46 protein-coding genes (1 of these 46 running past the window's edge) are annotated in these 57,671 nt (G+C 49.3%); 29 read left to right on the top strand and 17 right to left on the bottom strand.

What is annotated here, in order from left to right:
* On the bottom strand, positions 1–1,544 hold the 5' portion of the coding sequence (locus tag NZM05_11210) for a TonB-dependent receptor (protein MCS7014180.1). Its footprint begins 1,282 nt before the window's first position; 1,544 of the gene's 2,826 nt are visible here — the first part of the coding sequence; it begins with the start codon at positions 1,542–1,544; its stop codon lies off the left edge, out of view.
* A 240-nt stretch (positions 1,545–1,784) separates the two neighbouring features.
* Between NZM05_11210 and NZM05_11205 the strand changes: the two genes are divergently transcribed.
* Positions 1,785–2,708: a TonB family protein gene (locus tag NZM05_11205; protein ID MCS7014179.1), complete on the top strand. Its 924-nt coding sequence runs from the start codon at positions 1,785–1,787 to the stop codon at positions 2,706–2,708.
* Here NZM05_11205 and NZM05_11200 read toward each other — a convergent pair.
* Positions 2,698–4,428, bottom strand: coding sequence for a DEDD exonuclease domain-containing protein (locus tag NZM05_11200; protein MCS7014178.1), 1,731 nt, complete (start codon positions 4,426–4,428; stop codon positions 2,698–2,700). The genes NZM05_11205 and NZM05_11200 overlap by 11 nt on opposite strands.
* Positions 4,429–4,640: 212 nt before the next feature.
* On the opposite strand from NZM05_11200, the gene scpB reads away from it, so the two are divergent.
* The 10 genes from scpB to coaBC all read left to right on the top strand — a co-directional run bounded on the left by scpB (position 4,641) and on the right by coaBC (position 12,146).
* Entirely contained in the window at positions 4,641–5,501 is an 861-nt protein-coding gene (gene scpB / locus NZM05_11195; GenBank protein ID MCS7014177.1) for an SMC-Scp complex subunit ScpB, read from the top strand.
* A complete protein-coding gene (locus tag NZM05_11190) occupies positions 5,491–6,357 on the top strand; it encodes an rRNA pseudouridine synthase (protein MCS7014176.1) in 867 nt (288 codons plus the stop codon). The genes scpB and NZM05_11190 overlap by 11 nt, the downstream gene beginning before the upstream one ends.
* A gap of 117 nt (positions 6,358–6,474) precedes the next feature.
* Entirely contained in the window at positions 6,475–7,653 is a 1,179-nt protein-coding gene (locus NZM05_11185) for a tetratricopeptide repeat protein (protein MCS7014175.1), read from the top strand.
* A gap of 318 nt (positions 7,654–7,971) precedes the next feature.
* Positions 7,972–9,063: a redox-regulated ATPase YchF gene (gene ychF / locus NZM05_11180; protein MCS7014174.1), complete on the top strand. Its 1,092-nt coding sequence runs from the start codon at positions 7,972–7,974 to the stop codon at positions 9,061–9,063.
* A 240-nt stretch (positions 9,064–9,303) separates the two neighbouring features.
* Positions 9,304–9,690, top strand: a complete 387-nt coding sequence (locus tag NZM05_11175; GenBank protein ID MCS7014173.1) for a PIN domain-containing protein — start codon at positions 9,304–9,306, stop codon at positions 9,688–9,690.
* 3 nt (positions 9,691–9,693) lie between these two features.
* The gene (locus NZM05_11170; GenBank protein MCS7014172.1) at positions 9,694–9,915 is read left to right on the top strand and encodes a DUF2281 domain-containing protein; all 222 of its coding nucleotides are present in this window, start codon (positions 9,694–9,696) and stop codon (positions 9,913–9,915) included.
* Between the two features lies 1 nt (position 9,916).
* Complete coding sequence (locus tag NZM05_11165) at positions 9,917–10,297, top strand: PIN domain-containing protein (GenBank protein ID MCS7014171.1); 381 nt, start codon at positions 9,917–9,919, stop codon at positions 10,295–10,297.
* A 3-nt stretch (positions 10,298–10,300) separates the two neighbouring features.
* Positions 10,301–10,519 (top strand): DUF2281 domain-containing protein, encoded by a 219-nt coding sequence (locus tag NZM05_11160; GenBank protein ID MCS7014170.1) that lies wholly within the window; start codon positions 10,301–10,303, stop codon positions 10,517–10,519.
* Entirely contained in the window at positions 10,516–10,899 is a 384-nt protein-coding gene (locus tag NZM05_11155) for a PIN domain-containing protein (protein MCS7014169.1), read from the top strand. The genes NZM05_11160 and NZM05_11155 overlap by 4 nt, the downstream gene beginning before the upstream one ends.
* Positions 10,896–12,146 carry a bifunctional phosphopantothenoylcysteine decarboxylase/phosphopantothenate--cysteine ligase CoaBC gene (gene coaBC / locus NZM05_11150; GenBank protein ID MCS7014168.1) on the top strand — a complete coding sequence of 417 codons (1,251 nt, stop codon included), beginning with the start codon at positions 10,896–10,898 and terminating at the stop codon, positions 12,144–12,146. Before NZM05_11155 ends, coaBC begins: the two co-directional genes overlap by 4 nt.
* A gap of 68 nt (positions 12,147–12,214) precedes the next feature.
* On the opposite strand, the gene NZM05_11145 is transcribed toward coaBC, so the two are convergent.
* The gene (locus NZM05_11145; protein ID MCS7014167.1) at positions 12,215–15,148 is read right to left on the bottom strand and encodes a caspase family protein; all 2,934 of its coding nucleotides are present in this window, start codon (positions 15,146–15,148) and stop codon (positions 12,215–12,217) included.
* Positions 15,149–15,543: 395 nt separating this feature from the next.
* Here NZM05_11145 and bchH point away from each other — a divergent pair, with 395 nt between their 5' ends.
* The 5 genes from bchH to lptE all read left to right on the top strand — a co-directional run bounded on the left by bchH (position 15,544) and on the right by lptE (position 22,365).
* Entirely contained in the window at positions 15,544–19,353 is a 3,810-nt protein-coding gene (gene bchH / locus NZM05_11140; protein MCS7014166.1) for a magnesium chelatase subunit H, read from the top strand.
* A gap of 218 nt (positions 19,354–19,571) precedes the next feature.
* A complete protein-coding gene (locus NZM05_11135; GenBank protein MCS7014165.1) occupies positions 19,572–20,411 on the top strand; it encodes a hypothetical protein in 840 nt (279 codons plus the stop codon).
* A gap of 86 nt (positions 20,412–20,497) precedes the next feature.
* A complete protein-coding gene (locus NZM05_11130; GenBank protein MCS7014164.1) occupies positions 20,498–21,037 on the top strand; it encodes a tetratricopeptide repeat protein in 540 nt (179 codons plus the stop codon).
* Positions 21,034–21,861 (top strand): SDR family oxidoreductase, encoded by an 828-nt coding sequence (locus tag NZM05_11125; protein MCS7014163.1) that lies wholly within the window; start codon positions 21,034–21,036, stop codon positions 21,859–21,861. The genes NZM05_11130 and NZM05_11125 overlap by 4 nt, the downstream gene beginning before the upstream one ends.
* 3 nt (positions 21,862–21,864) lie before the next feature.
* Positions 21,865–22,365 (top strand): LPS assembly lipoprotein LptE, encoded by a 501-nt coding sequence (lptE, locus tag NZM05_11120; GenBank protein ID MCS7014162.1) that lies wholly within the window; start codon positions 21,865–21,867, stop codon positions 22,363–22,365.
* A gap of 14 nt (positions 22,366–22,379) precedes the next feature.
* Here the strand turns inward: lptE and NZM05_11115 are convergent, their stop codons facing one another.
* From NZM05_11115 to rlmD, 3 genes are all read right to left on the bottom strand, one after another.
* Positions 22,380–24,212, bottom strand: a complete 1,833-nt coding sequence (locus NZM05_11115; protein ID MCS7014161.1) for a pyruvate kinase — start codon at positions 24,210–24,212, stop codon at positions 22,380–22,382.
* A gap of 77 nt (positions 24,213–24,289) precedes the next feature.
* Positions 24,290–24,742 carry a hypothetical protein gene (locus tag NZM05_11110; protein MCS7014160.1) on the bottom strand — a complete coding sequence of 151 codons (453 nt, stop codon included), beginning with the start codon at positions 24,740–24,742 and terminating at the stop codon, positions 24,290–24,292.
* A 15-nt stretch (positions 24,743–24,757) separates the two neighbouring features.
* On the bottom strand, positions 24,758–26,194 hold the full coding sequence (gene rlmD / locus NZM05_11105; protein ID MCS7014159.1) for a 23S rRNA (uracil(1939)-C(5))-methyltransferase RlmD: 1,437 nt from the start codon (positions 26,192–26,194) through the stop codon (positions 24,758–24,760).
* A 99-nt stretch (positions 26,195–26,293) separates the two neighbouring features.
* Here rlmD and NZM05_11100 point away from each other — a divergent pair, with 99 nt between their 5' ends.
* The 4 genes from NZM05_11100 (at position 26,294) to NZM05_11085 (ending at position 31,581) form a co-directional block, all read left to right on the top strand.
* Positions 26,294–26,674 (top strand): hypothetical protein, encoded by a 381-nt coding sequence (locus NZM05_11100; GenBank protein ID MCS7014158.1) that lies wholly within the window; start codon positions 26,294–26,296, stop codon positions 26,672–26,674.
* 140 nt (positions 26,675–26,814) lie between these two features.
* Positions 26,815–28,710: a Fe-S protein assembly chaperone HscA gene (gene hscA, locus NZM05_11095; GenBank protein MCS7014157.1), complete on the top strand. Its 1,896-nt coding sequence runs from the start codon at positions 26,815–26,817 to the stop codon at positions 28,708–28,710.
* Between the two features lie 304 nt (positions 28,711–29,014).
* Positions 29,015–30,910: a CocE/NonD family hydrolase gene (locus NZM05_11090; protein MCS7014156.1), complete on the top strand. Its 1,896-nt coding sequence runs from the start codon at positions 29,015–29,017 to the stop codon at positions 30,908–30,910.
* A complete protein-coding gene (locus NZM05_11085; GenBank protein ID MCS7014155.1) occupies positions 30,907–31,581 on the top strand; it encodes a hypothetical protein in 675 nt (224 codons plus the stop codon). Before NZM05_11090 ends, NZM05_11085 begins: the two co-directional genes overlap by 4 nt.
* 37 nt (positions 31,582–31,618) lie before the next feature.
* Here NZM05_11085 and NZM05_11080 read toward each other — a convergent pair whose 3' ends face one another.
* Positions 31,619–33,334 carry an alkaline phosphatase family protein gene (locus tag NZM05_11080; protein ID MCS7014154.1) on the bottom strand — a complete coding sequence of 572 codons (1,716 nt, stop codon included), beginning with the start codon at positions 33,332–33,334 and terminating at the stop codon, positions 31,619–31,621.
* Between the two features lie 374 nt (positions 33,335–33,708).
* On the opposite strand from NZM05_11080, the gene NZM05_11075 reads away from it, so the two are divergent.
* A complete protein-coding gene (locus NZM05_11075) occupies positions 33,709–35,277 on the top strand; it encodes a PhoX family protein (protein ID MCS7014153.1) in 1,569 nt (522 codons plus the stop codon).
* A gap of 82 nt (positions 35,278–35,359) precedes the next feature.
* Complete coding sequence (locus tag NZM05_11070) at positions 35,360–37,279, top strand: c-type cytochrome (protein ID MCS7014152.1); 1,920 nt, start codon at positions 35,360–35,362, stop codon at positions 37,277–37,279.
* Positions 37,280–37,419: 140 nt separating this feature from the next.
* On the opposite strand, the gene NZM05_11065 is transcribed toward NZM05_11070, so the two are convergent.
* Genes NZM05_11065 through NZM05_11050 form a run of 4 tightly spaced genes read right to left on the bottom strand, consistent with a single transcriptional unit; the run spans position 37,420 to position 43,432 of the window.
* A complete protein-coding gene (locus NZM05_11065; protein ID MCS7014151.1) occupies positions 37,420–38,802 on the bottom strand; it encodes a response regulator in 1,383 nt (460 codons plus the stop codon).
* Positions 38,799–40,529, bottom strand: a complete 1,731-nt coding sequence (locus tag NZM05_11060) for a PAS domain-containing protein (GenBank protein ID MCS7014150.1) — start codon at positions 40,527–40,529, stop codon at positions 38,799–38,801. Before NZM05_11060 ends, NZM05_11065 begins: the two co-directional genes overlap by 4 nt.
* Before the next feature lie 12 nt (positions 40,530–40,541).
* A complete protein-coding gene (locus NZM05_11055) occupies positions 40,542–42,248 on the bottom strand; it encodes an ATP-binding protein (protein MCS7014149.1) in 1,707 nt (568 codons plus the stop codon).
* A 41-nt stretch (positions 42,249–42,289) separates the two neighbouring features.
* Entirely contained in the window at positions 42,290–43,432 is a 1,143-nt protein-coding gene (locus tag NZM05_11050) for a response regulator (protein MCS7014148.1), read from the bottom strand.
* Between the two features lie 168 nt (positions 43,433–43,600).
* Here NZM05_11050 and NZM05_11045 point away from each other — a divergent pair, with 168 nt between their 5' ends.
* The 3 genes from NZM05_11045 to NZM05_11035 all read left to right on the top strand — a co-directional run bounded on the left by NZM05_11045 (position 43,601) and on the right by NZM05_11035 (position 45,353).
* On the top strand, positions 43,601–44,014 hold the full coding sequence (locus tag NZM05_11045; GenBank protein MCS7014147.1) for a hypothetical protein: 414 nt from the start codon (positions 43,601–43,603) through the stop codon (positions 44,012–44,014).
* Entirely contained in the window at positions 44,011–44,502 is a 492-nt protein-coding gene (locus NZM05_11040; protein MCS7014146.1) for a hypothetical protein, read from the top strand. Before NZM05_11045 ends, NZM05_11040 begins: the two co-directional genes overlap by 4 nt.
* A gap of 89 nt (positions 44,503–44,591) precedes the next feature.
* Positions 44,592–45,353, top strand: a complete 762-nt coding sequence (locus NZM05_11035) for a superoxide dismutase (protein MCS7014145.1) — start codon at positions 44,592–44,594, stop codon at positions 45,351–45,353.
* Positions 45,354–45,419: 66 nt separating this feature from the next.
* Here NZM05_11035 and NZM05_11030 read toward each other — a convergent pair whose 3' ends face one another.
* Together NZM05_11030 and NZM05_11025 are read right to left on the bottom strand one after the other, a co-directional pair.
* Positions 45,420–47,246 (bottom strand): long-chain fatty acid--CoA ligase, encoded by a 1,827-nt coding sequence (locus tag NZM05_11030; GenBank protein MCS7014144.1) that lies wholly within the window; start codon positions 47,244–47,246, stop codon positions 45,420–45,422.
* A gap of 221 nt (positions 47,247–47,467) precedes the next feature.
* Positions 47,468–49,684, bottom strand: a complete 2,217-nt coding sequence (locus NZM05_11025) for an HDIG domain-containing protein (protein MCS7014143.1) — start codon at positions 49,682–49,684, stop codon at positions 47,468–47,470.
* Positions 49,685–49,732: 48 nt separating this feature from the next.
* Here NZM05_11025 and trpE point away from each other — a divergent pair, with 48 nt between their 5' ends.
* Positions 49,733–51,232, top strand: a complete 1,500-nt coding sequence (trpE, locus tag NZM05_11020) for an anthranilate synthase component I (GenBank protein ID MCS7014142.1) — start codon at positions 49,733–49,735, stop codon at positions 51,230–51,232.
* 137 nt (positions 51,233–51,369) lie between these two features.
* The gene (locus NZM05_11015; protein ID MCS7014141.1) at positions 51,370–51,807 is read left to right on the top strand and encodes a PaaI family thioesterase; all 438 of its coding nucleotides are present in this window, start codon (positions 51,370–51,372) and stop codon (positions 51,805–51,807) included.
* Between the two features lie 72 nt (positions 51,808–51,879).
* Here the strand turns inward: NZM05_11015 and clpP are convergent, their stop codons facing one another.
* From clpP to groES, 4 genes are all read right to left on the bottom strand, one after another.
* The gene (gene clpP, locus NZM05_11010; protein MCS7014140.1) at positions 51,880–52,488 is read right to left on the bottom strand and encodes an ATP-dependent Clp endopeptidase proteolytic subunit ClpP; all 609 of its coding nucleotides are present in this window, start codon (positions 52,486–52,488) and stop codon (positions 51,880–51,882) included.
* Between the two features lie 132 nt (positions 52,489–52,620).
* On the bottom strand, positions 52,621–53,193 hold the full coding sequence (locus NZM05_11005; protein MCS7014139.1) for an energy transducer TonB: 573 nt from the start codon (positions 53,191–53,193) through the stop codon (positions 52,621–52,623).
* Positions 53,194–53,389: 196 nt separating this feature from the next.
* Complete coding sequence (gene groL, locus NZM05_11000; protein MCS7014138.1) at positions 53,390–55,021, bottom strand: chaperonin GroEL; 1,632 nt, start codon at positions 55,019–55,021, stop codon at positions 53,390–53,392.
* A 42-nt stretch (positions 55,022–55,063) separates the two neighbouring features.
* Positions 55,064–55,351 (bottom strand): co-chaperone GroES, encoded by a 288-nt coding sequence (gene groES / locus NZM05_10995; protein ID MCS7014137.1) that lies wholly within the window; start codon positions 55,349–55,351, stop codon positions 55,064–55,066.
* Between the two features lie 313 nt (positions 55,352–55,664).
* Between groES and NZM05_10990 the strand changes: the two genes are divergently transcribed.
* Positions 55,665–56,360 (top strand): fatty acid desaturase, encoded by a 696-nt coding sequence (locus tag NZM05_10990; protein MCS7014136.1) that lies wholly within the window; start codon positions 55,665–55,667, stop codon positions 56,358–56,360.
* The gene (locus tag NZM05_10985) at positions 56,360–57,544 is read left to right on the top strand and encodes a class I SAM-dependent rRNA methyltransferase (GenBank protein ID MCS7014135.1); all 1,185 of its coding nucleotides are present in this window, start codon (positions 56,360–56,362) and stop codon (positions 57,542–57,544) included. Before NZM05_10990 ends, NZM05_10985 begins: the two co-directional genes overlap by 1 nt.
* Positions 57,545–57,671 lie beyond the last annotated feature (127 nt).

The following is a 57,671-nucleotide window of genomic DNA, read 5'->3' as shown; positions in this document are numbered from 1 at the left end:
ATGTCCAGCTTGCCTTCCCACGCTTCATCACGGAGGTCAGAGAAGAAGCGCAAGTTTCGCCCTGCGCTATTGTCGAAGTTGTAGATTCTTGTTAGTGCGTCTCGGATGTAGGCAGTTTCGCGGTTATCTGGTTCTAAGCGGGTTGCCACCGAGTAAGCTCCGAGCCACTCCAGCTCTGCGCGCGCTAGCCAGTTAAGAAAGTGTGTGCCTGTCAGCTGCGTAGAGAAAAGAGAGCGCTCTACATAGCGCAAGCGAGAAGAACGAACTGAATCATTCGAGAGCGCCTTTGTGCCAAACGCCAGCAGCGTCTCATCTTCCATCACGCGGTTGTAGAGGTTCTTGAACCCGAATTTGTTGTTCTCGTCCGCACGGAGGCTGAAATTGAAGATACCACCCCAGTTGACATTGAACAGTGAGTTCTGTTCGTCAAAAGAGAACTGAGGCACATCGGGTTCGGCGCTTGGGAAGAAAATTGCCTTGCGACGATAGGTTACATCGTTGCTGTAATTCAAACTTAGAATATAGCCCAGCGGTAGCTCACCCAAATTAAACTGGTCAGCAAATGTGATTGTGTAGCTTTGGTTTGGCGCAAACGAGCGGTTGAATGGATAGAATACGCCACTGCTCAGCATGCGTGCCGCCTCGACTTCCTGTGCGGGCGTTACAATGCGTGCTGGAAAATTACTTGGCAAACGACGCGTGCCATCATCAATGCCCAGAAAATCCCAGCGCCCTCCGACATACTTGGGAATCTCACGGAAATGCGCATTTGCATTGATACCTGCGCCTGCGCTGAACACCAGCGTGAATTCATCTGGAAATTCTTTTGTGCGAATCTTCACTGTACCACCTGCAAAGGTGCCCGGCTGGTCTGGGAGAAAGGTCTTTACCGTAACGATATTCTCCACCACGTTTGCAGGGATAATGTCAAACGGCACCACTCGCTTCTCAGGCTCGGGACTTGGAAGGTTTGCACCGTTGATTTGTGTGTTGTTATATCGCTCGCCTAAGCCCCGCACGAAAACAAACTTTCCACCGACTAGCGACACGCCTGTAATGCGCTTTGCTGCTTCTCCTGCATCGCTATCGGGTGTCTTTTTGATAAACTCAGCGCTAATTGCATCGGATACTGCCAGAGATTTACGCTGCTGAGTGAGCAGCGCAGCTTCAGTTGCATTGCTGATTGAGGCCTCGACCACAATCTCTTCCGTTACAGATGCCTCCACCTTGAGCTGCACATCTTGGCGATTTACTTGCCCTGCTTTCACCTCTACATTTTTCACCAGTGTCTGGTAGCCTACGTAGCTCACCCGAATGTCATACTTGCCGGGTGGTAGCATAAAGGAATACTCCCCGTCGACATTCGTTAAGCCACCAATATTCGTCCCCACCACTGTTACGCTCGCTCCAATGAGTTCTTCACCTGTATCCTTATCTGTAACCTTGCCGAACAGTCTTACTTTCTCTTGTGCTAAGGTCGCACTGGAAACAAGCCACAAAATGCCGAGAAGCGTTAGAAGCGTTTTGGCAAGTTTGGAGAGCATTTGCACGATTTACTGGTTCTTGGAGTTTGGTTCAAGCTTTTCGCCCCACCTACTTCTGGGCTGGTTGGTTTCTTGTCTGAAATGACAGCCCGAAGATAGCAGTTTCAGTGTTAAGCGAAGGTTAAGTTTTCATTAACTTTGCCTCCCCTTGCCGATAAAGCCAACCCTGTTTTTTCACGATTTCTTAACACACTATCTCCCTCGTCCTATGTAGATTTGCAGCCTTAGACAACTCTAACTATGGGATTTCGATTTGGCGGGGGCGTGCTACTTAGAAGTGTGTTACTGAACAAAGTTCTGTTGTTAGGTATTACATTTTTTTGGCTGGTAGAGATAGCCTTCTCACAAGGACGACTATTAGGGCGGGTCGTTGATGGTAGTGGAAATCCGCTCGCAGCAGCTACGGTCTATCTCTCGAGCGGCACCACCACTCAGGCAGCTCTTTCCAACGCTGATGGATACTATATCTTCCTCTCCGTGCCAGAAGGGCAGTACACGCTCAAAGCATTCAAGCGCGGTTTACCCAAGATGGATGCCATCAGCGTTACGATTGCTGCTAATACAACCACGCGCAAAGATTTTGTGCTGAGCGAATCAGGTGGCACGGTAACGCTGCTTGCATCAAGCAAGCCGAAGGAAAAATTAGCTGAAAAGCCTGTAGCTTTGGCGGAAAAACCAGCTGAAAAGTCTACTGAGAAATCTGCGGCTCCGATTGCTGCAGTAACCAAGCCAAAGGAGGAGAAGGCAGCACCTGAGCCTGCTGCAAAAGCTGCGCCTGCCGCTGTGGCAGTTGACGAGGACGAGGATATTCAGCGCATCACGGCGGAGGCTGAGGCACTGGTAGCCGAGCTTAACACAATTAGCGTAGAGAAGGAAGTTCAGATTCAGGGCGGTATTGAGTCGGTGATGAAGAAAATTGTCTACCCTGAAGCTGCCCTTTCACTAAAAATTGAAGGCAAGGTTGTTGCACGTGTCTTTGTGGATGCAAAAGGCAATGTGATGAAGATTGATGTGCTAAAACCGGCGCACCCACTTTTGACCGAAGAAGCAGTGCGCGTTTTGACAGAGGAAACCCTCTACACGCCCGCACAAGCTGGCGGCAAGCCTGTGGCTGGCGCAATTACAGTGCCCCTTACGTTCAAAATCCAGAAAGTTACTTGGTAAGCTCTGCTGCAGCCTCTATGTCGGTTGCGCCTGCAAGCCTCAGCAGTCGCTCTGCCAGTTCATTTAAGACTGCACTTGCTGAGCCAAACGGTTTGATGTAAAGGCAGGAAAGCGATTGTCGATGCTGATAAATCCAGCTTGCGAGAATTTGCATTTCATCAATCTCTTCTTTGTGGCAGTGCTCAGGCTTCTGACCATCGCTGAAAAAAACGGCTTGGATATCTGGCTCAAGCAAGAATGCTTCATTGAGCAAAATTTTGCGCTGAAGTTTCAGTCGACCGAAGCGCACAAAGAGCACCACAAACTCTTTGCAAAGCTCAGAAAAGCGCTCCGAGGGCAGAATAACTAACAAGTTGTTTTCGTTGACCGATGCCACGACATCGGCTTGCCTGTAAAAGACGCGCCTCAGGCTCTGGATTTTACCCCGCAACTCTGCCGCCTCTTCGAAGCGTAGTTCTGCTGCCAAACGATGCATTTTTTCAGTCAGTTGCCGAATCAGTGCACTGTCTTCGCCCGACAGAAATTGACGCGCTCGCTCTAACTCTTTTTGATAGGCATCTTCGGCTTGACGATGTGCTTCGCACGGCGCAAGACAACGATGCAGCTCAAAATAGATGCACGCACGTCCTTTCCGGAATTCATCGTCGCTGCACTCTCTTAGTAGCAAATTTTTATTTAGCACATCAAAGACATCACGCGCCACCTCCATTGAGGGGAATGGACCAAAATACTCTGCGCCGTCATTTTCAATGCTCGTTGCGATTTCTAAGCGCGGATACGGGTGATGCGTCAGACGCAGAAATGGGTAAGACTTATAGCGCTTGAGCAAAGTATTGTAGCGCGGCCGATACTGCTTAATAAGGCGCGACTCCAGTAGCAGCGCTTCCAGCTCTGAACCTGTCGCAATCGTTTCAACTGTGCGCACATATCGAATCAGCTCTTTCACTTTCTCAGGCTTATTGACATCGTGCGTAAAGTAGGAACTGACGCGTGCTTTAAGATTTTTCGACTTGCCAATGTAAAGCACTTCGCCGTTTGCCGCATGCATCAAATAGACGCCTGCTCGTTCAGGTAAGCGTGGAAGCACTTCTTTGCGAATGCGCTGAATGTGCACTGGCTCTTTCTTAAAGCGCCGCATTGGCTGAAATTGCAGTGAAAGCAGTTCATCGAGATACTCTACGCCATGGGCTTCAGCGGCAATCTCAATGAGCTTTTGCAAGATTTGCACAGTGGCTAGTGCATCGCCATGTGCACGGTGCCGTTCTGAGATGGGAATGCCAAACCACGCTGCCAGCTCGCTTAGATTTTTGCGTGGTTGCTTTGGCAGCAGCCGACGCGCCAAGCGCACGGTGCAAAGTGCAGCATTCTTCAGCGGTTCACAGCCATACCGCCTTAGCTCCATATTGAGGAAGCGCAGGTCGAAGTGAATGTTATGCGCTACAAATACGCTTTCACCAATGAGTGCTTGCAAGCGTGGCAACACTTCGGGCAAGCGCGGCGCATTTTTCACCATTTCATTTGTGATGCCAGTGTATTGCGAAATGAAGTATGAAATAGGTTGCTCAGGATTGATGAGCGTGGACAGTTCATCTAAAATTTCCCCGTGCCGCACCTTTATGGCAGCCAGCTCAATAATCGTGTTTTCAGGTTGTGCGCCGCCTGTGGTCTCGAGGTCAATTACAGTAAAAACTGCGTCTGAGATGTGAACTGGCTCTGTCAAGCAACTCCTGAGTTTGAGCGAAGATACAATTTTTCCCTATCTCCTCATGCTGCGCTACGCCCTGTCCGCTATGGCGTTTTTAGGTCTCTTCCTCAACTTCATTCTAGGGCGCGTGCAGCACCGCTATCCTTTCATTTCGTTTCACCCAGTTACCACAAGGACAGTTACAGCACCCCAGACTTGGGCTAACTTTTCAGGCGCGTTATATTGCATTGCTAGATTCTCTAAACATAAACTTAGAAATCAAACGCCAAACTAACTTGGAACATCAACATAGTCAGTCGTCTCTATCACCGCAGGGTGAGGCGCAAGCTGGTACAGCGTCGTCGTACAGCGACTCTGCTTCGGTGCCATCGCAGAATGGACATACATTGCACTTTTCCAGCCAAGCAGATGTGCCCACTGTGTCCTTGCCTGAAGGTGGCATAGACTTGCGGCGGCAGGATTACAAGCAACAAATTGAAGCACTCATTTTTGCCAGCGATGAAGCGCTCTCCGTTAAAGCGATTCGCCAAGCCATTGGGTCAGAGAAACTCACTGATTTGGATATAGAGCAGATGATTGATGAACTCAATCAAGAGTATGAGCAGACGGGGCGCACCTTTCGTATTCGGCATATTGCACAAGGGTATCGTTTTCTTACGGAGAAGCAATTCCATAGCGTTATCCAGAAACTTATGCAGCCGAAGATGCAGCGTCGGCTGTCACAAGCTGCGCTGGAAACGCTGGCAATTATTGCCTACCGTCAGCCTATTTCCAAAGCTGAAATTGAGGCGATTCGTGGCACGAATGCGGATTATGTCATTCGTATGCTCTTGGAGCGCAATTTAATTGAGGTCAGTGGTCGGGGCGAAGGCGTCGGCAAGCCTTTGCTCTACAGCACGACCAAAGAATTTTTGGATTATTTCAACTTAGGCTCACTATCGGATTTGCCTAAGCCACGCGAAATTGAGGAGCTTATGCGCGAAGCTGAAGCTCAAGCCTTTGTGCAGCAGGAACTGAATGTGCGCTTGAAGGTTGAGTTCGACAAAGATGACAAGGCACAAAAGCTCGCTGAGTCGGATGAAGACTAAATCTTCACTATACCGTGCGGCGCCTGCTTCGTCTGACGCTACGACTGCTAAATCGCTTCAAGGTCGCAGAGTCAAGCCCTCTGCGGCAGCAAAAAGTGCAGCTTTGCCTGCTTCACTCTCCGGACAAGACGCCCTTATCCGTCTTAACAAGTTTATTTCGCTCTGCGGTGCTGCATCTCGTCGCAAAGCAGATGAGCTTATTCAGCAAGGGGAGGTGATTGTAAACGGCAAGGTCGTTACAGAACTTGGCACCAAAATTAACCGCTACAAAGATGAAGTGATTGTCGCTGGACGGCGCATTCAAGAGCCGAAGCGAAAGCTCTACATTCTGCTCAACAAGCCCAAAGACACTATCACCACCAATCGTGATGAGCGCCATCGCCGCACCGTCTTAGATGTGCTTGGCATTGATGAACGTGTCTATCCTGTCGGTCGCTTAGACCGCAACACTGTTGGTGCGCTGCTTTTGACCAACGATGGTGAATTGGCAAACCGGCTCATGCACCCTTCGCACGGGATCCAAAAAGAGTATCTGGCGACGCTTGAGCAGAAATTTCAGCGTGCCGACTTGCCTAAGCTTACAGGTGGGATGCGCCTGAAAGACACAGGTGAGAAGGTCAGCCCGTGCGAGGCAAAAATCTTGGGTGATGGTTCAGTGGTGTGGTTGCGTCTCAGTGAGGGGAAAAATCGTCAGGTGCACCGAATGTTTTGGTCTTTGGGCTACGAGGTTAAAAAGTTAGAGCGCATTCGGTATGCAGGGCTCAGCATAGAGGGGCTTCGGCGCGGGGAGTGGCGACATCTCTCTGCCGCAGAAATTGCGTATCTTCGTGCGCAATGTGGGCTAGCGGAGAAATAAACTCCACCCCGCAGGAAAGTTTGCAGAGATAACGCAGCATTGTCTTGACACTGCGCGTTTGCAACCAAACCGTATCTAAACGCAAGGATCATCAACTCAAACTCACTTACTTGCACTATGAAGAAAAACCGCTTTTTGCTTCTGCGTACGGCTTGTTTGCTGATTTTGGGCGTGAGCATTGTGGGCTGTGGCACCCCACGCGAGCGCTCTAACGAGAAAATGAAGGCAGCTTTGCTCGAGTATCGAACTTATCAGGAAAAACAAGCTGCGATGGCAACGGCTCCACCTGACCAGATCAAGAAGCTCGAGGCTGAGCTCGATCAGATTCAAACCCGAGCGCTCAAAATGATGCAGGAAGCCGTTAAAGAAGACCCAACAAACATTGATGCTATCAACAACTATGGGCTTTTCCTGCAAGGCACAGGCTACCCTAACGAAGCTATTCCCGTCTTTCTGCAAGGTCTTAGTCTTCTGCCGCAACCGCCTTTTCAAGGCGATAAAGCAACCCGAGACTCACTTCAAAATCTTTACGTGGGCTTTCATAACTATATTGCCAACTGTTATATGATGCTACCTGGCAAAGCAGATTCTGCCGTCTATTACGCCGAAAAGATTAAAGAAGAATTTCCCTCGCTCTACGCCAAAATCACGCGCCAAGCTGGTATCCAACTGCAGGCACAAAAGAAGTTCGACGAAGCAATTCAACTCTTCGAAAAGTCTGTGGACGCATATGGTCCTGCTCTTATGCGCAACCGTAACGATGAAAACATAGAAGGCAACGAAAAATCAGTCTACAACTTGGAGCAAGCCTATCGCGCTCGCGCCAAAGCGCAAGGTAAAGACCGTCCTAGCAAAGAGGATTACCAAAAGATGATTGCAGGCTATGAGCGTGCTATCGCCCATATGCAGAAAGTAGGCTTAGAGGCTAGAAACTTACCAAACTACATGCGTTATGCCGATGTCTGTGCTGAAGCAGGTGAATTGAAGAAAGCGGATGAAGCCTTCAAGAAAGCTGTGGAATTAAATACCAACCCACGCAATGTAGCGCCGCGCACCAACTACGGACTTTTCCTCAAAGACAACCGCCGTGCTCGTGAAGCCGTCGAAGTCCTCAGAAAAGTTGTTGAGGATAATCCAGACTATGCTTTGGGCTACTTTAACCTTGCTACGGCACTCATTGATGCAGGGCGCAAAGCTGAAGCTATTCCAATGCTCAAAAAGTATGTAGAGCTTGGCTCCAAAGACCCAAACGAGAAGAAAAACGTAGAGATTGTCAAGAAAGAGTTCAACCTGTAGTTGCTCTCTACGTCACTGTGCTCTGAGGGGCAGAAACGCTGCAGCAAAGCAAACTTTGTTTTTCGCTTCACCTTCTTACTGCGGAGCGCGTTCAGCATAAGGCAGGGCGAAAGTTTCCTCATAGTGCAGTCACTACCGCAGTGCTGTTCGCTTCTTGTGTGAAAGGGGATAGTTCGAAGTGCTTGGCGTTTCCACGGCTCTTCTGCCCGTTCTACTTTCACTCTCCTATCTCTGCGATGTAACTTGTCCTCAAACTCGCAGTTACTTATGAGATTTTGTAACTTAGCCCTTTCCTTCAAGTAACGCTCAAAGGAAACTATGTCGCTTCGTGCTGGAATTTTAGGGCTTCCAAATGTAGGTAAGTCCACGCTGTTTAATGCGATTACAGCGCAGCAAGTTGACGCTGAGAATTATCCGTTTTGCACGATTGAGCCGAATGTTGGCACAGTGGCTGTGCCTGATAAGCGCTTGCAGGAGCTGGCAAAAATTGTCAGGACTAACAAAATTGTTGCCGCTACCTTAGAGATTGTAGACATTGCGGGTTTAGTGCGCGGGGCTTCAAAAGGAGAGGGATTGGGAAACAAGTTCCTCTCACACATCCGCGAGGTCGATGCGTTGATTCACGTGGTTCGCTGCTTTGATGATCCGAATATTGTCCATGTTGATGGCTCTGTTAATCCGAAGCGCGATATTGAGACCATAGAAACGGAACTTATCCTTGCAGATTTGGAATCGCTCGAAAAGCGTCTACCCAAGTTAGAAAAAGACGCCAAACGAGACGCAAAACTCGAGCCGCAGCTTGCACTGGTTCGGAAAGTTCTCACCTTGCTTGGCGAAGGCAAACCTGCTCGACTGGCTGCTGAGACAGAGGAAGCCACCTTACTGCTGAAATCACTTTTTCTACTTACCTCAAAGCCAGTGCTGTATGTCGCAAATGTGAGTGAAACTGATTTGCTTACTGGAAATGCTTACACAAGACAAGTGGAAGAAGTAGCAGCCAAAGAAGGTGCGAAAGTCATTGTTGTTTGCGCCAAGCTCGAGGCAGAAATTGCACAACTTCCTGAAGATGAAAAACCAGAGTTCTTGGCATCGCTCGGTTTGGACATGTCTGGCTTAGACAAAATTATTCGTGCTGCCTATGACCTTCTGGGTCTTCAGACTTACTTCACGGCTGGAGAAAAGGAGGTGCATGCGTGGACAATCCGCAAAGGTGCAAAAGCTCCTGAGGCAGCTGGCGTGATACACTCTGATTTTGAGAAGGGCTTTATTCGCGCCGAAGTAATGAAGTATGAAGATTTACTGCGATTTGGCTCTGAACAGAAAGTTAGAGAGGCTGGTAAGTTAGCGATTGAAGGCAAGGATTACATTGTGCAAGATGGGGATATTATGCTCTTTCGTTTCAACGTGTAAGATTTCACTAAACGCAATGGTTTAAATGAGCCTTCTGGAACAAATCACCGAAAAAGCACGGCAACTCTCCCCACAGCACCAGCAAGAAACACTGGACTTCATTGAATTCTTGCTTGCCAGAACATCTGCAGAGCGAAGGTTATCTTGTTCTTGGCGTGGCGCCCTGTCAGAGCTTAGACAGCAGTATCATAGCTCGCTTGAATTGCAAAAGAAGGTGATGGATTGGAGAGTTAGTAAGGAATGAAGTATTTAGTCGACACAAATGTGTTTCTGGAAGTGCTGTGTGAGCAGCAAAAAGCTGATGCAGCTGAGCATTTCTTGAAGGCACGCTCCGCTCGCTACCTTTGTTGCTCGGTATTCTCTCTGGATTCTATTGGCATTATCCTACATAGGCAGAAGAAAATGAATGTCTTCCGCCAATTTGTTCAGGATTTGGTGAGCTCTAACCTAAATGTATTAGGCTTAATGCCAAGTGAGTATTTACTCCTCGAAGAGAGTATTTCCAAATGGGGCTTAGATTTTGACGATGCGTATCAATACACGCTGGCAAAGAAGCACGGCTTGGAGCTGGTAAGTTTTGATGCAGACTTTGACCGCACTGACCTTAAACGCATTGAACCACAGTGAGCAATGAGCCTTCTGGAACAAATCACCGAAAAAGCACGACAACTCTCCCCACAGCACCAGCAAGAAACACTGGACTTCATTGAATTCTTGCTTGCAAAAGAAATGCAACAAGATAGCGAGCCCAGCGAATGGAGCTTTGCTTGGGCTGGCGGACTTAAAGAGCTTCATCAAACTGCTGACGAACTTAAAGCAGAGCTGAAAGAACTGTGGCTTAGAACAGACTAGTATGCTCGTTGATACCAATGTCTTTCTGGAAGTGCTGCTTGCCCAGAAAAAGGAGCAAGCCGCCAGAAATTTCCTGCAAGCACAGCCCAAGGGCTCACTGTATATCTCAGAGTTCTCGCTGAACTCAATTGGGCTTAAGCTTTTTGCCGTAAAGCGCAAAGCACTTTGGCAAAGTTTTTGTGAAGACTTGCGCCGCAACCGTGTTACGAGGCTTTATTTGCAGGATGCAGACATCGCAGCTTTCATTGCCTATAGCGACCAGTGGAATTTGGACTTTGACGATGCGTATCAATACACGCTGGCAAAGAAGCACGGCTTGGAGCTGGTAAGTTTTGATGCAGACTTTGACCGCACTGACCTTAAACGCATTGAACCACAGTGAGCAATGAGCCTTCTGGAACAAATCACCGAAAAAGCACGACAACTCTCCCCACAGCACCAGCAAGAAACACTGGACTTCATTGAGTTTCTTGCTTGGAAGGAAGCCCTCCAAAAATCGCCAAAAGTTAGTATGAGCTTTTCGTGGCGTGGTTGCTTGAAAGAGCTGAAACAAACCGCATTAGAAGCGCAAAAGGAAATTTTAGAGCGAAGAGGCGCGAAATGAAGCTGCTTGATACGAACATCTTCCTCGAGATTCTCTTGGAGCAAGAGAAGGCGCAAGCTGCCGTTGAATACATTACTTCGCAAGACTTGGGCACGCTCTTTCTTTCAAACTACTCGCTCGATAGCATCGGGCTAAAACTCTTCTGGTCAAACAAGCTCAGCGAGCTTGCACAGTTCGGGCAAGACTTAAATCGTGCAGGCATTCGCATCTTGGCACTTATGCCTGAGGATTTTGGCGCTTTGACACACAACATTTTCAGATGGGGCTTAGATTTTGACGATGCGTATCAATACACGCTGGCAAAGAAGCACGGCTTGGAGCTGGTAAGTTTTGATGCAGACTTTGACCGCACTGACCTTAAACGCATTGAACCACAGTGAGTCACCACGATACCTTAAATGCGCTGCACGGCAAGCACATTCTATTAGGCATCTCAGGGGGCATTGCTGCCTACAAGCTACCACTGCTTGTGCGTTTGCTCAAAAAAGCAGGTGCAGACGTGCAAGTGGTTCTGACCCAGCGTGCAAAGGAGTTTGTCACTCCTGCGGTACTTGAGACACTTTCACAGCGCAAAGTGCTCTGCGACATTTTTCCCACGCACGATGCCAAACAAGATTGGACGGAGCATATTCGCTTAGGTGAATGGGCAGATATGTTCGTAGTTGCTCCTGCAACGGCTCACACGCTCGCCAAACTTGCACATGGCCTCAGCGATGATATGCTCAGTGTGCTCTTTCTTGCGCTGCGACCTGAACGCCCACGCCTCATTTTTCCCTCAATGGATGGCGAGATGCTTAGCGCGCCTGCAGTGCAACGCAACTTAGCTTTGCTGCGACAAGATGGGTGCATCATCATTGAACCTGAATATGGCGAGTTAGCCTCAGGCTTGATAGGTAAGGGTCGCTTACCAGAGCCAGAGACGCTTTTTAAGCATATCGCTGAGGTTTTCGAGACCTCTGCGTCAAAATGGCTTGCGGGAAAGTGCATTGTCGTAACAGCCGGCGCAACGCGTGAGCGCCTTGACCCTGTGCGCTTTATCTCCAATTTTTCAACTGGTAAAATGGGCTTCGCACTGGCAGAGGCAGCTGCTGAGTGGGGTGCAAAGACTATCTTGATTACAGGGAAAACGCCCTTGCCAACCCCACCTAATGTGGAGCGCATTGATGTCGAAAGCGCCGAAGAAATGCTGGCAGCGGCACACGCTTATTTTGAGCGATGCGATGTTTTCATTGCGGCAGCTGCGGTCGCCGATTATCGCCCTGAACATATCGCACCGCAAAAGCTCAAGAAAGATAGCGACCGACTCGTGCTCACACTGGTCAAAAATCCAGACATCCTTTTAGAATTCGGGCAACAAAAGAGAGCGCATCAAATTGCTATTGGATTTGCATTAGAGACCAGTCATGCGCTCGAAAATGCCAGAGCCAAACTTGAAAAGAAAAATCTGGACTGGATTGCGCTCAACTGCGCCAATGACCCCAACGCTGGTTTTGAGGTCGACACCAACCGCCTCACACTTCTCTCTCGCACAGGCGAGCAGCACGCATTGCCGCTTATGTCTAAGAAAGAAGCCGCCAGAGCACTCCTGAAACTCACGCTCTCCAAATTTCGCACCGATAGCGCCTAGTGAAAATGCTATAACCGCCCCACCTACTTCTTCTACCACTCAGCCCATCGGTGGGGAAGGCCTCATGGCTACTTTTTCATCTTCACAGCAATTGGAAAATCAGGTACATTCGGTGGCTTGACAGTCGTGGGCGTTTGTTTGCCTTTGGTAATTTCCTTCACCCGTTCCGAAATAAACACGTCCAGCATATTGACTGTAATCCTGCCCTTGCCAGTCAGGTCGGCTTTGCCACTCAGCCCTTCCACCAACGCCTTCGTAAAGGCGCCATTGCCCCAAGCTGCATCTTCCAGCGAATACTGCCGCCCTGTCGATGACGAAAACACCACTGCCCCGTTCTCCGCGCTGCTCAGCTCATTGACCGCCAGCGTAATATCTGCCGCTGCACTGCGCCGCTGCGCCCCGCCCATTGCACTGCCGCTATGACATGCATCTAAAAACACCACCACCTTCCCTGCCAGCGATGCAATCGTCGTTTTGAACTGACTAAACTCCAAACACGTGCGCTTAATCTTCTCTGGATTGGCATCTACAGGCATCAGATAAAATGTGCCGTTGTTGTCGTTGATGCCATGTCCTGCAAAGAACACCACACCCACATCTTTGCTTGTTACCTCCTTTTGCAACCACTCTAACCCGTCCAGCACATTATCCTTGCTGGCTTGCTCATCCGTCAGCAATTTCACCACCACATCTTGATACAGCCCGCCTTTTTGAGCCAGCAACGCTTGCGCAAAATCCTGCGCGTCTTTGGCTGCCAAATTCAACTGCAACGACGACTCTTGATACTGGCTCACGCCAATCACGAGCGCATAGAGTTTCGGCCTGACGACAAATTCATCTTGCGCTGGCGCTTTGCCTTTCCACGCTACGCGCACGCTGGCTGGCTCGCTAGCCGCAAACTTGTTTTCTGCTACGATGGAAATTTCGCAGTCACGCTCAGGAATCGTTACCGTCGCTTGCTCTTCAACGACGCCTTGCGCCAGTGATTTTTTCAAGCCACGTGTGCTTGTAGCAGGTCGCCCATCAACCAGAATTTTGACCGCCGCAATCGCTTCTTTGGACGGCGACTCTATAGCATAGCGCACTAACACTTGCGACGAAGAAACCTCCGCGCCATTCTCAGGCGAAAGAATAGACACCACAGGCGGCAGAGCCTCATTGAGCTTGAAATTTTGCCGTGATGCCTCGGATTGGCTTTTGCTCATTCCGCGCTCTTCATCGGCCGCGATGAGTGCATTTTCCACATCCAGCGTCTCCAAGACTTTAGCGATTACATCAGGGCGATAGAACTTATTGCGAAAGCGCCCAACGGAGAAAAAGAGCGATTCTTTGGCTTTGCCTTGATTGAGATGCCAGCCGATGAGGCTTTCGCCACCTGCCGAAGCGTCGTAGTAACCTTCGGGCGTCCAGATAATCCAACGCTTGCCATCGTTTGCAGGAAAGAAAGCCAGCAGTTCTTTGCCATCGTCATAGCGAAACCAGCGAATTGTGCCATCGCCAAATGCCGCAACTGCTAAGTTGTTATCCTGCGTAACATTGACCGCCCACGCAGCGCCGGGCACGGAGTTTTGCCAGACGGCCTTGCCAGAGGCATCATAGCGGCGCAGCGAAAAATCGCAGCCCAGTAAGAACGACTTTTTATCGGGCGCAATCGCCAAACTGAGTGAACGCTCATAACTTTTGAGCGCAATAGGCTTACCCCGCCACTTTGGTTCATAGCCTCGCCAATCTGCAATGGGCAGTCCTTCGGTCAGGGGTGCATACATTCCTGTGGCTTTGGGGTCATATTGGTCAATGGCGCGCTCATTGACAAAGAAAGACGCTATTTTCTTTGCGTTGTAGGCATAGCTAAAATTCACAATAGCTCCGGTCTCAGAAACGCGAAAACTCTGGTGCATACCCCGAAAGTCTGGGTTCAGTGCGCCTTTGTGAAAGACTTTATTGCCTGCGGCATCAAGGGCGCCGAAGCATGGGTCACCAGCGCTAAAAATGATGCCGCCTTCTTTTCGCGGTAAGAGTTGCGTGATCACATTTGACGATTCGGTGAGCCATTCTTTGATTGTGGCCGAATTCTCATTGCGCCACACACGAATCAGTTTGCGACTGTCTGCATTGCTCAACGTGCCTGCTGCATAAAGCGTCTTGCCGTCTGCTGACCACGCTACTGCAGATAAGATGAAGTCACCCTCTGGCTTGCCAACTGTGATGTTTAGCCCTGTGATACCCGTGTTTAATAGTGCAGGGCTTACGATTTCTACGCAGGCAGCATCATTAAATCCGACTGCCACTACCTTGCCATCGGGTGAAAATGCTACTTGGAAGGGATCTTTGCCGCTTTTGAGTCGTGCTTTTCCTTTCAGCTTAAGCTGCTCATCATACAACCGAATGAAACCATCTTCGCACGAGGTAACTAGCCGCCCCGATGCGTCAAAATCAGCGCCGTAACTGCTACCGCCATAATCTGCATCTCTGGCAACCAGCGAGTAGTTTGCAGCGCTATACACGCGCAAGCCAAAACCGCCGCCCAAAGTCGCCGCAAGGTATCGCCCGTCTCGAGAAAATGTCAGGTGATTGATAACGCCTTCCACGCCCGTAATGCGCCGAACCAAATTGCCTGTTTCACGGTCAAAAACATAGATGCAATTCTTTCCGTCCCAGTCGTATCCCGTCCAACCGCCGCACACCACCGTCTTGCCGTCAGGCGAGATGGCAACTGAAAAGAGTTTTCCATCTTCGTGGAGTCCAATCGGCGGACGCAACGTGCGTAGCAAGCGCTGCGTCTTTAAGTCCCAGACCCGAACGGTTTTATCCTGCGAAGCTGTCACGAGAAAACGCTGCGCTGCGTCAACACCAATTCTGTTAATTATCGCTGTGTGCATCCCTGTCTCTATTCGCAGAATAGGGTCTTTGGGAACATCGGCGCGCTCTTCTTCTTGCGCGAAAAGCGGTAGCGCATAGAGCAGCACTAAAAAGAAAAGCGAGGCAGCAGATAGTGGGTTCATTGTCGTAGCAAGTTTGCGTTAAGAAAAGTCAGTTTGTTCAACAATGTTTGCTTTGAGCGACTTCAAGGAATGTGCCTTAACGAGATGGTGCTAGGATGCATTGGGATGCGGTAAGTCAGCATCAATGCAGGTAGCGCAAGAATATACGCAAGTTCCACTAAAACGCCCTCCACATCAAACAGTGTGTGTGCATCTTGGCTAGCTTGGTTCAATCCCCAAGCAGCAGCAAATAGCATCTGCCAAAAGCATCTGCCTGCATGGTCAAGCACAATGCGCCTGCATTTACTTTCTGCTAACGCCGTCAGCTTGGCGGCGGAAGCGATTTGCAAAAGAAAAATCTTATCTTTCTTGTTGCAAATCACTTGCTTTTTGCACCACATCAAAGGAGGATAACTATGAGGAAGATTGTAGCTGTGCTGGCAATGGAGCACTACAATCATCGCTTCTGGGCTGATGTCAAATCTCGCTTAGCACCACACGCTGAACTCCAAAACTTTACTGACCACGACCTCGAGACACAGAACCCAAGTCTTGCAGACGCTCTTAAAGATGCAGATTGCATCTTTGCGTCGATGATTACCTTCAAAAGTCACGCTGAGTGGCTAAGAGCACAAGTTGAACGCTCACGTGCCACAGCGGTCTTTGCTTTCGAGTCTATGCCCGAAGTGATGGCGCTAACCAAAGTCGGCTCTTTTGCCCCGAAGGGCACAGGCAGTGGTATGCCCGAGAGTGTAAAGAAGGTTACCAAGCTACTTGTGCGTGGTCGTGATGAAGATACTCTCTATGGTTACCTCAAGCTACTTAAACTGATGCGCACATTGCTTCCACTTATTCCCGACAAGGCAAGGGACTTTAAGAACTGGATGCAAGTCTATGCATACTGGTTGCAGCCGATTTCGGACAATATCGTCTCTATGTTCAAGCTTATTTTGCGTGAGTATTTTGGTGCCGCACTTGAAGTGCCACCGCTGATTGAGATTCCTACCATGGGTCTCTACCACCCTGATGCTCACCTTGATGGCACGGAATACTTCAAGGATATTCGCCAATTTTTCAGCTGGCAAGCCAAACATCTCCGCAAGCTTGGCATTGATGAAAAACATGCTCCACGCGTTGGACTTCTCTTTTTCCGCAAACATTTGCTTCAAGAACGCACCTACATTGACGACATTATTCGGGCTTTTGAAAGAAAAGGCTTCTACACGCTGCCTGTGTTCGTAATGGGTGTGGAGGCACATATCGCTGTGCGTGAGTGGCTATCGAAGGCGCACTTGGATTTTCTTGTCAACACGATGGGCTTTGGACTTGTAGGTGGACCAGCTGGCTCCACAAAGCCCGGCTCACAGACTAAAATCGCCGAAGAGCTACTTAGAAAACTAAACGTGCCATATACCGTCTCGCATCCACTTGCAACGCAGGACTACAACCAGTGGGGCAAAGTGGGCGTCTCGCCAATGCAAGCAACCGTTACCTACTCAATTCCAGAAATGGATGGTGCTGTCGCTCCCGTCGTTCTTGGCGCCCTTTCTAAAGGCAAGATGACCACTGTGCCTGACCGCTTGGCGCGCCTTACTCATCTTGCGCAAAAGTGGGTCGCGCTGCGCCGCAAGAAAAATAGCGAAAAGCGACTGGCTTTTGTGGTCTATGACTATCCACCGGGTTTGGGCAAAAAAGCTACAGCCGCATTGCTGGATGTTCCCAAAAGCCTCTTTGCCATTTTGCAGCGATTGGAAAAAGAAGGCTACACAGTTGGCCTGCTGCCAGAATCTCCTGAAGCACTCTTCGAAGCCTTAGATGCTGCAACTGACCCCCAGCGTATGCATAGCTCTAAGGCAGCACTTACGGTTACGGCCGCTGAGTTCGAAGAGCTTGCATCTGAGCGGGAGCAGCACAAAATTGAGGCACGCTGGGGAAAGTTTGCAGGCGACATTGCCCCCATGCCGGATGGTTCTGTATTCATCGGCGGGCTTCGCTTTGGCAATATCTTCATTGGCGTTCAGCCGCGCCTTGGCGTTCAAGGCGACCCGATGCGATTGCTTTTTGATAAACAAAACACACCACATCACCAATATCTTGCCTTCTACCGTTGGATAAGCCGCGCTTTCAAAGCCGATGCCCTTATCCATGTCGGAATGCATGGCTCTGCCGAGTGGCTGCCCGGTTTGCAGCTCGGTATGAACCGCAAGTGCTGGTCTGATGCCTTGCTTGGTGAAGTGCCGCATTTTTATCTCTACCCCGTTAATAACCCCAGTGAATCTGCTCTTGCTAAGCGACGTGGCTACGCCGTGATGATTTCACACATCACTCCACCCCTTGCACGTGCTGGACTTTATCGCGAACTTCCCGTTCTGCGGGATATGCTTAGCGACTACCGTGAGCGCTATTCCCAGAGCGACCCCAGCATTGAAGAAGCGATTATGCAAACAGTAGAACTGCTTTCGCTCAATAACGACCTTCCACGCAAAGAGGGTGAAGCATTTAGCGACTATGCCAGCCGTCTTTATGTCTATCTTCGAGAGCTTGAGCATCGCTTGATTACCCACTCGCTTCACACTTTTGGGCAAGCTGCACCCATTGAGACACAAATCCTGACGGTAACGGAAGTGCTCAAAGCGCAAGGCTTAGAGCATACACTACCGAGTCTCTTCCTTCGTGCCTTTGACCCGCAAAGCCCCTTCAAGCATTATGCGCATCTTGCTACTGCTGCCCGCAAAGGTGATGCACAAGCGATTTCGCTTCGTGAGCAGATAGATGCGGCATGCACTACCTTCACGGAGCGAGCGGTGTTCGGCAAAGAGCGCCCTATTGAAGTGTGGCGCAACTTAACTTCTACGCCTGAAATTTCACGCCAAACGGCGGAGGCACTAGAGACCATTACACACAGCGCCAAAGCCTTGATGAACAGCTTAGCCGACAACTCCCATGAACTTGACGCACTTGTAAAGGCTCTCAACGGAGAGTATTTGCCCTCTGGACCTGGCGGCGACCTCATTCGCGATGGGCTAAATGTATTGCCTACAGGCAGAAACATTCACGCTATTGACCCGTGGCGCATTCCATCGGAACTGGCTTTTGCAAAAGGCGCACAAATTGCTGAGGCTATTATCGCTCAACATCTGGAAGAACATGGCACTTATCCGGAAACCATTGCAGAGGTTCTTTGGGGCTTGGACACCATTAAGACCAAAGGCGAAGCGGTTGCAACGGTGATTCGTCTTATTGGTGCGCGTCCTGCTTATGACGGTCAAAATAAAATCTCGCATTATGAACTTATCCCACTCGAAGAACTTGGTCGTCCCCGCATTGATGTCCTGATGCACCTTTCACCTGTCTTTCGTGACACATTCGGTATCTTGATGAATCATCTCGATACCCTTATCAAAACCGCTGCTGCAGCCAATGAACCTGAAGAAATGAATTTTATCAAGAAGCATGTCAGCGCTGCTTTGCGTCAAGGTCTTTCGTTTGAGAGCGCTACGGCTCGGCTTTTTACCCAAGCCCCTGGTATGTATGGCACATATGTTGACGATATGATTGAAGACTCTGCGTGGGAGAGCGACAACGACCTTGATGCACTGTTCATTCGCCGCAATGCATTCACCTATGGTGGTGCTCGAAATGGCAAGAAAGAAACTGAGGCACTGGAACAGTTGCTTGGCACAGTTTCCCGCGTGGTGCATCAGGTTGATTCAGTTGAGTTTGGCATTTCGGATATTGACCACTACTTCTCTACTTCAGGTGCGCTCAAGCTCTGCGCTGAAAAGCGTAACCCTACAGTGAAAGCGGTGAAACTGAATTATGTAGAATCCTTCACGGCAGATGTGAAGATTGACGAGGTAGCGAAAGCCTTACGAGTGGAGTATCGGACAAAACTTCTCAACCCCAAGTGGTATGAAGGAATGCTGGCACATGGACATAGCGGTGCGGCAGAAATCTCGAACCGCATGACTTATATGCTGGGTTGGGACGCCACTACAAAGAGCGTCGATGACTGGGTCTATCAGAAAGCTGCCGAGATCTTTGCTCTCGACGAGACGATGCGTGAGCGGCTGACTCGGCTCAATCCACAAGCAATGAAAAACATTGTCAGTCGTTTGCTTGAAGCCAGCGGTCGTGGCTTGTGGCAAGCCGATACCGAGACGCTCAATAAACTGCGCGAGCTATACGCCGATTTAGAAGACCGCCTCGAGGGTATTGTGAATTAGGCGCTGCCAGCAGCAATAGCTATGAAGCGGGGCAGATTCTGCTGCACAACCTTCTTTATGAACTCGCAACTGATTCTAAATTGCAAAATCTGCCCCAAGGCAGCAAGCTTTTTCAGGATAAGCGGCTTGCTTTCAGCGCACTATGCTTCCCAATCTCCAACTCCTGATTGCGATATTTTCTTGACCAAAAGGCTCATAACAACTTATTACCGCGCATCATGCAAAGAGTTAAAGCGGATTTACCACTTAACTACATCACTATCAAAACCACTCAAAGCCGCATCGACAAAGGGCTACTTGCTATACCTGCTTCCTTATCCCACTTATTTCCACAGAATGTCAGGCAGGTGTATTTGCAAGACGAACACGGAAAAGTTGAACCTAAAACATTTACCCCATATCGTAGCAGCAGTCGTGAATGCAGAATCGGCGGGCTGCGCTCATTCTACGAGAAATACAAGGTCAAAGACGGCGAAGAGTTAGTTATCCAGATACTCGATGACCGAAAGTATAGGCTCATTCCTGAACGTGTCTTTCAAGCTACACTGCGGCGAAAACTTAACACCTTTGACAAAGCTAATGACGATGAAAAGTCAGAAGCTATTTTGCGACAAATCTCCGATGTTACAAACCTGTCGAGAGAAGAAATTCTGAGAAATAAGTTTGTCGTAATGTCAAAAGCAGCGATTGAACCAAGAAGAGTGGTGCCCAAGCGCCAAGCAAGAGCGAAAGAAAACATTCCTCTTTCAATAAGAAAGATTCTGCTTGCGCTGTATTCGGGCAAGTGTCAGGTTACAGGCTTTACCTTCTTAACCAAACATGGCACACCGTATTTCGAAGTGCATCATATTGACGACACAAAAGGACACCATCCGAAGAACTTGCTTGTAGTTAGCCCCAACACACATGCCCAGTTTACTTATGCGAATGTTACGCATTACTTTGACAATGAGGGTTGGCTCAGAAAAGTTAAGTTCAACGAAAACGAGTTTGAGGTCTTTCAAATCATTGACACGCTACAAACTGACTTTGAGAAAGAGATTCACTCTGCTGATTAGCATAGATTATCTGCATTTTAGCCGCACTTTATTTCTCTGTATTTTTGCGCTTGAACCAATCATCACTGCAAAGCGTGACGACATTTTTGCTGCGAAAAGGAGGGGCTCTGACGCTGCTGGTGGTGGGACTTGCTTCTGGCTGCCTCAGGCAGAATGAAGCCGAATACTGGCACGCATTAGACTTGCAAGCTGCACGGGCCAGTTTGCCTGACGCATTTCTTTCCACCGCCGATGCCTATTTCCAGTTCTATGAACGCCATCCTAATTCACCGCGCGCACCCTATGCGCTTTTTAAGTCTGCACAAATGCGACTTAGCGCCCAGAAACCGCAGCAAGCTCTTCAACACTTTGAGCTACTCTATGCCCGCTATCCAACTTCCCAAGAAGGTGCGCAAGCGCTTTTTATGATGGCTTACATTCAGCATAACTATTTGGATGACACAGCTACTGCTCGCCTACTCTATGCACGTTTTTTGGAACGCTATCCCACACACAGCTTAGCCGAATCTGCACGATTTGAACTGCAGCATTTAGGGCAGCCTGCAGACCAATTGTTTTCGCCAGATACTTCGACCTCCCTTTTGCCAAGTGGCATTTCTGTCTCCATCATATCTCCGCCGAAATGAAACGCTTAGAAGGAAAAGTCGCTGTCATTACAGGCTCAACGAAGGGGATTGGCAAAGCCATCGCTCAGAAATTTCTTGAGGAAGGCGCTTGCGTAGTTGTCTCATCACGCAGTCAAACCAATCTCGATGCAGCGTTGCAAGCCCTTTCATCGCCGAATGCACGTGGAAAAGTGTGCGATGTTTCGAAGTATTCAGATGTAGAGGCGCTTCTTGCTTTCGCGCTTAAAGAGTTTGGCAAGCTCGATGTGTGGATTAATAACGCTGGCGTAGCAGAACCCTATCGCAAAATCGTCGATGCGCCTTTGGAAGCGTGGTATGAGCCAATTGAAATCAATCTGAAAGGTACTTATCACGGCTGCCGCGCCGTCCTGCCTTATTTTCTCGCACAGCGACGCGGCAAAATTATCAACATGGCTGGCGCAGGCTCCAGCGAAAAAAAGTTCGATAGCACAGCGTGCATTAGCGGTTACGCTGCATCAAAAGCAGCCATCAAGCGCCTTACCTTTTCGCTTGCAGAAGAGTATCAAGGCTTGGGCATTGAGATTATGCTGCTCAATCCGGGAATGGTGCGCACCGAAATTTTGGGCACACGCAACCCAACGCCTGAGATGCAAAAGCGACTTGAGCGCTTTCTAAAGGTGCAAGACATTTTCGCACAGCCACCTAGCGTGGCGGCTGAACTGGCCGTTAAGATGGCTAGCTCTTGGAGTGACGGTAAAAATGGGCTATTTCTTTCTGCACTTGACGCCAACCGCGCTAGACAATTACTTTTGACTTATCCTTTTCGCCGTGCCTTTGGCAAAATCGACCGTCAAGAATACTGAGCAATGAAGTGCTTTAGGCTATTTTTTCTTTGTCTTGTTCTACCACTCTTTGCATCGTGCTACTCCTTTACGGGTGCTGCGCTTCCGCCCCACATCAAGACGATTGCAATTCCAATTTTCAACGATGAATCGCGCAGCGGCGTGCCTAACCTGCGTGAGCGTCTTACGCAAGAGCTTACCAAACGCATTCAGACACAAAGTCCGCTCATCATTGAGCAATCTCGCACAGAGGCACACTCCATTGTAGAAGCCACTGTAACGGGCTACAGCGATGTGCCTAGTGTGATTGGTGGGCAAACAGAGCGCGCTACGCAAAACCGCATCACGATTCGCGTTTCTGCTACTTACCGTGACCTTGTCAAGAAAAAAACTCTTTTTCGGCAAGAGTTCAGTGGCGTGCAAGATTATCCGATTGGTAATTTCATCGCCCAGCAGCAAGCTATTGAGCGCGCCATTCTTACGATTGCAGACGATATGCTTAACAAAATTCTCTCGGGCTGGTAAGTCCTGTGTGTCTTTTATTCCTCGAGGCTGCTTTCAACTGCCATCTGCAAAGCGGGCAAAAGCGGCGTTTTCTTTTCTTGATAGGGTCGCATTGACTTAATAATGCGCTCAAGCATTTGAATGGTGTCAAGAATATGCGTGCCTTTGTTTAGCATCACGCCTTCTGCACGCTCCGCCATTGCGGCATCGGAGATTTCCGCCCGTGAAGGTCGTCCTTTCTTTGCCAGTGTTTCTAAAACCTGCGTTGCCCAGATAATTGGAATATGAGCCGCCTCGCCCAGTCTCAACAATTCTTCTTGCACGGAAGCAAGATTTTCCCAGCCCACCTCGAGTGCAAGGTCGCCTCGCGCTATCATCATCCCAATCGGGTAGTGCTGCATTGCGGTTAGCAAAATCTCGTGCAGGTTTGCAAAGGCGTTCTGCGTCTCAATTTTCAGAATAATTCCTAAGTGCGGCGCATCTAATCGGTGCAGCTCTTCAATCAGGAGCGAAATATCATCTGCCGAGTTAATGAACGACGCACTTACCAAATCTGCATGCTCGACGATAAATCGCAGGTCTTCCTTGTCCTTCGGTGTCAGACTACTGAGCCGAAGGTTGCTTTCAGGCAAGTTAATGCCTTTGTCGGCTCGCAGTTTGCCGACCTCACTGGTAGTGTGGGTAATCTCAATGGTTAATGCCTCGCTGGACACTTGTCGAATGACGCCCTCAATGGCGCCATCATCAAAGAGAATTGGCTCACCGACTTTTACTTGCTCAAAGACTTCTGGCAATGTGCACGAGATATGTGCTGCTTTGACCAAGCCGCCCTCACTATCGTACTCTGCCGGTTCGCCGGGCACTGGACTGCGATGCAAAATTAGCGTATCGCCTACTCGCAAGATGATTTTCTCTTCACGAGGGGGTAGTGTCTGCACGGCTGTGCGCTTGCCTGAACGTTCCAGTATAAGCTCTACGCCTGCTGCAAGGTAGGCAGAGTCGTAGCACTTAGCGCGCCAAAGCTCTCCTACCTTTTGCTCTATTTTAAGTTTGCCTGCTTTGCCGCGTGTGTCGGTAAAGCACACCGTGTCATTTTCCTGTAAGTTGCTGAGCCACTCCGATTCTACGGGCAGCATATCTGGCTCTATGCTGACTCCTGCTGGCGACAGATAAACGATTGCGGGCGCAACAGTGCGTCCGTAGAGGTCGCGCACGGGTGAAAGATGCACTACCTGCTCACCTTGTTTCATTGGCCCTGTGCGCAACTTCGGCCCAGCCATATCCATGCATACTTTGCACGACTGACCCAGCTCCTGCTCAGCCGCTCTGACCTTTGCAATCATTTTGCGCCAGATGGTCTCGTCATCGTGCGCACAGTTAATTCTTGCACAGCTCATTCCAGCGGCCACCAAGTCTCTAATCAAGGTCTCGTCGTCCGCCGCATCGCTCGAGAGCGTCACCATTACAGCAATATGGCTACCGTGCGGCCTTTTGCCGAAAAGCGCTGCAGCATTGCGCCTAAGCAGTGCTTTCCCTTTCTTGACTGAAATCGGTGGGCTAATCTTGCGCACTTTCTTGCCGTAAAGCAGCGCTTTCAAAATTGCGCGCACTGCCATCAGTGTAGCTTGAATATGTCGCTCCGATCGCCCTAAGCTCGACAAGCCATAACGACTTAACTGATGCTGCAATGCCCGCACATCTGACGCGCGCAGCGCAAGGTAGTGTACCAAGTTCTTGGCACTGAGGACATTTGCTGGGTGAACACTCTCAAGCCGCTTGCGGTATTTTTTTTCCAGCGACTTGGTGCGCAGCAAAATTGCCTCTATCTCAGACAGAATCTGCTTCAGTTCTCGCTTCTTGAACCTCATCGCATTGCAAACCGTCTTTTACGCATGCCACTCGTAGCCCCACAAGGGTTAGCCAGCACCTCACTTTGCCACCGCTACTACGGTTTTGTCCCCTTCTCTGGCTTATCTAACACTTTTCTAAGCGACTGTAAGGCTGTCTCAAAACCTTGCCTAATGCTTTGGAAAGCCTCTGCACCTGCATCTTTCATCGTTTCAATCTCTTTTTCTAGCGCTGTTTTCCTTTCCTCCAGCTCTTTGATTTCTTTGCGAATTGCCTCCTTTTGTTCACTTGTGATGTACTGCACTGCATCTTTTAGTGAATCAATCTTCTGCGTCGCTGTTTTTACCTCCTCTTCGGCTTGCCTTATCAGTTCATCTTTTTCCTTCTGCCATTGGCTTATAGCTTCAACTGCCTCTTTGGCTTTTCGTTTCACAGCTTCTGCCTCTTGCTTCACTCTGTCTACCGTAACGGGTTCTTCTTTGCGGAAAAAGGCAAAATAAATGAATAGTGCAATGAAGATGAGAAATAGCAGACGGACCAAGACTCGCATCGTCTTTTTAGAGAGTTAATGTTGACGCTCGAAGCATGCGATGCTTTCAATGTGATTGGTTTGTGGAAACATATCAATTGGCTGTATTTCGCACAAGCGATATAGCCCTTTCTCGCACAGGCGCTTGCCATCGCGTGCCAGACTGGCTGGGTTACAGCTCACATAGACAACTCGGCGCGGGGCAAGCTGCAGAAGCGTCTGAATTGCATCAGGGTGCATCCCTGCACGCGGCGGGTCGGTGATGACCACATCAGGACGGCCAAATGCGTGAAGTTCAGGCACAATGCGCCGAAAATCCTTGAGGTCCAAGCGCCGAAACGATGCGTTCTCAATCGCATTCAGGCGAGCATTTTCCTCTGCATCCTTGATAGCGCTCTCTACCAGCTCAATGCCCAAGACTTTTTTGCAGTGCGGGGCTACAAAAAGTGAGATTGAGCCTGTGCCACAGTATAGGTCATAGACAATGTCGCTGGGCTCAAGATGTGCAAACACTCGCACCAGCTCGTAGAGCCGTTCAGCTTGCACCGTGTTGGTTTGAAAAAAAGAATTGGCAGAGATGTTGAACCGTAAGTTGCCTAATTGCTCCGTGATACAACTTTTGCCCCAAATCAGTTTTTCTTCTTCGCCCATACTGACGCCACTGCGGCGCGTGGTCAAGTTATTGACGACACTGGTGAGGCAGCTACCCAGCTCACGCTGCAGCGCACTGGCTAGTTCGGTCATTGCAGTGGGTTCATACCACGATGTCACCACATTTACCATCACCTCACCTGTGCGGAAGGCTTTGCGCACAACCAAATGCCGCCAGAATCCTTCGTTTGTTTTGATGGAATATGCTGGCAGCATAGACTGCTGCGCAAACGCTTTGACTACCCTCAGCGCTTGATTCATCTCTGGCGCTGCAATGTGGCACTCATCAATGTCGACTACCTTATCGAAGCGATTGGGTGCGTGAAAGCCTAAGGCAAAATCTAGCGGCTTTTCCAGAGCCGTCGTCTCACGCTCCGATTCCAGCAGGAAGCGTTGGTTAGAAAAAGAAAACTCCACCTTGTTGCGATACCCGAAGTGCTCTGTTGCCCCGATTGCTGGCAGCACATTCGGATTACAAAATCCGCCAATATGCTCCAAGGCATCTTTAACTTGCTTGCGCTTTTGTTCCAGCTGCGCACTATATGCAAGGTGTTGCCACTTGCATCCGCCGCAGATGCCAAAGTGCGAACAGTGTGGTTCAACACGCAAGGGCGATGGCTGCAGCACACGCTTTGCCTGTGCCTCCAAATAATTCTTTTTGACCTTGACAATTTCCACTTCCACCGTGTCGCCAATCGTAACGAGTCCACTGACAAAGAGACAACATCCATCAGGCAACCTTGCAAAGCAACGATTGTCTTCAGCACGGTCAGAAATTGTTACTTCAAGGCAAGCCCCTTTTTGGTATGCTGTGTGTTGCATTTCTGGCTACGCAGGTTTTGCTGAAAAAACGATAAGCCTTTGCTGAGCGTTCAGAGACTCAGTTAAATAACACTTGGCTAATTAAACACTCAACCAAATATGCTGAGAAAGTGCTTGCATTTCGTCGTGCTTCTTTTGCTCACAAGCTCTATACTCTACGCCCAAGAGCCAACTTCCAAGAAGGCGGCTAAACCTCAAACGATAGTGGGCTACCTTACCGACATTCGCTGTGGTGAGAGTTTCGAGAGCGACAAAATGGCGGCTGGACACACCAAAGAGTGCTGCCTAATGCCCGATTGCGCTGCGTCAGGCTACGGTCTTTACACAAAAAAGAAACTCATCAAATTTGACGCTGCAGGAAGTGAAAAAGCTAAAGCCTATCTCCAAGCTACAAAGCGAGAAAACAATCTGAAGGTGAAAGTCAAGGGCGAAATGAAAGGCGATGTGTTCGCTGTGCTTTCTATTGAAGATGCAAAGTAAGGCTTGACTTGTTGCAACTTCTTGTCCCACCCTCTTTCACTGGGCATGGTGGGGCTTTCACTACCAAGTAGAACTTCGCAATTTTGCTCTGCAGCTCTATCAGCCATATGCAAAAGACCTAATTCACACACATTCTAACTATGGCAACGATTCCAATTGACATTCGCACCGGCACTATCAAGAAAGAGCGCATCATCGGCATTGACTTAGGCACCACCAATAGCCTTGTGGCGTATATGCACGGCGATACCCCTGCCGTTATCTTCAACAAGCATACGAAAGAGCGCATCGTGCCATCGGTGGTTTACTTCAGCGATGATTTTACGCCGATTGTTGGTTCAGCCGCAAAAGCCTTTCTATCTGAGCACCCTGACCGAGTGGTGTATTCAGTGAAGCGCCTGATGGGCAAAGCCTTTGCTGATGTGAGAGAAGAGCTACCGCGCCTTAGTTATCGCGTGAGCGAAAGCGAATCGGAGCGCGTCTGCAAAATTGCAATCAGCAACGGTAAAGAGACACGCTACTTTACCCCGATTGAAATATCCGCCATGATTCTCCGCGAGCTCAAGCACTGGGCAGACGACTACTTCGAAGAGCCTGTCACAAAAGCCGTCATCACCGTGCCTGCCTACTTTAACGATGCACAGCGTCAAGCCACAAAAGACGCAGGCAAACTGGCTGGGCTCGAGGTCTTGCGCATTATCAACGAGCCAACTGCAGCTGCACTGGCTTATGGCTTAGATAAGACCAAGAATGGCACCATTGCAGTCTATGACCTTGGCGGTGGCACATTTGACATCTCTATCCTGAAGCTTGAAGATGGTATCTTCGATGTGCTTTCAACCAACGGCGACACCCATCTTGGCGGCGATGACCTTGACCAAGCCTTGCTGACCGTGATTGCAAAGGAAATCGATACGGCTTTGGGCTTTGACATCTTCACCAATCCACACATTAAGCAACGCTTGCGCCTTGAATGCGAACGTGCCAAGCGCGACCTGACAGACCACACTGAAACCGTTTTGCGCTTAGACATTTGTGGTAAAAATTTTGACCGCAAGCTCACGCGTGATGAGTTTGAGCAAATCATTGCGCCAGTTGTAGAACGCACCAAACTTCCTTGCCTGAAAGCCCTGAAAGATGCAGGGCTTTCTGCAGACGACATTGATGCGGTGGTGTTAGTCGGCGGCTCGACGCGCACACCTTTTGTGAAGCGATTCGTCTCAGAGATTTTTGGTGGCAAAAAGCCGTACGATTCACTTAACCCCGAGGAAGTCGTAGCGCTTGGTGCCGCCGTGCAAGCTGGGGTCATTTCAGGTGATACCGAAGATGTGCTGCTTTTGGATATTACACCGCTCTCTCTGGGCATTGAGACGGTTGGTGGTGTTTTCGTGCCAATTATCCCGCGCAACACCAAAGTGCCCATCAAAGTGGCACAAGAATTTACGACCTCCGTCGATAACCAGACAGGCATTGAAATTCACATCTTACAAGGCGAGCGTGAGCTGGCAAAGGACAACCGTAGCCTTGGGAAATTTACCTTAGGCCCACTACCGCCTCTGCCTGCAGGTATGCCCCGAATTTTGGTAACCTTTGCAATTGATGCCGATGGCGTGCTGACGGTCTCCGCTAAAGACCAGCGCACTGGCAAAGAGCAATCTATCACGGTGAAACCTACTTACGGCTTGACGGACGAAGAAGTCGAGCGTATGCTCTTAGAAGGTTTCACACATGCCAAAGAAGATGTAGAGCAACGCCTGCTGATTGAAGCAAAAGTGGAAGCGCGCAGTATCATCGCTGCAATTGAAAAGCAAATTGCGCAAGAGGCTGAGATTTTTGCAGAGCTGCCCAAGGAAACGCAGACTGCTATTTACGCTACACTGGCGGAACTGAAACAGGCTGTTGAGGGTAACGACCGTCAGAAAATCACAGAACTAACAGAAAAAGCCAACACACTTACTACACCGTTTGCTCAAGCCGTGATGAATGCTGCAGTTGCACGCGCTTTGAAGCAGAAGAGCGTAGATGAGGTAGCATAAAGAGTCGAACGGCACGATAAGGTCCTAAGAGCAGCGCTCGCCAACATACTTTTGGCTAACTGGTCTGTCGAACACTACTCTGCGCTGTCCTCTGCAAAAGATGAGACAGCAATACTGCACTACTCAACCAGATATGTACTTTCCGAGAAGCTGGTTAATATCACGCATCACGCTATCTTTAGTCCCGACTATGCATCAGCGACACGGTGCGCGACCTTGCGGTAAATTGGTGTATTCTGCATAGAGCCGCAAAAAACCATTGAAGTTTCGCAAATTCAACGTCAACACTTAACACTGTAACACTATGACCTGCAACGCTTCCCGCAAAGCGCTTGTGCTCATACTCTTTTGGCTCTTTAGCGCAACGCTTTGGGCACAAACCGATGATTCGCTCTACATTCGGCAAAACTTTACGAAGCGAGAGTTCTACATTCCAATGCGAGATGGTGTGCGGCTCTTTACCTCGCTCTACATTCCAAAAGATTCATCAAAAAAGTATCCGATTATTCTCAACCGCACCCCTTACAGCGTTGCACCTTATGGCGAAGAGAACTATCGCACCACGCTTCTGCCATCTGAACTTTTGCGCGAAGGCTACATTTTTGCCTATCAAGATGTGCGTGGTCGCTGGATGTCTGAAGGGGAGTTTGTCAATGTCCGTCCGAACATTCCGGGCAACACTGGCAATCAAATTGATGAATCCAGTGATACCTACGACACGATTGAATGGCTGGTGAAAAATGTCTCGCTTTGCAATGGCAAAGTTGGCATTTGGGGCATTTCATATCCGGGCTTTTATGCTGCTGCATCGCTACCTGATGCGCACCCTGCGCTGAAAGCCGTCTCTCCACAAGCCCCTGTAACCGATTGGTGGATTGGCGATGACTTCCATCACAATGGGGCATTCTTCTTAATGGACGCCTTTACTTTTCTTTACTCCTTTGGTAAAGCGCGTCCGAAGCCCACCACTGTGGGCAATCCACCCTACAACTTTCCAACGCCTGATGCTTACAAGTTCTATTTGGAGCTTGGCGCACTAAGAAATGTCAATGAAAAAATCTACCGCGATAGTATCGCGTTCTGGAATGAGATGATGAATCATCCGAATTATGATGAGTTCTGGAAATCACGCACAATCTTGCCGCATCTAAAAAATATCACGCCTGCGGTGATGACCGTCGGCGGCTGGTTTGACGCAGAAGACCTCTATGGGCCGCTTAAAGTCTATGATGCTATTGAGCGACAAAACCCAAAGGCACGCAACATTCTCGTCATGGGTCCATGGTATCACGGCGCATGGGCAAGAACTGATGGCGACCGCTTGGGATACATCAAGTTTGGCTCAAAGACCGGTCAGTTTTATCGCGAGCACATCTTGAAACCTTTCTTCAACGCCCATCTCAAAGGCAATGGCAACGATACGCTACCCGAAGCAATACTTTACGACGTTGGTCGAGACCAATGGCGTACCTTTGAGACATGGCATCCAAAGAATGTCGTAGAGAAGAACCTCTACTTTCACGCCAATGGCAAGCTCTCTTTTGAGCCGCCTAAAGACACCAAAGGGTACGACGAATACATCAGCGACCCCAACAAGCCCGTGCCTTACACCAACGAGATACGCATTGACCGCAGCGTTGAGTATATGATTGAAGACCAGCGCTTTGCGGCACGCCGACCTGATGTGCTGGTCTATCAAACTGATGTGCTCACCGAAGACATCACATTAGCTGGAAACATTTTTGCCAATCTGTTTGCGTCCACAACAGGCAGCGATGCTGACTTCATCGTCAAGCTCATTGACGTTTTTCCTGATACTGCCAGAGATGAATACACCGATAAGCCTATTGGGCGACGGGTCTTTCCTGCCCCTGTGCGCTTGGGTGGCTACCAGATGCTGGTGCGTTGGGAAGTGATGCGTGCCCGCTACCGCAAGAGTTACGAAAAGCCTGAACCAATGAAACCCAATCAGATTGAAGAGGTGAAGTTCGAGCTGCAAGATGTGCTGCACACTTTCAAAAAAGGGCATCGCATTATGGTGCAAGTGCAAAGTTCAATGTTCCCACTTATTGACCGCAATCCGCAGAAGTTTGTTGACATCTACAAGTGCAGCGATAGCGATTTTCAGGTTGCAACACATCGGATTTATCGCACAGCCAAAGCGCCATCGCACCTGAAAGTGAAAATCTTGCCGCAATGATGCCTGGGCGCATACGGGTAGTTGTCAGCATTCGCCTCACGGCGCAAGGCGTCAGTTTGGCAGCCGCGTTACTCTTTTTGCTTGCTACTGACAGCCCGGCACAAGTTTTAGTGAAACGCTACGCTGAGGCGCGCCTTGCTGCACAGCAGCGCGCAATGTGGATTTTAGGTGCTTGGGCAGGTGCTTCTATCTTGTCTGGCGTTGGGCTATCTCTGCAATCAGAGAACACTGTTCTGCGGTATTGGGGTTTTCAGAATCTCGGCTGGGGCGCTGTGAATGCAGCGATTGCAAGCGCTGCTTTGCTCGGACTCGGCTCGCAGCTTGCTGCGCTGGATACGCTTGGCACTGACGGCAAAGCCCTCTTGCAGGAGCTTTCAGAAGAGCAAAATTTTTCCAAAATCTTACTTGTGAATGTCGGATTAGATGTTGGCTATATGTTGGTTGGCGGTGCTTTGGCTTGGGCAGCTCGGAATGGACTGAGCCGCAGCGATGAGTTTTTTGGTAGCGGACTAGGCATTATCGTGCAAGGTGCATTTCTCCTCTTTTTCGATATCTGGCAAGTGCTGGCATCTAGTGCACGTATCAGCGACTTGGAGCAAGCTCTGCGCCCAATGCTATCGCTTAAACTGACACCGTCTGACGCTGGTTTAATGCTTACGCTCTTGTTTTGAATCTAACCTTTGCTTCGGATTTTCTCTGGACACTGGCTCAACGGCGAAAGCGTCTTGCGCTTTGCGCATCCTTTTGCTCAAAGATTTCATAGAGCGGCCTGCCGTCATAATCGGCTAGCTCGGGGGGTAGACCAAGCCAGTAGTGTAAGGTTGGGGCAAAGTCAGTTGTCCACACTGCCGCGTGATACTTGCCGGGACGAATGCCTTTGCCGCAGAATAGCATTGGCACATGTGTGTCATAGTCGTAAGCCGTGCCGTGTGTGGTGCCAGTTTGTGCAAATGCAAAGAAGGAATAGGGTCTAAGCAGCAACTTCACATCACCGCTGCGCGATGCGAAGAAAGAGTGCTTTACCATTTTACCTGTCGCATCTAAGCTGCCCTGTTCCAGGTCCGTGCGCGTTACAAAGCCAATCACGCCGCGTAGCTGCAGTGCACACTCGCCTACAAATCGCTCTACTTCGCTGGGGCTGTAGCCCAGTTTCGCTACAGCGTCGCGGTTTAGCACCACTTCATCGTTTTCTATAGTGCCGACCACGTTCGGGTATTTTGCACTGACCAACCTGCGCAACGAATCTAATGTGTTCGCTTTGAAGAGCCGTTCTCCACGCTTGCCGTCAGGCTGCAACTGTTCTGGCAACGGCGAGACGCCATGATCGGCAGACAGTGCAAACCAGCAATTTTCAAACCCAATTTTTTTGTCCAAGTATTGAAAAAAATCGCTAAGCTGACGGTCTAAACGCACAACGATATCCATCTGCTCTTGGCTATCTGGCCCAAAAGCATGTCCACAGTAGTCAACTGAGGAAAACGAGATAGTGAGCACATCAGTTACGCCACGCTGTCCCAACGCCTCTCCTTCAATTGCTGCTTTGGCGATTTCAATCGTTAGCTCATTGCCAAATGGTGTGGGTGCAATCGCCTCAAACCGTCTTACATTTCGTAAGCGCGGGTCACTTAGCTTTGTCGCATCAATCACCTTATGCGGGAATACTGGGCGCTCTTCACCTAACAAGTTACTTTCGCCCACTGCATCATCTGGCATTGTGTAAGCGCTATCAGGCAACAGCCTAACCCATTCTTTGCCTAAATAACTTTCAGGCAACTTTCTCTCGTTGAAGTTTTCTAACCACTTTGGCAGATTACCATTTGGAAAGTAGTATGAACTTGAAATCCACTTGCCACTTGCCGCATCGAACCAGAATGCTGCATCGGCTTTTTTACCTGCTGGCAGTATCGCACCTCTATCTTTGAGTGCAATTCCAATCACCTTGCTTTTTGGCGAGATTGTCTTCAAGTGGTCAGTGACCATTGAAACCAGCGCATTTCGGGGCGACATTTTACCTGAATTGGCACTCGCATTGATTCCAACAGTGCTCACGCTTGTATCCTCGACGCAGTAGACCATGCGGTTAGTGGAACGGTCAATCCACTCGTTGCCTACGATGCCGCTGCGCGCTGGCATTACACCCGTAAAAAGTGTGGCATGTCCGGGTGCAGTGTAAGTGTTGATGTAAGGGTAGTGCGCATTCGTAAAGAGTGCACCGCTTGCCAGCAGCCGATTAAACCCACCTGATGACTTACTTGCTGGCAAGTAGTATGCCCTGAACCGCTCCAAGTAATCGTAGCGAAACTGGTCTATTACAATTGCGACCACCAACTTGGGTGCTTGTGCTGCAGTTTTCTTGGTTTGCGCTGGTGCGATTGTGCTGATTAGACAAAAAAGCAAAAGAAGCCAGAAAGGGTGCGTATTCATTGTGTATGTGGATTGCAGCAAGTTGCAGCATTTTAGATTGCTGCAAAGATACATCTTCTTCACCATTGCTGGCAGTGCTGAGTGCAATTTGCTAAAAAGTCTGCTGCAAGTCAGAACTTAACGCAAACTTATCGTTACTTTAACGCTTCCCTAACACGCTGCCACTATCTTTGCGTCCGCATCGTGAAACGACAGCCCGACTATCCAGAAAAAACCGTGTTCCTTCACTTTTTCCTGCTGCGTGCTCTATGATGCAAATGCCCTTGCTGAGGCGGTGCTCCCAAAAAACCGTTGGAAGTCGGAGAATTATGCCGTTTTGCGATGCAGGTTTTGACAGCATAGCAACTCGAACAAAACAAAACTCTGTTGAAACAATGCTCAGGAAACTACTTCAGCAAGCACTCTTTGGATTGCTCGTTTGTGGGATAACCCTTTCAGGCTGCCGCAGTAACACTACCGACAGTAGCTCAGCCTCGACGGTTGAACTGCGTCAGTATTCGGTTACACCGACTTTCGTCTCACGCATTGCGCAAGGTGTGCAAGCCTTCACGCTCATTAGCTCTGACGATACGCTGCGTCAGTCTCCAAACTTCGTCTTCGGCGGTATGGCAGATGGCGCAGGTCTTCTTAGGAATCCAGACGGCACTTTTACCTTTGTGTGCAACCATGAGGATAACTTTGCTGTCTCACGCATCACACTTGACCAGACCTTCCGTCCTGTGCGTGGTGAGTATTTGATGACCTCTAACGACGGTTTGTGGCGTCTTTGCTCTGCGACGATGGTTACGCCCGAAGTGCACGGCGTTGCTCGCCCGCAGTTTATCACCTGCGGTGAATCCGGCCCTGAATCTCAGATTCACATCGTAGATCCATATGGTCGCCCAAGTGAAACTGACCGTATTCTGACCAACTTTGGCTACTGGAGTGGCGAAAACGCCGTTACCTTGCCGAAAGGCACTTATCCGAACCGCACAGTTACTATCATCGGTGATGATGATTTTCAAGGCGCAGGTGAAGTGGCGCTCTATGTTGGCGAAGGCACTGGCAATTTCGACAACGGCAAGCTCTATGTGATGGCACGCCGCGACAATGTCCGCCGTGAACGCTCAATGGTGGCTGGGCAAGTGTATGAGGTAGAGTTCCGTGAAATCACTAATCCGAAGTCTCGAGCTGCCGCAGAGTTCAACCAAGAAGCGGCTCGCTTGAATGCCATTGCCTTTGGTCGCGTTGAAGACCTTGACTACCGCAAAGGGTCAGACGCAGCCGCCACTGAGATTTACTTCTGCGTTACTGGTCAGGTGTGGGGCACCGGCGCCAATGCCGATAGCGCTCGCACAATGTATGGTCGTGTGTATCGCTTGCGCTTAGACCCCAGCAACCCTCTTCGTGGCACACTTGAAGTTCTCTTCGATGGCGATGACCCGAATGGTCCAGCCCGCGAGTTTATGAACCCTGATAACATTTGCGTGACAGAAAACTTCGTCTACATCCAAGAAGACCCCAACCGCTATCGTGGTGCAAATGTCTTTGATGCCCGCCGTCAAAATCATGACTGCCGTATCTACCAGTGGCGCATTGGTTCAAGCCCAAGCACCATCTCGGTTTTCTTGGAAGTCTCTCCACCACGCGACGGCAGTGCTGCTCAGCGTAAGTATGTGGCAGAGCGAAACCCCGATGGCAGTGCAACTAACTGGTTCGTCGGCTCTGACGGACGACCTGCTATTGGTGAATGGGAATACGGTGCTATGCTTGATATCTCCAATGAAGTCGGTCGCCCTGGCACTTTCCTTGTCTGTGTGCAGACGCACACTTGGCGGCAAGGTGGTCAAGCGCCCGGTAGAGACTTCCGCAATCCAGACGGCGGCACTCTGCCTGCTGCACAAGTTCCTACCAACTTCGGTGAGGGCAGCTATGTTCTAATTCTCACGAATGTGCCTCGCTAAAACCCTTGCAGATGGACGACCGAAGAGCCGCATTCCAAAGAGTGCGGCTCTTTTCATTCATCATCACATCAGTACGAGCAGTATGAACCGCATCTTAACTTTTGTTGCAATTGCTATCATTGTCGTGGCGTCTAGCTGCACGAAGTTGCCCAAGACCAGCTCTACAGCTTCAAAAGACATTGCAGACTCAACGGTCAAAGCCACATTTTCGAAAAACCTACGCGCACTGCATGCAGCACTGGGTGCATTAGATTCACTGATTGCAAGTGCAGCCAGTGATACACTATCCAAAACAGTCGTGCAGCAAGCCTTCAGAACAGCTCGTCTTGCTTACAAGCGCATTGAGTTTCTTTCAGAGTATTATGCACCGCGTACTTCTGAAGAAATGAACGGTCCTGCACTGGTCAAGGTCGGTGAAGAATTCAAGCTCGAGCAGCCCACTGGCTTTCAAGTCTTAGAGGAAATGCTTTTCCCTGATGTCAACCTTGCGGAGCGTGATGCTATGCTTCGGCAAGTTAAAATCATGCGCTCGCTCTGCAAACGCTTTGATGATGTGATTATCAAAAAGACGCTCAGCGACACTCGCATATTCGATGCTATGCGGCTTGAGATTGCTCGCATTATCACGCTGGGCATTACAGGTTTTGATTCCCCTATTGCACAACACTCCATTCCTGAAGCTCAGGCAGCTGTAGAAGGTCTTGCTGAAGCTTTTGAGTGTTATGCAGCAGTGCTGGTGCAAAAAGACACCGCTAAGTTGCAGGAAGTGCGCAAGTGCTTCCGTGCTGCCATCAGCTACCTTGCAAGCCACGCTCAGGACTTCAATGCCTTCAATCGCCTTCACTTCATCGTAGAGTTTGCTAACCCGCTCTCTGAAGCACTCTATGATGTGCAGGTCTTGCTACAAATTCCATTTCTTGAGACAAAGCGCCCTTTCCGCACCACTGCTAAAACTTTGTTCGACCCTGAGGCATTTGACCCAACGGCTTATGCACCCGACTACATGGACTCACTAAACCTGCAACAAGTGGCGCTCGGCAAACTGCTTTTCTTTGAACCGCTTCTGTCTGAAAACAATCAGCGCTCTTGTGCTTCCTGCCATCAGCCTGAACATGCCTTCACTGATGGGCTGCCACGGGCGCTAACGATAGCACGCGAAACGCATAAATTGCGCAACACACCCACTCTCATCAATTCTGCCTTTCAAGCCAGTTCATCTTATGACCAGAAAACGATTTACCTCGAAGACCGCGTGCGCTTTGTAGTGCATAGTCCCGATGAAATGAAAAGCTCACTGGATGCCGCAGCAGCCAAACTTGCCAAAAGTGCCGAGTATCAAGCCCTATTTAGAGCGGCTTTCGGTGTGGACAATGCGGTTACGGGTCAGCACATTGCACAAGCGATTGCCAGCTATATGCGCTCGCTTATTGCCCTCAACTCTCGTTTTGACCAGTATATGCGCGGCGACAAAACAAAGATGAGTGAAAGTGAGCAGCGTGGCTTCAATCTCTTTGCGGGTAAAGCCAAGTGTGCTACTTGCCACTTCATTCCGTTTTTCAACGGCACTGTGCCACCTGATTTTACTGAGACAGAGGCAGAAGTTATCGGTGTCCCGAAAGAGGCTAAGTGGAAAAACGCTGAAATTGACCCTGACATCGGTAAAATGGCTACTAATGGAATAGAGCTTAACAGGTATATGTTCAAGACCCCGACGCTCCGCAATGTGGCGCTTACCGCACCTTATATGCACAACGGTGTCTATAAGACACTTGACGAAGTGATGCGCTTCTACAACGTTGGCGGCGGCAAGGGTATTGGTATTGACTTAGACCATCAAACGCTGCCTGAAGACAAACTCAACCTAACTAAGCAGGAAATTCAAGACATTATTGCTTTTATGAAAGCCCTCACGGACACAACGGGCTTAACTGCGCGCCCTACTGCCTTGCCACGGTTTAATGATGATATGCTCAACGCTCGAAAGGTCGGTGGAAGCTATTAGGCTACGCATTGGTACTTAGGGCACGCTACCTCTACAGCGTCTTTTAAATGTCTTCCTTTGAGTCCGATTGGACGCGCAGTGCTTTCCCTGAAAGGAGGAGGGCGATGCGTGTAGAACCGCTTTCAATCAGCGGGCTTTTGTTAGTTCCTCTTAAGTAGCGCTGCGATTTTTTTTAGGCTCTCGATCTCGTTCTCTATGTTTCGTCCTGTTCTGCCTTTGGCTTCTACTGCCATAAGCTGCGCTGCTTTCTCTGGCTGTTTGAGGTAAAGATGCCGCTGACGCAGACCGTGTTCCACGCGGCGTCGGAATTCCTCCGCTGCCAGCAGCAAGCATTCTCGCAGCTTGCTTACATCCCAAGGTTTCTGAATATGTCGGAAGATTTGACCTTCATTCACAAGGCGAACAATGTCTTCAAGGTCGGTATAGCCTGTCATCAAAATTTTTGGCACAAGCGGGGCAATGCGATGGGCTGCAATCAGAAAGTCGACGCCACTCATACCGGGCATTCGCTGGTCGGACAGCAAGACAGAAATGAGGGCATTGGATTCTAGCACATCTAAGGCGGTGCGGGCATCATTGCAAGCAATTACATTGAATTCATCGGAGAGCAAGTCTGTTAGCGCAGTCAGCACTCGCTTTTCATCATCGACAACCAGCACTTTCGGCTTACCGCTGCGTCCATAGAAGACCTCACGAAACGCACGCATTTCTTCCAGCTCCTCATTCAGCCATGATGTGTTCGCCGCAGGTAGCGGATTTTGCACGCCTGCTTGGGTTTCTTCTGACTCAGACAGCTTTGCTTCCAACATCGCCACATGCTCATTGAGCTTCGCAAAAAACTCTTCTTCGAAGCTCTCGTATTTTTCTACCTCTGCGATTGTCTCGGGCTTGAAAGTTGCAAAGAATTCTTCCTCAAATGACAGATACTGTTTGGGCGTAGTTTGGTTAGCGGGTAGCGGCGTGCTTGAGCGATTTTCCTCCTTTGCCACAGGCTTCGGCGCGTTGCTTGGCTCTGGCACTTTCACTTGTGGCAGCGGTTCGCCCAGTGCATTTGAGAGATCAAGCCTCACCAGATTGGATTTCGGTGTGTGGGTCGCTTGCGCTGGAGGTTGCTCGCGCAACATGGCGCGTGTCTGCTTCTGTTTGCGCAGCACATATGAGGCTGCGGCTAGTGAGACAATAGACTTCAAGGTCTCTGGCTGCCATGGCTTACGCACATACCGAAAAATCTCGCCCAGATTAACGGAATCCAAGACGGCATCAAGGTCAGTGTATCCCGTTAGCAAAATGCGCATTGTGTCGGGCAGCATTTGCTTAATCTGCTTGAGCAAATCCACGCCCTTCATCGTAGGCATCCGCTGGTCGCTAATTATCACAGCAAGGTCAGGCAACTGTAAGGCTAAATTCAGCGCTTCTTCTCCACTTTGCGCCGTAAACACAATAAACTCGGCATCAAACAACTGGCGCAGCGACTCCAGCACCTGCGGCTCATCATCGACAATCAACATCTTGAGTTTCATCATTCTCTTGTGTCTTGGTTTGAGGGTATAAATTCTACAATTGGAATCTTGATTTCGAAGGTCGTGCCCACGCCTTCTTCGGTTTCAAAGGAAATAGAGCCTTTGTGCTTCTCAACAATGCTGTAGGCAATAGAAAGTCCTAATCCTGTGCCTTTGCCAACGGGCTTGGTGGTGAAAAAGGGGTCAAAAATCTTACCGCGAATTTCTTTCGGAATCCCTGTGCCGTTGTCTTGAATTTTTACGACAGCAAAGTTGCCTTCTTGTCGGGCATAGATGCGAATTCGGGGTGCAGGGCTGGCTTCAACTGCATGAATCGCATTTTGAATAATGTTCATAAAAACCTGATTCAGCTGTGCTGGGTAGCAATCAATCATTGGTAGGGGCTCCAGATAGGTCTCGACTTGGATAGCTTTTTCACGCAACATGTGCCCTAGCATCAGCAGGCTGCTACGAATGCCGTCCAAAAGATTTGCGCGCTTCATCTCCGCCTCGTCCAAGCGAGAGAAATTGCGCATACTTTGAACAAGGTTTGCCATCTGCTCTAGGCCGACCATGCACCCGTTGAATAGCTTCTGAGTGCGGCTTACAAGTTGCGACAGCGACTCTTTTGTTGCCAGCTCAGATTCTGAGATTTCTTGAAATTTGCACAGCGCATCTTCCAGACGATTGTCGTTGATGCACGCAATTGCCTCAATTGCTTTAGCATACAGCTCTGAGAGCGTCTCAAAGCGCTTGCCAATTAGCTCCAAATTATTCTGCACATAGCCAATTGGCGTGTTGAGTTCATGTGCAATGCCCGCCACCATTTGCCCTAGGGAACTCATCTTCTCTGCTTGAATAAGCTGCGCCTGAGTTTTTTGCACCTCTGCCAGTTGCTTTTCAAGCTCTCTGTTGAGCACCTGCAGCTCTTCCTCAATGCGTTTGCGACGCGTAATGTCGCGCACGAAGACAGCTGCCCCAAAAATCTCCCCTTGAAAATCCTTGATAGGGTTGAGCGTTGCTTCCTCGTAGCGCACGCTTCCGTCTGCTAATCGATGACTAGTCTCGAACACCACATGCTCGCCGCCAAGTGCCAGATTGGCATATCGATTCCACACCTCGACATTCTCAGGCGGCACGATTGAAAAAAATGGCATTCCAATCTGGATTTCAATGCCCAATGCTGTGCGCGCAAAGTGCCTTACTGCTTCATTTGCCACGCTCAGGTTATACTCTCGGTCAATTGCCCAGATGTAATCGTCTGTATTGTTAATCAAGCTTGAGAGCGCTGCTTCCTTCTGCAGCAGCTCAGCTTGAATGCGATGCACCACCTCCATACTTTCCTTGCGCGCCGCAATGTCACGGTATAGCTCAACGGTACCGATGATGCGCTGTTCACTATCTTTTAGGGGCGACTTAGTGATTTGAAACCACTTGAGCAGCCCTGTTGCCGGCTCAATCAATGCTTCTTCTTTTGAGATAGCTGGCAACTGTGCAGTGAGCAGAAGAAGGTCATCATTGCGCCGCTGTCTTACTATATCATCAGGAAAAAAAGCCAAGTCTGTTCTGCCGACTGCATCTTTTGGGCTGGTTACGCCAAGCAAGCGGCACATTGCCGCATTCAGATACGTGTAGCGCCCGCCACTATCCTTGACGCACAAGGGATCTTGCAGACTCTCTATAATCAGCCCCGATAGCAGGCTACTTATTTTCGGCTCTGAACTCAGCATCTGTTTCTCGAGCGCGTTCATCGTACCGTTTTGCTATACCTTTTCTACTTGCACTTGTCCAGTTTGACTGCTTACCGGCATAAAATCCCGTGCAGGAATGCGCACAATAAAGGTCGTGCCAACACCCTTTTGCGTCTCGAAGGTAATTGTGCCTTGATGTTTTTGAATGATACTGTAGCAAATTGAAAGACCTAGACCAGTGCCCTTGCCCACAGGTTTCGTGGTGAAGAAGGGGTCAAAAATCTTGCTTTGGATTTCTTCAGGAATCCCGGGTCCGTTGTCTGAAATTCTGACCACAATCTCGCCATTTTCCAGTGTTGTTGAGATGTGGATTTTTGGCTCTGGTCGCCCTTCTACCGCATGCACTGCATTTTGAATAAGATTTAGAAAAACCTGGTTCAGCTGAGCAGGGTAGCACTCAATCATTGGCAGGTCTCCATAATCGGTTGTAACCTGAATGTCGTTGGTTTTCAGCTGTGGCGAGAGCATCAGCAGACTCCCCTTGATGCCTTCGTGAATGTCTGCTTTCTTCATTTCAGCTTCATCAAGGCGAGAGAAATTGCGCATACTGCGCACCAGATTTGCCATTTGCTCAAGCCCCGCCTGTGAGGCGGCAAGCAGACGCTTGACGCGTGCTTCGGTTTCATCGAGCTCAGCAATTGTCCCATATGGGGAACTGGCAATGGCTTGCATCTCGACCACTGCTTCTTCAAACTGGTCATTGTAAATCAGCTCCTGTGCCCTGAGTGCTTTGCGCAAGGTATCTGCCAGCTCCAAGAAGCGCTCTTTTACCAGCACCACATTTGTATTCACATAGCCAATTGGTGTGTTGAGTTCGTGTGCAATGCCTGCTACCATTTGCCCTAGGGAACTCATCTTTTCAGTTTGAATCAGATAGGCTTGAGTCTCACGCAGCTTTTTGAGATTGTTTTCTAGTTCTTGATTGAGTTTCTCTACTGTGCGCTTTTCTGCGTTAATGAGTTCATTCTGTTCCAGAATTTTCTGGTTCTGCTCCATAATTTGCCGCGTGCGCTCCACAATGACACGGTCTTGTGCTTGGAGCGAGATCGCCAGTCGAAACGCCATAACTAAGAAGACCACAACGCTGAGCATGAGCGCACCAATCTGAAATGTCTGCAAGCCTGTAATGCGTTCTTCGGATAGGAAGCCCAGCGTAACGATGAAGGTTCGCGTATCCTCTGCAATCTGAGGTCCTAACTTTGCTAGAATCGGATCGGCAACTTTGGTAAAAAGTGCCGTATCAATGTGCCCTTCTGAGAACTTCTTTGCAAAAGCTGTAAAATCTCCCTCTACTTCTGCCCAGCGTGTTTGCATTGTTTTCAGCACCTGCTGCAGGCTTGGCTCAGAGACTGCTGAAATCTGGAACACCTTGCCGTTCATCTCTAGAGAGTCGCCGTGCGCTAGTGCATTCATTAGATGCTTGAATTGCTGAATTGCCTCTACTGCTGTCTTCAAGTCAGGCATTGCATTCCCTGACTCCATGTAGATTGCAATGTTTGCTCTGGTAAAAGACTCTACAGCGTTTGCCCAGCTACGCTGCTGCTGCGTGGCACAAAAAATGTGCTGCGCATCTTGTTGACTTTGACGTGAGAGCACAATACTGACGACAAACGAGGCTGCTACTAGGAAGAGAAAAATGATTGCGTAGATAATCAATTCACTGTATCGCTTGACCTGTAAATCTGTCTGAAAATTTGCTTTTGAATCTTCCAGTTGCATAACGCATTGCCACTTGCTTGGTTATAAGTTCTTCGACAAGTTTATCCTCCTTTATTTTTGCGCACTTCACTTAGAGCTTTGAGTTTATTTGCTAGTTCCGAGTGACTGGCTTTTATGTCCGCTTTTTCAGGTTCAGGCGCTGGTGTCGCTTCAGATATTTCAGGGAGAAATAGTGCTTCGCCCAATCGTTCCCGCTCAGCTAAGTAGGCGCTTAGTCGCTCTTTGTAAAGTTCAATTGCCTCTGCAATTGTCGCTTTGAGCTTACGCGAATCCCACGGCTTTTGAATATAGCGATGAATCTGCCCCTCGTTGATAAGGCGCACCACATCTTCGACATCGGTGTAAGCCGTAATCAAAATCTTGGGCAGCAGCGGCGCAAGGCGGCTGACTTCAATTAGCAAGTCTGTCCCTGTCTTGCTTGGCATACGCTGGTCGCTAATCAGTGAGCCAATGAAAATATCTTGGTGCAGAATGGCCAGTGCTTCATCAGCAGTCCGACTGGTTAAGACTTCATACTCATCGCCTAGCATCTCTGACAGTGCGGTCAGCACGGAGGGTTCATCATCAACGACCAGCACTCTCACTCGACCTGTTGTTCCTTCCAGCAGCTTGTCTGGACTTACACCTGCTTTTAACTTTTCACTGACCTTTTGAAAAAAACTCTCTTCAGCTTCACGCTGACGGCGCAACTCTTGCAACACCGAAGCTGGCAGACTTGAGCGACGCACTTGTTCCCCTTTTGACATATCCACCTTACTTGTTTGTTGATTTCCAAGACTTTGGCTGGCTTTTACCTTGTTCAAATAAGTGGTCTCCGCCAGCGATAACACTGACATCAAGTTCTCCACATCCCACGGCTTCCGCACATAGCGAAACACTTCTCCTACATTGACCGAATCCAGAATGGCATCTACATCTGCAAAGCCTGTTAGTAAAATTCGAATCGTTTGCGGTGAACATTCTCGCACTGCACGCAAGACCTCCACGCCCTTCATTCCGGGCATTCGTTGGTCACTCATCACAATTGCAATCGGGTGCTGTCTAACAATTTCAATCGCTTCTTCACCGCTGTTTGCGGTATAGACGGTATATTTCTTTCCGAACAATTCACGCAGTGATTCCAGAATGTATGGCTCATCGTCGACAAACAGCACCGAGAGTTTTTCACCTTTCATCTCGCACATCTTGTTTTGGTTGATGCAACAGAGTCTTTTCTACTAAATTTGCATCGATTCTGCGCAAGGTGGCATGCTTAGCACACTGGCTCAGGCACACCTGGCGATAAAACTCTGGGGAGGCATCCGTTGCCAAACTATTTGTTTATCATACTTATCCTTGCGAGTAATGTATGGTTGCAAACAAGTGCTCGTAGCATCTTGGGCGAGTGGCAGCTTGAGCTTGCCTCTCGAGCGGCAGTTAATGTCCCAATTTACCTTTGCATCAAAGAATCTGCAAACCGCGATACGGTTATAATGATTGATTCTGTTCGGCTTCAAGATGGAACGGTCTTTCGCCAAGAATTGCGCCTACCTGTTTCGCTTTCTGCACACACCATAGAACGCTCAGAAGTCGTGAAGTGGCACTCGCACCCCACTTCGCTGCATATTGAGTATTATCAACGCATCAGCAAACCCGACTATATCCTACTTGTGTTGGATTTTGAGCTTGAGGATAGTCGGCTGCGCCTGAGAAAAATTCGCCGTGAATTAGGCACTGATGAAATTGAAACACTCTATTACAGACCGTTTCGACCGCGCAAGCGATGACCAGAGGCATTTTGGCCAGTTTGGTGCTTCTTTGCCTTAGCACCATCGCCGTGCACAACTTCCATGTCAGTTACGGCAAGATGGCAATTGAGGATAATATCGCTGTGCTTAACCTCCGCTTTTTCAAAGACGATTTGGAACTTGCACTGCAGAAATTTCATCGCCTTGAAAGTTTTTCACTCTCCGCCACACCGACTTGTGATTCGCTTTTTTTAGCATACCTCAACTCTCGTTTTGAGCTGCGTCAACCACACAACCGTTTGTTGCCTCAACTTGTTACCAGCGGGATAGACAAAGATATGTGGTGGTATCAATTGCAATTTTCCAGCTCCACACCGATTGAACAGCTCTCCATAAAAAATACGCTGCTTTTCGAAGTCTTCGACGACCAGAAAAATATCCTGCAAGTGATGCATTTCCCTTCGGAGAAACTGCAATCATTTTATTTCATTCACGGTGCAGAGCAGTATGATTTCTCCTGCCCCTAACGCTATTTGAAACGAAACACCTGAAAGTTAGATTTTTCGAGCGTAGAGACTGGATAGTAAACTTCAACACCGTAACTACCTATCTGAGTATGCCGACTTCAACTTCACGACGCTCGTTCTTGAAGGCAGCCTCATTTACTTCAGCAGGTGTCATGCTAGCAGGCTTACCAGCGCTTGAGGCCTCACCACGCACCGAGTCAGCTTGGCTCAAGCTATGGCTGCTCGACCAAATTGTCGACAGCAGCGGCAAATATGTACTGCCAGAGCTGACCTACCCGAAAGATGCACTCGAGCCCATCATTGACAAAGCCACGGTTGAGCTGCATCACGACAAACACCACGCCAGCTATGTGGCAGGCGCTAATAAAGCAGAAGCAGAATTGCAAAAGGCTCGTGAGTCAGGTGACTTTGCCTTAATTAAGCACTGGTCTCGTGAACTTGCTTTTCACGGCTCTGGGCATATTCTGCACTCAATTTACTGGACAAACCTCACAGCCCCTGCTAAGAGTGGTAAGCCCAAAGGAGATTTAGAAAAAGCCCTTAATACCGACTTCGGCAGCTTTGACAAATTCAAGGCGCAGCTTGCTAATGCCTCTATTTCGGTTGAAGCCTCAGGTTGGGGCGTGCTAGCCTATCAACCATTTGCAAAGCGGCTGACCATTCTGCAATGTGAAAAACATCAAGACCTCACGACTTGGGGTGCTGTGCCACTCTTGGTGATTGATGTCTGGGAGCACGCCTACTACCTCAAGTATCAGAACCGACGCGCTGACTATGTAAATGCCATCTTCTCCATTATCAACTGGGAGAATGTGAGCGAGCGCTATGAAACTGCCCGAAAGTTAGCTTAGCAGGGTTTTCCCCCTGAGCAGGCTACCTAAACTACTCTGCGAGGGCAGGCACAAGGCCTGCCCTTCTTATTCAGATTCATACACAAGGGTCTTGTAGATTTCCTCAAGCTCTGCCTTGAACTTTTCTTCGACCACTTTGCGCTTGATTTTCAAGGTCGGAGTCATTTCGCCTGCTTCAATGGTAAAAGGCTCAGGGGCAAGAATAAATCGGCGCACCTTTTCGTGGCTTGCTAGCTCACGCGAAATGTTGCGCAAATGCTCTTCAAAGATTTTTCGAATCTCTGCTTTCTGGATAAGGTCTTTGTTGTTCTCAAACTGAATGTGATTTTTTTCGGCAAAGTTACGCAGAGCATCGAAGTTCGGCACAATCACTGCGGTCAGAAACGGACGCTTTTCACCTAACACTACAACTTGGTCTACAAACGGGCTATTCTGAATCATATTCTCAATTGGTAGTGGCGCAATATTTTTGCCACCTGAATTGACAATAATGTGCTTTTTGCGGTCGGTGATTTTGAGGTAGCCATCTTCATCAATTTCACCGATATCGCCTGTATGCAGCCAGCCATCTGGCTCAATTGCTTCGCGTGTAGCCGCTTCATCGCGCCAATATCCTTTCATCACATTCGGGCCGCGTATGAGAATCTCCCCATCAGGCGCAATTTTTTGCTCTACATTTTTAATCGGTGGTCCTACCGTGCCAAACTTTACTTTCTCAATTCGATTGACGTGTGTCACAGGTGAAGTCTCCGTTAAACCAAACCCTTCGAGAATTGTAATACCCATTGCAGCAAAAAACTCTCCTGTCTCCTTCGGCAGCGCCGCACCGCCTGAGACAAAATAACGAATACACCCACCGAACTTTTCACGGATTTTGCTGAAAACCAGCTTGTCTGCCAGTTTGTATTGCACAGCTAACAGGGGTGATATCCTTCCCGCCTGCTTTGCCTTGAATGCCTTCTGTCCTACACCTATTGCCCAGTAAAAGAGCTTCTTACGCGCAGCGGGACCTGCATCTACATTCTTGAACAGCGAAGACTTAATCCGCTCGAATAGCCTCGGCACTGTAATAACTATTGTTGGCTTCGCCTCTGTGATATTGAGACTAACGGTATCAATGCTTTCAGCGTAGTATATCTGAACGCCACAGGCGAACATCACATAATACCCTGCGGTGCGTTCATATGAGTGGCAAAGCGGCAGAAAAGACAGCGCACGGTCGTTCTGGTCAACAGGCAAACACGCTACGCTTGACTTGATATTTTCGCAGATGTTACGATGCGTGAGCATTACACCTTTAGGCAACCCCGTTGTGCCACTGGTGTAAATGAGCGTCGCAATATCTTCTTCGTCAATCGGCTCTGGCTTCAGTGGCGACTGTGCTGCAAGTCTTTGTCCAATTTGCTTAGCTTCGTCTAGCTCAACTTCGCTGTCGCCTTTGTTATCAATAGGGTTCATTGAAATAACGTGCGTGAGCGAGGGCACTTCTTGCCGAATTTTTCGAATCTTGCCGAGCTGTAAGCCTGTTGACACAACAATCGCTTTTGCCTCTGAATTTTGTAGGATATACGCAATCTGATTGGGCGGCAGGGAAGGATAGAGTGGCACATCAATCGCACCCAGTTTGAGAATCGCCATATCGGATACCACCCACTCGGGACGATTTTCAGAAAGGATTGCCACACGGTCTCCCTTGCGAATCCCGATACTGTGCAGGTATGCTGCAAAGGCATCTACATCAGCTCTTAGTGCGTCGTGTGTAATGCCCTGATAGCGCCCATTTACTTTCCGCAGCAAGGCATAGTGGTCAGTGCGCCCTTTATAGTAATTAAAGACGCCCTCAAACATCTCTGGTAGCGTCTTGAAGCTTGGGTTAATGAGACTGTCCTCCATTGCTGTTGTCCAATCAAGTGGTTAAGGAAAGCGCGCTCCAACGCATAACGCTCTTGGCAATGTGCTTCTCCGCCGTATTTAGAAAAAAATCACAAAAATAAAAAGCGAGCCGTTCTGCGATGCAGCTTAAAGCGCTGCCTGTCCGCTTTTTTAGTTGCACCGCGCTTGAGGCTGCAGGCTTCTGATACTTATGCTGTGCAAGGCTTTTCTTAGGTGCAGGCTTAAATCTTCTGCCCTGGATACTTGACGCGCTTATGCCGCAGAGCAATAATAGTCTTGATAAAGCTTTCTTTAATGGCTTTCAGCTCAGCAAATGTCAAAGGGCATTCAGAAAACTGGTCTTCGTCCAGCCGTTTGCGAATGACTGTATCGATAATTTGCGCAATTGTTTCTTCATTTGCCGTAGTTAGGGAGCGCACAGAGGCTTCTACACCATCAGCCAACATAACAATTGCCGCTTCTCGGCTTTGCGGTTTTGGTCCTGGGTATCGGAAGTCTTCGGGATTGAGCTTGTCAGGCGGGAAGAACTTGAGCGCTTTGTCGTAGAAGAAGTGAATCATCGTTGTGCCGTGATGCTGTGGGATGAAATCCAAGACACGCTGAGGCAATTTGTAAGCACGTCCAAGCTCAATACCTTGCTTTACATGGTCTCCAATGATGCGACCGCTGGTAATCGCAGTCAGTTCGTCATGCGGGTTATGTGCTCCTTGGTTTTCTGCAAAGTATTGCGCTTGTGGTAGCTTGCCAATGTCGTGAAAGTATGCGCCCACGCGGCACAGCAGGGCATTTGCCCCAATGCGATTGGCAGCTTCTTCTGCCAGTAGGCTCACTTGCATCGTGTGCGTATAAGTGCCCGGTGCATTGGCTGCCATTTCCCGCAAAAGTGGATGATTTGCATCAGAAAGTTCCAGCAGCGTGAGGTCTGTTGTGATACCAAAGACTTTCTCAATCAGCAGCAGGGCTGGATAGACAAGAAAGCAGAGCAATGAGCTAATGGCTGCAAACTTCAGGTCATTGAGAATTTCCTCAAAGCTGGCAAGACGCGAAAAGTTGAAGGCTAAAATTGCCACAGCATAGCCCAGAAACACATACAGCACCGAGAGCGCAACCTGCGCGCGCCGACGAATATCGCGTGTAAAAAAGACACCCATCCCACCTGCAAACAGCGTTGCCAGCGCAAATGAAAAGTCATTGCCTCGAATGGTTGCTGCCAGAAGCGAAATAGTAACGGTGGCAAAAATGCCTGTGCGTGAATCAAAGAGAATCGTGAGCAGAATTGAGGCAAGACCAATTGGCACAATATAAGGCGACAACCACGTCAGCTGCACCGAATACCATGCGGCTAAAAGCTCCAGCAAAATTACGCTGACTAGCAAAAGCAGCAGCGTGTTGTCAAAAAAAATCTGTGGGCGTGAAAAGTATAGGTAGGCAGCAAATAGTGATGAAATAATTAACACAATTAGCAGCTTGCCGATATACAGCCGCAGCTCACCCGTGCGCACCTCGCGCTCCGCCTTCGCTCGAATGTAGGAGTCTAATTTGCGCTTTGTTAGGTCAGTAATTACCTCACCACGCGAGATGACTTTTTCATTTTCCCGCACAATTCCATCTGCAATTGGCACAGAGCTTTCCGCACGCACCTTATCAGCCAGCGTTTGCGCCGCATCAAACAGAAGATTGGGCGCCAAAAATGGCAGCGAAAGTTTCAGCGCCACCTGCACCGTATCGCTTTCTAGCGGTCGCCGTAGCCGCTCGACTAACAACTCGCCCAGCGTCAGCACCGCCTCTACACTGTCGCGCACCGACTTGAATGCGACGGCGCTTTCTTCTCGGTCATTCGCCGCTCGAATGACGAACTTTTCAGTAGAAAACTCCCGACGCGGCACATTTAGAATACCATCAGAGCGAATCGAGATAATTAGTGAAGGCAGCAGTGTGCGATAAAGCCCCAAGAGGGACTGTTGCTCGCTGCGTGTCTTTAACACGCGCTTATACTCACTGAGTAGCAATGCCTTTTCTTGCGGTGTTAGCCCCATTGCCGCAAATAGGCTATCAGCTAAGCGCAATAAGCTGGAATCAATTGCAGGTGCTTTTTTATTAGCCGCTGCACGGCCCAACTCTATCCCCAAGAAAGTGAGCAGGTTATCGAAGTAGCGCTGGAACTCTTGCGGCACAAACTCCTTTTCTGACTTGCGGAAAACTGGATACACGCTTTCTCTTGCTGCTTTTTTCTCCTGTTCATACACCTCCTCTTTTTTGTAGACAGGGAACGTGAAGGGCGCAGTTACATCATCTTGTAGCCACACGGAGCCTACTTCGTAGCTTAGCGACGAGATTTTATTTCGGGGAAAGAGAGCCGTTACTGCAGCTAAGAAGCCGATGAAGATGACAACGCGAACCGTCTTACTTTCGCGAAACGTTTTCTTGTCAAGTGGCATACTGCTACTTTTGCCTCAACCGAAGTGTAAAAACATAAGACCGCAAAAATGCAAAAGCGCATCTGTTCTGCCAAAAAGGGTGTTCATTTTCAACTCTGCCCCCTCATTGAAACGCATCTTGCCGATACTGAAACGCCTATCTCGCTCTTTCTCAAGCTAGGCAAACCAAACGCCTGTTTGCTCGAGTCTGTTGAGGGTGAGGAGCGCATCGCGCGTTTTTCTTACATTGCGCTCGAGCCGTTTGCCATTTTTCAGGCATGGCTCAGTGGCAGGCGAGAACTGTCCATATTAGACGAACAGTTTGAGCGTTTAGAAGCACTGCTTGATGATTCGCTACCCATTCCGGAGCAGGTCCAAATCTTGCTTGATGCTTTCTCCAGCCCTACCTTACCCAATCGCATAAAGATGGCTACATCAGGCGCATTTGGTTTCATCGGCTATGATGCTGCTGCCTTTATTGAAAAGCTGCCTGTTCCCTCGAAGGAACTGCCGTGCTCTCTGCCTGACATCTGGCTCGGGTTTTACGATACGCTCGTCGTCTTCGATAATGTGGCTCGCAAGGTCGCTTTGGTTACCAATTATACCAGTGAGCATTACCGTGCCGCAGCTGAGGAAAAGCTATGCCAGCTCAAACAGCAGCTTACTGCAGCCCTCAACCTTGCTGACATTACACTGAGCAAGGAACAGCCTGAAGCGATTGTTTCAAACCTCTCCCGTGAAGCCTACCTGCAGAAGGTTCAGCGAGCGAAAGATTACATCTTTGCAGGCGATGTGTTCCAAGTGCAAATCTCACAGCGTTTGGAGCGCCGCTTGAACGCTAAGCCGTTTGATGTCTATCGTGCCCTGCGCACCATTAATCCTTCACCGTATTGCTATTACTTTGACTTAGGCTCTGTGCAAATTATTGGTTCGTCGCCAGAGTTGCTTGTCAGCGTCACCTCTCACGATGGCAAGCGCTGGGTGGAGACCCGCCCTATTGCTGGCACTCGTCCGCGCGGCGAGACCATAGAAGCAGATATTGCAACGGCAAAAGACCTGCTCGGTGATGAAAAAGAACGTGCAGAGCACCTTATGCTCATTGACCTTAGCCGCAACGATATTGGTCGAATTGCAAAAATCGGCTCGGTTACCGTTACTGAGCAGATGGTAATTGAGCGTTATTCACACGTCATGCACCTTGTTAGCAATGTGCGGGGTGAGTTGCGAGAGGAACTTTCACCGCTTGATGCGTTTTGGTCGTGCTTCCCTGCTGGCACACTGACAGGTGCACCGAAAATTCGGGCGATGGAGATTATCTACGAGTTAGAGCAAGAGCGACGCGGACTCTACGGCGGAGCAATTGGTTACATAGACTTTCAAGGTAACCTCAAGATGGCTATTGCCATCCGCACAATGATTGCACAGCAAACTCGAGGCGACGCGCGCATCTACCTTCAGGCTGCAGCGGGCATCGTAGCGGACTCGAAACCCGAAAAAGAGTATGAAGAAACCCTTAGCAAGATGAAAGCAGGTTTGCGTGCATTAGATATGCTCATTACACATCATTAGCCCCTGCCAGCACTGTCCGTGAAATGGCTACAGAACTTGCAAGCAAGACGGGTTCGCTATAACGCTCTTTTATGTCGCAGCCAGCACTTACCCATCACCAAAAGGCAGTTTTCTGAACTTAAAAAGCGCACAAAAGAATGAACGCAGCATTAGCATACTTGCAATCGCGCATCGGTCAATCATTTGGCGATCAGCATCCTTCACCAGTGGGGCGATGGCTGAACGGCACGATTCGCCACGCAGAAGCTGGCGAGTTCATCGCCGACTTTGTCGTCCGCCCTGATATGACGAACCCCGTTGGAATTTTGCACGGCGGCATTGTGGCAACGATTATGGACGAAGCAATGGGTATTGCCATCTACACGCTGGACGATACCCATTTCTTTGTTGCTATTAACCTTGCAGTGGACTTTCTGCGCAGTGCAAAGCTCGGGGAAGTAATTACAGCAAGAGCAAAGGTAGTCCGGCGTGGTCGACGCATCATCCACGCAGAGTGCCACATATCTAATGCCTCAGGCGATCTTCTTGCTAAGGGAAGTTGCAACTGCGTTATTACGGAACTGAGCAAAACTTAGCGCTCCCTGGCTTGCACTGTGTGGAAAATTAAAGCCGCTCCAGACGGAGCGGCTTTCTCATTCCATTCGCCTTTAGTTTTTCTTATCGGGCATAGGGCGTTTTTCAAAAATCTCGTCGATAATCCCGTATTCCTTTGCCTCTTGGGCACTCATCCAGCGGTCGCGCTCGGAATCTTGATGCACTTTCTCAATCGGCTGACCTGTATGCTTTGCCAGAATTTCATCAAGCATACGACGCGTGCGTTCAATCTCACGTGCCATAATCAGGATATCGGTTTCTTGACCTTGCGCACCGCCAGAGGGCTGATGAATCATAATACGGGCGTGCGGCAAAGAACCGCGCTTGCCCTTTGCCCCTGCAGCCAAGAGCAGCGCCCCCATTGAGGCTGCCATTCCGACGCACACAGTGGAGACATCAGGGCGAATGAACTGCATCGTGTCATAGACCCCAAGTCCAGCTGAGACGCTGCCGCCCGGCGAGTTGATATACATATAAATATCTCGCTCAGGGTCTTCGGACTCGAGGAAAATCAGCTGCGCCATCACCAGACTTGCCGAGTGGTCATCGACCACTGTGCCATAGAAGACAATGCGCTCACGCAGTAGGCGTGAGAAAATGTCAAATGCACGTTCGCCGCGTCCTGAGGTTTCAATCACCATCGGGACGAGCATACCTCGCATTTGATTGATGCTATCTTCAATTCGCGGGTGATACAGCTTACGAATGTGATAATCAAACCCAAAGTTGATGTTTGCCATTGCTGTATTAAGAGTTAGAGTTCCGTTTCCTTTCAGCACTTTTTGCGTGAACGCTCAGAACTGAATTTTAATTCTCTCACTCTTATACTCTTTTAGTTCCGCAGGGTTCCAAGTTGGAAACTTTGTGCGGTTGATGACAGCCTTTACAGCATTGGCAGTTTGCTCATCTAAGTCGTTCTGAGAAATGTTGATTTGCTTGACCTTGCCATCTGGCGTGACCACGACATTAAATGCAATTGCGCCGCCTGTTTTGCCCAGACGTGCTGCATTAGATTTCACGGTTGGAATCAAGGTCTCCTGCAAGTTTTCCATCACTTCGTCTAAGGCTTGGTAATTAAACTTGGGCTTAGCAATCTGAGTGCCTCCTGCTTGGTCGCTTTCTGGCGCAGGCACAGTTGTGTAGGTTACCTTTTTTTCAATCTGAATTTCACCGCTTCGCTGCGCAGGCTCCGCCAATGTCTTTTGATATTCCTCCATTAGCTTTTGCTGCGCAATCAAGGCACTATCGTCTGGGCGCTTAAGCCCTAAACCTTCCTCCTTTTTGCAACTTGAACAGCCTGACTGTAAGCTCATCGCAAGCAAGCAGATACCTGCAAGCCCTATCGCAGAGGCCAAAGAGCGTGCCATCTTCATTTTTCTATTTGTTGATTGGTTTGGGTTTCCGTTACGCACGAAAATACACATTTCAGTCGAGAATCTCTACTCCTTAGCTTCTTCGTGATACTTCGCCTTCCCTCACTAAGGAAACCAATGTTTGGAAAATACGAAGGGCTGACTTGCGCATGGCAAATCAGCCCTGCACTCTGCTCCTTTTGGGACAGGATTAATACATTCCGCCCATTCCACCGCCAGCAGGAGCTGGAGTCTTTTCTTCCTCTTTCTTCTCCACGATGACGGCTTCGGTTGTTAGCAGCAAGCTTGCCACAGACGCTGCATTTTCGAGCGCTGTGCGTGTTACTTTGGTTGGGTCAACCACGCCTGACTGAATCAGATTTTCATACTGCTCCGTGCGCGCGTTGAAACCAAAGTCGTCTTTGCCTTCCTTCACTTTTTGCAGCACGACAGCGCCGTCCATCGTGCCTGTATTCGCTACAATCATTCGCAGCGGCTCCTCAATTGCACGGCGGACAATTTCAATACCTGTCCTTTGGTCATCGTTTTCTGGCTTGAGATTGTCCAGTGCACGAGCCGCGCGAATCAGCGCTACGCCTCCACCAGGCACAATGCCTTCCTGAACGGCTGCGCGAGTTGCATGCAAGGCATCTTCTACACGGGCTTTCTTCTCTTTCATTTCAACTTCGGTGCTTGCACCGATGTTGATCACTGCTACGCCACCTGACAGCTTTGCCAAGCGCTCTTGCAGTTTCTCTTTGTCGTAGTCGCTGGTGGCTTTTTCAATCTGCATCTTGATTTCATTGATGCGAGCTTTAATTTGGTCTGACTTGCCCTTACCCTCGACGATGGTCGTGTTATCCTTGTCGACTACGACACGCTTGGCTTGACCCAGATAAGCAATCGTGGCGTTTTCGAGCTTGTAGCCCTTCTCTTCGCTGATGACCGTACCACCTGTGAGAATGGCAATGTCTTCCAGCATTGCCTTACGACGATCACCGAAGCCTGGAGCTTTGACCGCAACGACCTTTAGCGTGCCACGCAGCTTATTGACAACCAATGTTGCCAACGCCTCGCCCTCGACTTCCTCAGCGATAATGAGCAGCGACTTGCCCATCTGCACTACCTTTTCCAGAATGGGGAGCAAGTCCTTCATTGAGGAAATCTTCTTGTCGTGAATCAGAATCAGCGGCTCCTCAAGCTCAGCCTCCATTGTCTCGGCATTGGTTACAAAGTAAGGCGAGAGATAGCCGCGGTCGAACTGCATACCTTCAACGACCTTCAGCTCGGTCTCAGTGCCTTTTGCTTCCTCAACGGTAATGACGCCGTCCTTGCCAACCTTTTCCATCGCTTCGGCAATGAGGTCGCCAATTTCTTTGTCGTTATTAGCTGAAATGGTGCCAACCTGAGCAATTTCCTTCTTGCTGGAGATGGGGCGGCTAATTTTCTTGAGCTCTTCGACAATGGCATGCACTGCCATATCAATGCCGCGCTTTAGGTCCATTGGGTTGGCGCCAGCTGTAACGTTCTTCAAGCCTTCGCGGAAAATGGCTTGCGCCAGAACCGTTGCAGTGGTGGTGCCATCGCCTGCCACATCGCTGGTTTTAGAGGCAACCTCGCGCACCATCTGCGCACCCATATTTTCCAGTGGATCTTCCAGCTCGATTTCCTTTGCGACGGTTACACCGTCCTTCGTAACGGTCGGTGGACCGAACTTCTTTTCAATTACGACATTGCGTCCTTTTGGACCTAGCGTTACTTTTACAGCGTCCGCAAGTTTGTCGACGCCACGCTTCAATGCGGCACGACCTTCTGCGTTAAAGTAAATCAACTTTGCTGCCATAGTGTTCTTCCTTAATGGTTTTAAGGGTTAGCGAAACTTGTGTTAGTTCAGAATTGCAAAGATGTCACTTTCACGCATAATGAGCAGTTCTTCGCCATCAATGTTGATTTCGGTGCCAGAATACTTGCCATAGAGCACCTTTTGACCCACCTTTACCTGTGGCTTAATAACAGTGCCGTTGTCAGTTTGCTTGCCTTCCCCGACTGCCACGACTTCGCCGTATTGCGGCTTTTCCTTGCCAGTGTCAGGGATGTATAGACCGCCTTTGGTTTTCTCTTCAGCGGGCGCTGGACGCACAACGACGCGATCTGCCAGAGGTTGAATCTTCATAACTGTTCCTCCAAGTTTGGGTTTGCTCGAGTTTGGGTTTGCTGATTTAATTAAGTTCCTAACAAAATTCGGAGTGCTAAAACGCATTTGGACTACACAGAGTTTCAAATTTTTAGCACTCACTGATAGCGAGTGCTAATATACAACATTATCACCACACTCGCAAACACCTCTGCCATCGCTGGCTGTGCGGCTCAATCTATCCCACCTCACAAGCGACACACGCTTAGCCTCCTTTACGGGAACGCATTTGCCTCAAAATCTCTTTTGAAGGCAAAAACTTGGATTGGGCAACAAACCTTATACTGGATACATGGGCGTTACAATTGCACTGAGCATTATTCTGCTTTGGCTTACGCACTTAGCATATCTCTTTGGCAGCTCACTTTCGTGGGAAACACCAGAAAGCTACCTGCACTTAGCTCTTCAAGGCTATCTTACAACAGGTCTTTTCATCACGGCACACGACGCAATGCACGGGGCTGTGAGCCAACATAGAAGACTCAACCATCTCCTAGGGGCTGCGGCGTGCTGGCTCTTTGGAGCGATGTCGTATCGTCAACTTCTGAGGCAGCATGCGCGGCATCACGCTTACCCTGCTTCAGACAAAGACCCTGATTTCTGCACTGCCTCACAAAATTTTTGGGTGTGGCTCGGGACATTTATCCTCCGCTATGCGACTAGGTCGCAAGTGCTGACTATGGCAGCGCTCTACAACATCTTTGAGCATCTTCTTCACATTCCAGAGTCTCGCATTTGGCTCTTTTGGATGCTGCCTTGTTTTTGGGGCGTTTTGCAGCTGTTCTACTTCGGCACTTACCTTCCGCATAAGCCACCCTTTGATGCTTCAATGCAGCCTTATTTTGCTCGCACTCTACGACGCCACCACTTTTGGGCCATGCTTTCATGCTACTTTTTTGGCTATCACTGGGAGCATCACCACTCGCCTAACACGCCATGGTGGCAACTCTGGAAAGTCAAAGATACCTTGCAGCTCACCAGCCGCTAATGAAGAAAATCCGCCTCAAAAAAAACGAAGAACGCCGCTTGCTTGCAGGACATCAATGGGTTTTTAGCAACGAGATTTTGGAAGCAGACCCTGCTATTGAGACGGGTGAAGTCGTTTCACTATACTCATTTTCCCGCCAATTTCTCGGCATTGGCTTTTTCAATCGGCATTCACTTATTGCTTTCCGCCATCTGAGCTGGCATGATGAGCCAATTGATAAGGCATTTTTTCTGCGACGCCTTGAAGCAGCGCTGCAACTTCGCCGACGTCTCTACCCCGACAGCGAGACCAATACTTATCGCTTGGTGCACGCTGAGTCGGACCGCTTGCCCGGGCTTATTGTAGACAGGTTTGCAGATGTGTTGTCAGTGCAAACTTTTTCAGCGGGAATGGAGCAGCGTCTTGATGAGATTTGTGCAGCCTTAGAGACGCTTCTTGCTCCAAAAGCGATTGTCATTCGCAATGAATCGGAGCTACGCAAGTTGGAGGGGCTTTCGCTCTACCAGCGCATCGCAAGCGGCACTGTAGATGCCCCAATTGAGATTTTTGATGCAGACCTCACTTATCAAGTCGACGTGCTCAGAGGACACAAAACTGGCTTCTTTCTGGACCAGCGTGAAAACCGTAAGCGCATTCGCAAGTTTGCTTATCATCAGCGCGTTTTAGATGTCTTTTGCAGCGACGGAGGTTTTGCCCTTAACGCACTTCGCGCTGGCGCCGCAGAGGTTGTCGCTATGGATAGCTCGGCTGATGCCCTTGCACGCGCTCGATGCAATGCTGCTCGCAACGGCTTTTCACAGCTTGAGACGATTGAGGCTGACGCTTTTGATTATCTTGCGAAGTTACTTGAGCGAAAGGCACAGTTTGACCTTATCATCCTAGATCCACCAAGCCTTACTAAATCCAAAAAGACGCTTCAGACTGCTGTGCACGCCTACCGCAAGCTCAATCGTTTGGCAATGGGGCTACTGCGACCGGGCGGCATTTTGGCTACTGCGTCCTGTTCTCATCATCTCACGGAAGAGATGTTTGTGCAAATGCTTGCAAAGGCTGCGCAAGATGCCGCCCGATGCATTCAGATATTAGAACAAAGCACTCAAGCTCCTGACCACCCTATCTTACCTGCTATGCCCGAGACACGATACCTGAAATTTGCTCTGCTATATGTTCAGCCTGCCTCTTGACTTACTTGATTAGCATCATTTTCTTCGTTTCTGCAAAATCACGGCTGCGCAAGCGATAAAGATACATTCCACTTGCCAGATTGCTCAGATTCACTTGATAGCGGTAACTGCCCGCCGCCAAATCTGC

This window comes from Chloroherpetonaceae bacterium (assembly GCA_025056565.1).
In the GTDB taxonomy this organism is placed as follows: Bacteria; Bacteroidota; Chlorobiia; order Chlorobiales; family Thermochlorobacteraceae; genus Thermochlorobacter.
Note: the sequence above shows the minus strand (reverse complement) of the source record. Positions and strands in the feature narration are given on the sequence as shown.

What these genes read in the sequence shown, in the direction of transcription:
- NZM05_11125 (MCS7014163.1), top strand. Translation starts at nt 21,034, where the DNA reads ATGAAACGCTTAGAAGGAAAAGTCGCTGTCATTACAGGCTCAACGAAG.
- NZM05_11185 (MCS7014175.1), top strand. Translation starts at nt 6,475, where the DNA reads ATGAAGAAAAACCGCTTTTTGCTTCTGCGTACGGCTTGTTTGCTGATT.
- ychF (MCS7014174.1), top strand. Translation starts at nt 7,972, where the DNA reads ATGTCGCTTCGTGCTGGAATTTTAGGGCTTCCAAATGTAGGTAAGTCC.
- NZM05_11085 (MCS7014155.1), top strand. Translation starts at nt 30,907, where the DNA reads ATGATGCCTGGGCGCATACGGGTAGTTGTCAGCATTCGCCTCACGGCG.
- NZM05_11035 (MCS7014145.1), top strand. Translation starts at nt 44,592, where the DNA reads ATGCCGACTTCAACTTCACGACGCTCGTTCTTGAAGGCAGCCTCATTT.
- NZM05_11070 (MCS7014152.1), top strand. Translation starts at nt 35,360, where the DNA reads ATGAACCGCATCTTAACTTTTGTTGCAATTGCTATCATTGTCGTGGCG.
- NZM05_11155 (MCS7014169.1), top strand. Translation starts at nt 10,516, where the DNA reads ATGAAGCTGCTTGATACGAACATCTTCCTCGAGATTCTCTTGGAGCAA.
- hscA (MCS7014157.1), top strand. Translation starts at nt 26,815, where the DNA reads ATGGCAACGATTCCAATTGACATTCGCACCGGCACTATCAAGAAAGAG.
- clpP (MCS7014140.1), bottom strand. Translation starts at nt 52,488, where the DNA reads ATGCGAGGTATGCTCGTCCCGATGGTGATTGAAACCTCAGGACGCGGC.
- NZM05_11060 (MCS7014150.1), bottom strand. Translation starts at nt 40,529, where the DNA reads ATGAACGCGCTCGAGAAACAGATGCTGAGTTCAGAGCCGAAAATAAGT.
- NZM05_11015 (MCS7014141.1), top strand. Translation starts at nt 51,370, where the DNA reads ATGAACGCAGCATTAGCATACTTGCAATCGCGCATCGGTCAATCATTT.
- groES (MCS7014137.1), bottom strand. Translation starts at nt 55,351, where the DNA reads ATGAAGATTCAACCTCTGGCAGATCGCGTCGTTGTGCGTCCAGCGCCC.
- NZM05_10985 (MCS7014135.1), top strand. Translation starts at nt 56,360, where the DNA reads ATGAAGAAAATCCGCCTCAAAAAAAACGAAGAACGCCGCTTGCTTGCA.
- groL (MCS7014138.1), bottom strand. Translation starts at nt 55,021, where the DNA reads ATGGCAGCAAAGTTGATTTACTTTAACGCAGAAGGTCGTGCCGCATTG.
- NZM05_11040 (MCS7014146.1), top strand. Translation starts at nt 44,011, where the DNA reads ATGACCAGAGGCATTTTGGCCAGTTTGGTGCTTCTTTGCCTTAGCACC.
- NZM05_11030 (MCS7014144.1), bottom strand. Translation starts at nt 47,246, where the DNA reads ATGGAGGACAGTCTCATTAACCCAAGCTTCAAGACGCTACCAGAGATG.
- NZM05_11135 (MCS7014165.1), top strand. Translation starts at nt 19,572, where the DNA reads ATGCAAAGAGTTAAAGCGGATTTACCACTTAACTACATCACTATCAAA.
- NZM05_11065 (MCS7014151.1), bottom strand. Translation starts at nt 38,802, where the DNA reads ATGATGAAACTCAAGATGTTGATTGTCGATGATGAGCCGCAGGTGCTG.
- NZM05_11115 (MCS7014161.1), bottom strand. Translation starts at nt 24,212, where the DNA reads ATGAGGTTCAAGAAGCGAGAACTGAAGCAGATTCTGTCTGAGATAGAG.
- NZM05_11075 (MCS7014153.1), top strand. Translation starts at nt 33,709, where the DNA reads ATGCTCAGGAAACTACTTCAGCAAGCACTCTTTGGATTGCTCGTTTGT.
- NZM05_11025 (MCS7014143.1), bottom strand. Translation starts at nt 49,684, where the DNA reads ATGCCACTTGACAAGAAAACGTTTCGCGAAAGTAAGACGGTTCGCGTT.
- NZM05_11055 (MCS7014149.1), bottom strand. Translation starts at nt 42,248, where the DNA reads ATGCAACTGGAAGATTCAAAAGCAAATTTTCAGACAGATTTACAGGTC.
- NZM05_10990 (MCS7014136.1), top strand. Translation starts at nt 55,665, where the DNA reads ATGGGCGTTACAATTGCACTGAGCATTATTCTGCTTTGGCTTACGCAC.
- NZM05_11170 (MCS7014172.1), top strand. Translation starts at nt 9,694, where the DNA reads ATGAGCCTTCTGGAACAAATCACCGAAAAAGCACGACAACTCTCCCCA.
- NZM05_11110 (MCS7014160.1), bottom strand. Translation starts at nt 24,742, where the DNA reads ATGCGAGTCTTGGTCCGTCTGCTATTTCTCATCTTCATTGCACTATTC.
- NZM05_11080 (MCS7014154.1), bottom strand. Translation starts at nt 33,334, where the DNA reads ATGAATACGCACCCTTTCTGGCTTCTTTTGCTTTTTTGTCTAATCAGC.
- bchH (MCS7014166.1), top strand. Translation starts at nt 15,544, where the DNA reads ATGAGGAAGATTGTAGCTGTGCTGGCAATGGAGCACTACAATCATCGC.
- NZM05_11205 (MCS7014179.1), top strand. Translation starts at nt 1,785, where the DNA reads ATGGGATTTCGATTTGGCGGGGGCGTGCTACTTAGAAGTGTGTTACTG.
- NZM05_11165 (MCS7014171.1), top strand. Translation starts at nt 9,917, where the DNA reads ATGCTCGTTGATACCAATGTCTTTCTGGAAGTGCTGCTTGCCCAGAAA.
- NZM05_11175 (MCS7014173.1), top strand. Translation starts at nt 9,304, where the DNA reads ATGAAGTATTTAGTCGACACAAATGTGTTTCTGGAAGTGCTGTGTGAG.
- NZM05_11160 (MCS7014170.1), top strand. Translation starts at nt 10,301, where the DNA reads ATGAGCCTTCTGGAACAAATCACCGAAAAAGCACGACAACTCTCCCCA.
- lptE (MCS7014162.1), top strand. Translation starts at nt 21,865, where the DNA reads ATGAAGTGCTTTAGGCTATTTTTTCTTTGTCTTGTTCTACCACTCTTT.
- NZM05_11005 (MCS7014139.1), bottom strand. Translation starts at nt 53,193, where the DNA reads ATGGCACGCTCTTTGGCCTCTGCGATAGGGCTTGCAGGTATCTGCTTG.
- NZM05_11100 (MCS7014158.1), top strand. Translation starts at nt 26,294, where the DNA reads ATGCTGAGAAAGTGCTTGCATTTCGTCGTGCTTCTTTTGCTCACAAGC.
- rlmD (MCS7014159.1), bottom strand. Translation starts at nt 26,194, where the DNA reads ATGCAACACACAGCATACCAAAAAGGGGCTTGCCTTGAAGTAACAATT.
- trpE (MCS7014142.1), top strand. Translation starts at nt 49,733, where the DNA reads ATGCAAAAGCGCATCTGTTCTGCCAAAAAGGGTGTTCATTTTCAACTC.
- NZM05_11145 (MCS7014167.1), bottom strand. Translation starts at nt 15,148, where the DNA reads ATGAACCCACTATCTGCTGCCTCGCTTTTCTTTTTAGTGCTGCTCTAT.
- NZM05_11090 (MCS7014156.1), top strand. Translation starts at nt 29,015, where the DNA reads ATGACCTGCAACGCTTCCCGCAAAGCGCTTGTGCTCATACTCTTTTGG.
- NZM05_11190 (MCS7014176.1), top strand. Translation starts at nt 5,491, where the DNA reads ATGAAGACTAAATCTTCACTATACCGTGCGGCGCCTGCTTCGTCTGAC.
- NZM05_11050 (MCS7014148.1), bottom strand. Translation starts at nt 43,432, where the DNA reads ATGTGCGAGATGAAAGGTGAAAAACTCTCGGTGCTGTTTGTCGACGAT.